The organism is Halioxenophilus aromaticivorans (assembly GCF_042850945.1).
Classification (GTDB): Bacteria; Pseudomonadota; Gammaproteobacteria; order Pseudomonadales; family Cellvibrionaceae; genus Halioxenophilus; species Halioxenophilus aromaticivorans.
In genome coordinates, this window is sequence record NZ_AP031496.1 from 2,935,737 (window position 1) to 2,993,407 (window position 57,671).

Consider the following 57,671-nt stretch of genomic DNA (forward strand, 5'->3'; position numbering starts at 1 on the left):
GTTTCGATGCAATTGAATCCGCTCGGCGTAACCTAGCCGTGACTGGATTAACAAACTGATGACTCGGAGGATTTATGAAAATCTCTAAATTTGCGGCTACCGCAGGCCTAATAAGCTCAGCAATTTTATTCACGGGTTGCGCCTCACAGCCGGATTACGACGTGGGCCTGCAGAGCGAAGTAGAAACGCGTATTGATGCCGCTATAGAAAATGGCGCTGAAGAATACGCGCCGGTTGCACTGCACGATGCCCGCAAAAAACTGAACACCGCAGAGCGCTACATTAAAAATGGCGACGACGAAAAAGCACAGATTTGGCTAGAAAAAGCCAGAGTGGATGCAGAGTTAGCCGCAGCCCAAGCCAGCTCGGAGAAAGCCAAATTTGCTGCAGAGCAGATCGACAAAGACATTCAGTCGCTGCGCGGGCATTTGTAGGCACTAGTTATAGGTATTAGCTCTGGGCGTTAGTAAAGCAGACACAACCTGACGCAGTAGCTGACTAATACCTATGTAAACTAACGCCAATTAACAAGCAGCAATCAAATTGAACCCTATTTAATTTTTGATAGCGGTGTGCATCTCAAAGCACCCCACCGCTGCTCAACATAAGAATAGCCTTTTGTTGAGTGACTTTGTCGGAATTGAGGAGATTACGATGAAAAAGCTACCCCTACCTAAAGCAATCACCGCAGGCCTTGTGGCTACGTCGTTTGTTCTGTCTGCATGTTCATCCATGCCTGAGAAAAACGTAAAGATTGAGACACTAAAAGACAACTACGAACTACTGGCCACACAGAGCCCAGTACTTAAGTACGCTCCGGTGGACCTTAAAACTGCAGAGGCTACCATTGCCAAGGCTGAGGCTCTCTACGAAGACGACGAAGAACAAGCATCCGTTGAACATCAGATCTATCTTGCCACCAAACAGATGGAAATAGTGAAGGCAAAAACCGAACGTGGTTTGGCTGAAGAGCGTACCAGCGAAGCCGAGCTACGTCGCAAGCAAGCTCTGCTAGATGCTAAGGAACAACAGCTTGTGGACGCTGAGACGGCAGCGGCTGTATATCGAGCTCAGGCACTGGCAGCCCAAGAGCGAGCAAGTGATTTGGAAGACAAAGCCATGGCTCTGTCTAATCGCGTAGATAACCTTACCACTAAGAAAACCGATCGCGGTGTCGTATTGACCTTCGGTGATATCTTATTCGAAACTGGCGAAGCTCAAGTGAAACCCGGCGCAGTGCGCACTTTGGATCGCGTAGCTGAATTCTTAAAAGAATACCCTGAACGCCAGATTGTTGTTGAAGGCTTTACCGACAGCGTAGGCTCAGAGGACTTTAACCAAAATCTATCCGAGGAGAGAGCGCAGTCAGTAGAGGCCGCGTTAGTGGATTCCGGAGTCAGCCAAGCAAGGTTACAAGCGAAAGGTTTTGGTGAAGCCTACCCGGTAGCTCCCAATGACACGCGTGAGGGACGACAGCTCAACCGTCGGGTAGAACTGCTGATTTTGAACGAAACTAAGAATCAAGTCAGTTCTAACTAGATGTTAGCAACAAGCTATTTGTTGGCTACCACCTTGCGGCTATCTGATTGCCGCAGATTGATACAAACAAAACGGCCTGCACACGCAGGCCGTTTTATGTTTAGCGTTTGCCGATGATGGAACCGAGGATACCTCGAACAATTTGCCGACCAATACTGCTGCCTATAGAGCGAGCGGCACTTTTAGCCATAGCTTCAAAAACACCTTGCCGCTTTCGTCCTCCACTGGAACGGGCGGTGGATTTGGTTGCGTATTCACCATCAAAGGTGTCTTGTTGGGCGTCCACTTCTTGCGCTGCCAGCTCTTCAGCACGTTTTTTCAAAATCTCGTAGGCGGATTCGTTATCCACTAGTGTGTCGTACTTGCCCTTGAGCGGTGAGTGCGCCAGTTTCTCGGTTCGCTCTTGCTCCAGTAACGGCCCCATTCGAGACTGTGGCGGGCATATTAACGTTTTTTCAACGATACCCGGTGCACCCTTGTCGTCTAGGCAAGAAACCAGTGCCTCACCTACCCCTAGGTTAGTAATAGCGTCTTCAGTATCGAAGCCTGCATTTGGGCGAAAGGTTTGCGCTGCTACTCGCACCGCTTTTTGGTCTTTGGGTGTAAACGCCCGCAGCGCGTGCTGCACGCGGTTACCCAATTGCCCCAACACATCGTCTGGTATATCGGCCGGGCTTTGCGTAACAAAATACACCCCAACGCCTTTCGAGCGAATCAGGCGAACCACCTGCTCTATTTTTTCGATCAGAATTTTAGGTGCGTTATCAAACAGTAAGTGCGCCTCATCAAAGAAGAACACCATCTTAGGTTTGTCGGCATCGCCGACCTCAGGAAGCTGCTCGAACAGCTCAGAGATTAGCCACAGGAGGAAAATGGCGTACAGCCGTGGTTCTTGTATCAGCTTGGTAGCATCAAGAATGTTGATAACCCCGACACCAGAGAAGTCATGCTTGATGAGATCCTCCAGCACCAAGGCCGGCTCACCAAAGAAAACATCACCACCCTGCTCTTCAAATGCCAAGAGCTTGCGCAAAATTGCGGCAACGCTATTGGGGCTTATACCTCCGTACTCGCTTTCCAAATCTTTGCGATTGTCTTTCATCCAATTAAGCATGGACTTAAGATCTTTGAGATCCAGCATCAACATGCCCTGATCGTCGGCAATTTTAAATGCGGAATAGATCAGACCTGTTTGAGCGTCGTTAAGATCAAGAAAGCTGGCAAACAATAAGGGGCCAAACTCGGCTAACGTGGTTCTAATGGGGTGGCCTTGTTCACCGTATAAGTCCCAAAAGATGGCTGGGTATCCACGCTGTTGGTAATCCGTAATACCAATACTGCTGACTCGCTCATCGACCTTAGGGTGTGGTTTACCGCTGGCAGCCATACCGGATAAATCGCCTTTTACATCGGCCATAAACACTGGCACGCCGGCTCGGGCGAACCCTTCCGCCAACACCTGTAAAGATACTGTTTTACCAGTACCGGTAGCGCCCGCGATCAGGCCATGGCGATTTGCCATCCTAAGATTTAGGTTAATTTGGCCTTGGGTACAACCGCCGATGAGAAGATTTGCCGAGTCAGACATAAAACAAAATCACTTTTTTTAAACCAAAAAAGGCAAGAGCAGATCCCCGCCCTTGCCTACGATGGAAACGAGCCCAGATTATTTAAAGAACTTACCGGCAAGACCGCCAATAATTGAGCTGGTTAAGTTTTGCTGCAGTGAACCGCCGGAGCTAAACTTATCGATTAGATCAGGAATCATATCGGATAAGCCATTGGCTGCAGTGTTGGTGTCGACACCAACTTCATTGGCAAAGTTACTTACTTTGGACTCACCAAACATATCCATGATTTTGTCCGCAGACAGAGACATGTTTTGGCCATCACCCAGCCAAGACTGAGCCAGAGATGCTAGGCCACCGTTGCCCATAAATTGGCTAACCAAGGAACCAACATTAATTTCACCGCCATCGGTGGGTAAAAGATGCTGCAGAGCAGTTTGAATGCTGCCTAAAGACGCATCGCCGCCTTGGCCGGAGATTTTTTCGAGGAACATTTTTGACGCAATTTCTGTGATATTCATGGTAACTCCTAATGATTACGCAGTAAGCTTTCGGTTAAATATTGACCAGGGCGTTAGGCTGGGCCTAACGCACGGTTGCCGAGCAAATTAGAGTTTGGCGATTTCGGCGTCGAAAAAGGTGGCCGCAGCGTCAGTGAAGTCGAAAGTTGAACGAATGTATTTCAGAGTTGCCATCTCGGTATCTGTTACTTTGGTGCCATCCTGAGCTGATTTGATCAGATCGGCAGCTTCATCCTTGGAGATCTTACCTTCGCCTCGGCCGGTGGTGTGCTCTTTGGCTAAATCAAGCAATTCTTTTTCGTATTTTTGGCCGTCAATAGTTACGTAAGCCATGGGTAATCTCCTAAATGGTCTTATTTTGGGGTCAATTTAACTAGATTGGATCTACAGGAAGGGGCAAAAACAGTGATCTGACTCACAATAAAGGGGGGCGTTTGTAATTCTAAGCCTAATCTCGCAATGTCAGCCATGGTGTTACTCAATCTGCCTTTACGTCTGTCACTCGAACGATAAACCCCTGTCCGAGTCCCAATTCTGCTCTGAGTTATCTCAATGTTCAATAGCCTTGCGCCGCCCATTGTATGCATCATTTGCGGCAATGACATGGGTGAAAGGCAAAGGATTGTAAAATTGGCGCCATTTTGAAGATATTCGAGCCACTGGTGGCAGCGAACAGCAGGCTAAAGATATACATTTGATATGCATGACTGGCTGTCGATGTGGAATTCAGCCAGAACCCCTCCAACTACACGGCCAGTCCTGCTCGTTAGAGAGTCGCATCAACCTACACACGGCAAAATGGACTTAACGCGATACTGACTAGGATAAAGATTAGTTACTAGTGTCAACCTAACTAGTTTGAACCGAAACCGTCGGATTCTACTTTTACTAGGGAGCCGTTTTCAAAGGTCAGGTTTCTCAGCAGGCGTCGCGGTCCGAGGTCATAAATCCACTCTTGTATTTCAACATTGACATAGCGCTCTACAATACGAGTGCACGTTTGCATCTGCTCAACACCGCAAGCTGACTGAACAGCGTTACGCACTACTCGCGTTTCCGTGCGCTTACGTAAATCGTTGGGTTCGCCGCAATGGGATAAAACTCGGTGTGTTGAATCCCCTACCGCCACCAGCTTTTGATCACATCGAAGACTTTTGGCGCCGGCGTGTGTAGCAAACACAGTAAGAAATAATAAGAAAAATGCCTGTGAAAGTGGTTTTAAACCGAAAGGATAGTCACGCATGAGTCACCCCCTTTTTAGTTAAACATTATAGCCAGCGTTAAAACCCATGGAGGTCATGTAATTGGAAAAGCTCTGGATAAACTGCTCCAAATTATGGCAACTTCACCACAATTTTTTATTGAATTTTAACCGGCCTTTTAATGAGCAAACTGCCCTTCAGATTATATTTCAACAACCTTAACGCAATATAACGAAGCTAAGCTAAGTCCCAGTCCTATGTCGCAACGGCCGTGTTGACAGGTTTGAATAACGAACGACTATCGGTTATTGAGTAATAGTTAACAGCCTTGTCATTCTTTGACTTACACACTTGTTGAGCCGGCACGCGTGGGCTCTGCCTACGACAGGCGCAACCATCCGCTCACGGCAGCAGGCCTTTGGCATGGCCTGTATATACAAATTCGACGGTTTATCAATAAGCGGTTGCCAGCTGACAGCGGTGTAGTAAGATACTGGATATTTAGCCAGCCAATGCATTTATGACACAGCGTAAGATCATACATTGCGATGCCGACTGTTTCTACGCAGCCATAGAGATGCGGGACAATCCAGAGTACCGGGAGGTCCCATTGGCGGTTGGAGGCAGCTCTGAGCGCCGTGGCGTTATCGCAACCTGTAATTATCGCGCGCGGGAGTATGGGGTGCATTCGGCCATGGCCTCCGCTACGGCTACCAAGTTGTGTCCACAATTGGTGATTGTACGGCCCAACATGGATAAGTATCGCCAGGCCTCGGCCGTGATGCGAGAGATCTTTGAGCGCTATACCGAGCTGATCGAACCGCTTTCATTAGATGAGGCCTACCTTGATGTGTCCAATGCCGATGCCTGTGACGGCAGTGCCACAAAAATTGCCGAGGAGATACGAGCCAGTGTCTACGCCGAGTTAGGCATTACTGTTTCTGCTGGGGTATCCAACTCTAAGTTCCTGGCAAAGATCGCCAGTGATTGGAACAAGCCAGATGGACTCTGCGTTATTCCACCACAGCAGGTGGACGAGTTTGTTTTATCCTTGCCTGTTAAGAAGATTCATGGCGTAGGAAAAGTTACTGCCGCAAAGCTGCATCAAATGGGCATCCACACCTGTGCAGACCTCAGGCAATTATCACAGGCTACGCTAGACCAAAGCTTTGGGCGTTTCGGGCAAAGGTTGTATCAGTTGGCACGCGGCATTGATCAGCGGGAAGTTTCCGTTAGTCGTATCAGAAAATCGGTTAGTGTAGAAAATACCTTTCCTCAAGATTTACCAAACCTGGCTTCGTGCTTGTCACAATTACCCAGCTTATTGGAATCCTTAACACAACGGCTGGCCAAGCTGCCGGAATCCGCAAATATCGATAAGGCGTTTGTGAAAATAAAATTTGCCGATTTTACGAGTACAACGCTGGAGAGAATAGGTACAGAACCTTCTTTAGAAACCTACCAAACGCTAATGAGCGATGCCATAGCGCGCAAAACCTTGCCCGTACGCTTATTGGGCTTAGGGGTACGTTTAAAACAGAGACAAAACTCGCAGGAAGACCAACTTCAGTTATTCGAATAATTTACTCTAAAGCGGCTGTCGGGCTTCAAAAAAAATTTTGCCATCGATAAATAATATTACTGCGTCAATAACTAGAGTCAAAAACCGATGAGGAGCCCACTAGATAAAAGGCCCGCTAGACAAGAAGCACACTAGATGAGAGGCCCACTAAAAGTCTCGTTCGCTAAATCTTCGCTAAGGTTTGTACTCCACCAACCCCGCAGCATAACGCTTGGCGTTGGCAACATAATGTTCAGCACCCAATTCCAATAATTGTTTGTCTTCTTCACTGAGCGATTTTTTTACTTTGCCGGGAATACCAACCACCAAACTTCCATCCGGAATAACAGCCCCCTCTGGAATTAAGGCCGAAGCGCCGATGATGCAGTGCTTGCCAATTTTAGCGCCGTTTAAAATAACGGATTGAATTCCAATCAGAGAGTAATCTCCGATTTCGCACCCATGCAGCATGGCTTGGTGCCCCACGGTTACGCCCTTGCCAATGGTAAGCGGGATGCCTGGATCGGTATGCAGAATGGCACCGTCTTGTATATTGGATTGTTCGCCTATGGTAATCCTATCGTTATCGGCTCTGATCACCGCTTTAAACCACACACTGGCGTTGTCCAGCAAAACCGCATCGCCGATGACTTCGGCGCTGTCGGCAACAAAAACACTGCGGCCCAGCTTGGGCGCAACATCATCTAATTGGTATAACATGGCTAATCCTTTTTTAGCCAGTGTATGTCACTTTCCCCATCAGCCGCAAACAGCCGCGTTCGAGTTGGCGAATTGCGCTAATACCGGCCCTAGCTCGTGGCAGCTCTTTATGCCGGGCTCAGCGGCGCATACAGCAGCAATACTATTGACTGCTCTGTGGGCAGTTAAGCCAGACATCTGGTCCTTTAGTGGTTGGTCTGAGCTGGGGAAATCTATAGTGACATTAAGCGGCGTGTCGCCGTCTACCTGTACTCGCCAACCGTTATTGCGCACCTCGAAATCCGGTACAGTGTTTGTAGAGCAGAACCAATTGGCGCGGAATATCAGCTTTGCTTGTTGCTGCACCATGGCGGCGACGGTAATGCGCATGGCGGCCACGGTACCTTTACGAATAATGGCACCACCTGGCAATGACACATCGGATTGGGCGGCACCAAACTCGCCTTTGGATTCGATACCCGTAATCTCAAGCCCCAATGCCGAGGCCAAGGCGCTCAGCGATTGCGAAAAGCCACCTGCAGAGTGTTCTAGCATTTGTTGATTGAATTGATCTGGAATCGGTTGGCCAAACCCCATCACTTGAGTGATCATATCCGGCGTAGTTGACAGCGGTATATCGGCGTATTCATCGATGGTGACGCACTGCAATTTGCGGGACAGCGAGGTTAGAACAGCCGGCAAGGCTTCGGTTATAAAACCAGGGCTACTGCCCGTGGCGTGTATCGTGGTACCTCCGCTCAGGCAAGCCGATTGGATTTTTTCTCTAAGCGACACATCCATGGCTGGGCCGTAGAAAAATTCGTTGCGAGTGGTGATAACGTTAATACCCGCGGCAAGCAGGTGACACAACTCATCAACGTTGAAACCCTCTGGCATATATAAAGCACAGTCCGGCTGGGCTGCAATAATGTCTTCCAGATTATTCGTCGCGGGCACACCGATTTCTTTTAATCCGCAGAGTAAACCCGCATCCTTACCCTCCTTATTCTCAGAGTACACTTTCAAACCCACCAGTTCCATTGATGGATGGCGAATAACAGCTCTCATACTACTCTGGCCTATTCTACCGGCGGCAATCTGTGCGATTTTAAGTGTTGAACGACTCATGGCAACCTCACTTTATTGTTGTTTTTGGGGTTACTGCGGTATTTGGAATTAGCTTAACTAAAAACCACGCTTAAGCTAAAGGAGATAAAACAGATCTGGCATAAGCTCTATGCCGAAATTTTGATGTTTAATTGTGCCGCAATAAAAGGAGAATTTTTACTGCGGCTACCTAAGCAGACTGATTTATTTTTTACTACTAAAACAATCCGCATAGTTGCGGCACGGATTAACTGACTACGCGCCCGCCATTCACCCCTATGGTTTGACCCGTAACATAGCCAGACTCGTCTGAGGCGAGCCAAGCGCAGGCACCGGCGATGTCTTCTGGAACGCCCAATCTTTTGACGGGAATCGCATTTACTAGTTGGTCGGCATTAAATAGGTGACGATTTTCTTCCGACATAATGGTGTTCATTACCGAGCCGGGCGGAATGTTGTTAACGGTAATTCCATCTTTACCTAAAACCTGCGCGAGGGAGCGTGTCATGGCAATCACTGCGCCTTTAGAGGCTGAGTAATGCACCTGCATAAAACTGCCGGATTGAGCGCTAGAGGACGAAATATTGATTACCCTACCCCACTGTTGCTCTTGCATATCTGGCACAACCACTTGTGTAACAATAAAGGTGCCTTTCACGTTGATGTCCAGCATGTGGTCCCAGTCTTTTTCTTGCAGCTCTTCGAAGGGAATAAAGTTGGAAACGCCGGCATTGTTCACCAGAATGGTCACTGGGCCAAAGGCCTCTTTGAGTTGTGCATGGGCGGCTTTTATTTGGTCGCGGTCGGCGATGCTGGCTTTCAGCGCTAGTGCTTTGCCGCCGGCCGCTTCAATTTCATCTACCACGGCTTGGCAGCCATCAAGATTCAAATCCAAAACCCCAACCGCTATGCCATCTTTTGCCAAGCGGATAGCACAGGCCTTACCAATACCTGCCGCAGCACCCGTTACCAACGCCGTTTTATTCGCCATAGCCTTCTCTTTAATACTGTTAGGTTTGTACGGACACCTTAAAATTATTTCCGTAATATGGAGAGTTTTTCACAATGAGTTTTGCTTTGGTAGGTAAAAGGCGAACAAATGTCGTTAACCCATACAAAAAAGTGCAGCTGTTCAACAGATATGAAAATCTGTTTAAATCTGACGCTGCGCCAGATTGGGAATAAGCTCCTCAGAGTTTACAGAATCACGCTTTAATTGTTGTTGGGCCAGCCCAAATGTTAGCGCGCCCTGCCCTTTTGCAGGCAGCCAAGTTTTTGCACAACGATCCCAAATGGCAAGGCAGGTACCGAAGTTTTTATCATGGTGAACCAACGCTTTGCTGTGATGAACTTGGTGCTGCATAGGGCTAATAAACCACCGTTCAAACCGACCAAAACTCAGCCGAATATGAGAATGCCGTAAATTTGCCCCCAAAAAGTTAAACGCAAACCCTAGGCAGTCAACGCCCAGTATTTCCCAGCCATGCACTTGATTTTTAAAAAAGTAAATAAACACACCGCTAACAACGCCGAACACCACTAAACCTCGAGTGTAATAGAGCGCCATTTCTACGGGGTGAACTCGGTGTACAGTTACCGGTGTGAGCGTGGTAGCGGAATGGTGCAATCGATGGAAATACCACAAATGAGGTATTTTATGCATTGCCATGTGCAAACCAAAACGGCTGACATCTTCCAGCAGAAAAAAACAAACCGTGTATAGCAAGCCAATAGCAACGTAGGGAACCGCCAGGGTTGGCGCATCGCCAAATGTGGTTTGCAGTAAACTGCCTACCCAAATGGTTGCCGCTAAATGGCTACCCAGTAATGGCACTACAACTAATATTCTTATTAGGTTGTTCACCAAAACCATCAACAGGTCTGTGCAGGTGGAACGATTAAACCAATACTGACGATTGAATAACTGGCCAAGTTGCTGCACAACCGAAAAACGACCCTGCTGTACAGCCACTGTGATGGAAGCTAAAGCAAGCGCACTTAGCAAAAACAACCAAAACAATCGTTTACTTGGTTCCAGCAGGTAACCCGCTGGCCCAAGCAGAAACGTGTTAAGTTGGTAAACTATAGCCTCCATCTACCCAAGCCCTTAAAACGAGTACCGAACGCGGGCGCGGGCGGTGCGAGGTTTTAACGGGCGCGCGCCAAACGGCCGCCAAGAGACCACGGCCTCTTCATCGGTGGCGTTGTCTATGCTTAGCTGCAATAACCAAGCGGGCGTAGGATTCCAACTACCGGATACATCAACGGTGGTATAAGCATCCGTGTGCAAACCCTGTGAGATCGCCGCACTACCGGCTTGATTGCGCATCTCGCTTTGATGGTTAACCGCGACAAACGCGTCCCACTTTAGTCCCTTAAGCCCTACCTGAAGCCTACCAGTGTGTTCCGGAAGGTACGGAAGTTCATCGCCCTCTGAAACATTCCCCCACTGCGAGAAACTGGACTCAAACGCATCCTGGAACGCAGATTCGGTGTAGGTGTAACTCAAGGCAATCGGCATCTCCAACGATTGCGCCAACGCCACATCGTATTGGCCATAGATCTCTACCCCACTAACCTGCACACCGCCGCCGTTAAACTCCTCGCCAACATTACAACCTGTGTCACTGGCGCGACATCTGCCGAGTAAGTTTTTATAGTCACTGAAAAATCCAATAACCTCACCACTTAGGTTGGCTGCCGTATACCGTAAACCGTATTCCAGGTTTAACGCTTCCTCTGGGTCGGCATCGTCGCCGGCTGTGGCACCGGCCGGTGAAAATCCTTTATTTACCCCCACCAAAAAGCCTAGAGATTCGCTAAACTGCCAAAAAGCACCCAAGCCCGGCGCAACAACGCTCTGGGTTATTTCATCTTGGGTTTGGTTGAGGTAATCGGTCGCTTCGCTGCGGATATCTTCAATTCTGAGCCCGGCATTAAAAGTCCACAGGTTCCATTCCAAGGTATCGTGAACATACACAGCCAGGGCGTCTGTTTCCGCCTTGTTGAGTGTTTTATTGCCCCAATCCAACCCATCGTTGACTAAATTACCGGCTTGCATCAGGTAGCCTTCGGTGGAGTGATCGCGCTCTATGTAGTCGTGATGGTAACGAACGCCGACTTCCAGTTGATGGTTTATATCACCGGTAGTAAAGGCGTAATCCATTTTCAATTGGATACCGCTGGAACCATACTCCCGATCGTTGGTGGTGATATCCAAGGTTTCATTCGGTGTGTTAACAGTATCCAACGTGCCGCGAATTATGCCCAGCTCACGCGGAAATAAATCCGGTCGCTCTAGTACCGTGGCGATGGGCACGCCGCTAATAAAACCATCGACCTTTCGCCAGGCGCGCTCAAACTCATTGAAATACAATTTGGTATTCAGCGTTAGGTTATCCGATACCGTTAAACCATGATCAAAATGGATTTGAGTGTGTTCAGACTCGAAGTGCGCTAACTGGGTTGCAGCGTATCGGCGTAAAGGGTTATCGTCAAAATCCGCCTGGGTTAGGCCCAGGTAGGTTTCATCGGCGTCTTCGTCGGCGTAGCCCACCTTTAACGTGATTAACTGCTCAAAGCCCCACAGGTCATCCAGCGACCATTGCAACTTGGCATTGATGTCGTTACGGGTAAAACCGGTATCGCCGCCACCATCGAGCTCTTTAAAGCCATCGCTACCATACTGCAGCGCATCTACCCAATAGCCAAAATTACCGTGCTTGTTTCCGTAAAATACTTGGTACTTTTGGTAGCCGTACTCGCCGGCGGATAGATCAATAAAACCTTCCGATGTTTGCGGCACCGGTTGGGTCACTAAATTAATCGCGCCACCAACGTTATTAGGCCCATTTTTAATGGCAGCCGGGCCCTTTACCACTTCTACGGCACTCATACGAGAAATATTGGGAATGTAGTAAGCCGCCGGCGCGGAATATGGTGCTGGTTTAATTAAAACACCATCCTCCATTAAGGTGATTTTTTGGCTTCGTTCGCTGGTTACGCCACGCAAACCGATGTTTGGGCGCAGGCCGAAACCGTCTTCCTGGCGAATGTATACCCCCGGTAAGGTTGCCAACACCTGGTTTAAATCGGAAAAATCAAACTGTTCCAGCATTTCCTCATCCAATAGATGAGCCGAGCCGGCCAAGGTGTTAATGGCCTCTTTACCACCGGTAACCAATACTTCTTCCATGGCTGTAGATGACTGTTCATCTTCTTCCGCAACGGCTTGGTTAGCAACTATGCTCGCTGCAATGGCCAGGGACAACAAATGTTTGTTAGGCTGAATATTCACGGTTTACCCCTTTTGTTTTAGTCATTATCGGATTGCGAGCGATCAGGCAGATCGACATCCACCGCAGCGATAAAACCGACCTTTAAATCATCGGTGATCAATTTAACCAAGCCAAATAAACTGCAGGCAGGGACCAAAGTCGTTGTTGTGGGGTTGGTGTAAGAGTTTGTGCAGTCTGTTTCGTCGTCCTCTGTCACTAGGCCAGCGGCTTGACTATATAGACTGGCTGGCTGGGTTTGAATGCTGGCCAATGCCGCCTGTATATTGTCAGCAAATTGCTGATTTAACGGGGCAACTCCCGCCTGGCTGATAATGTCGTCAAAGCCTAAGCCATCGGCACCGGTCATCATTGTTTGGAAGGCCGATAAATTATCGGCAATATTAGCCAACGAACTTTGACTATAAGGCGATTCGACTTGGTCAGGGCAGGCTATTTCAGAACACGCGTCATTGATGCCTGTGGGGATTCCTAATTTGGCATCTTTAACGTCGATCTCCATAAAAAACATGGCATCGGACAATGCCGTTAGGTTTTCGGCGTCGTTCAAAGGATTAATAAATTCACTGCGATAATTACCGCCGTCCATACTCCAAGCGGTTACAATCTCATCGGCGGCCACGGCGATATCCTTGGCCAAGGTTAGCGCGTAATCGCAGCGTAGCGTCTGTCGCTCAGTGGTTGACCGTTGATCCCAGTCCGCGGTCTCCGCTATTTGGCTGGGGCAGTTGTGCGTTAGATCGGTGTTAAATAATAAATACTCCACCGCACCAATACCGCGCTGAGTAACAGTTCGTGTGGTGACATCGAAGTTACTCGACTGGGCGTTTAATACAACGCCCTGATCTATCCCGCAGGCACTTAATTCGCCCACATGGTAAGCGCTTAAACGTGCTCGTAAAGCTGCGCCATTGTCGGCAACGGGGCCTAACACGTGGCTTTCTGAGTGCTGAATGGAGGACTGCACTTCGTGCCAAGCCAGCTCTGCGCTGGTGAATAAACTCGCCTCATTGGCACTACCAATACCGGCGCAGTATTGCCCTAGTGGGCCCTGCTCGTCAGCTAAGTTGTCTGCTGCGGATTTGAGTGACTCATAATTTGGAATGATAATGTTGTCAGCATAGTTAGCAAACATCGCAGTAAAATCGAAGTCTTCAGCAACATTCTGACTTGAAGACGAACTTCCATTGTCGCCGGCGCATCCAGAAAGATAAGCAACGACGGATAGGCTACCCACGGCGATAGCATTTTTAACAGACGGTAACATACACACCGACCTCTTTTCGTTGTATTTTTTGGCTAAACAGAAACGCAGAAAGGCGCATCAGCGCCTCTCAACTTTTTTAGTTATGTTTAGGGTTACCAGTTGGCAACATTCTCGGTATCGAAGGCGTAGGCCTGCTCCAAGATGTCTCTGGCTGTTTCTAGATCGGCAATGTATGCAGCCTTGGCCTCTGCTGCAGTTGCAGCGCCTGCGTACAAGCTGCCGTTTTCGATATTATCGGTGGTGGTGTCCTGAGTACCATCAGCCAATACCGGGGCATCGCCCATTAATGACAACACTTGCTTTAAGTCATCAATATCGACATTAACGCTTTCTACTTCACCATCCACTACAACTTCACCGCTTCGGAAAGGAGAGTAAGGGCTGAATTGCAGGCCTAAAGCAAAACCTTTCATTTCAGCCCAGTGCTTGGCTAAGTCAAGGAAGTTATCTAAATCCGCGAATTCGTCACCATTGAAGTCTTCCATATCACCCAACACGTCGTTGATGTAATGCACTACGGTTGAGGCTATGCACTTCTCCCAAGTTTGTGCGGCAATCAAGATTTGGTCGTCAAGTGCTTCGGCGGCTTCGGTGGAAAGCGAACCGGCAGAGGTCTCGGTGGCTCCGGCTGCGGCATTTTGTAGGATTTCTCGTCCTAGGATAAATGCATCGAATATTTCTTTGGTTAGGTTCGTAGGATTGGTGTTGTCCGCTGTGCCTTGATCGCGCTTGGCGCAATTGGTGGAATTAGCAAAATTGAATTCGCTACGCAGATCGATAGCGCTGTCTACCACAACGGAATCAGACGCGGCAAACAGGTAGCCGTCACGGATGTCGGCATCGGTTAAATCGTTGTAATTACGTGCTGCGCCGAAATAACCAAACGCTTCGTCAAAATCGTGGGCGCCTTCTGTGTAGGTTTTGCCCTCGGCCAAGGTAAGGTTGGCGTCAGAGCCGTAATCAATGCTCAGGTAATCCGCGGTACCCTGGGAGAAATTCAGCGCACCCAGTAACACTTTTTGGATCAACTGACGCAAATCCAGGCCGGATTCGGTTACGGTTGCAGCACCAACATTTGCGCTACCACCAGCAATGGCGATCTGGTCTGTGGTATCGGCGGATTCCTCGCCCAAAACTGCAAGTAAACCGTCGATCAATTCTTCAGGCGTTGAGTATCCTACCCAACCGAAAAACTCACCGCCTAGGATGTGATCAGCTGAATCTTGGCCTGCAATCTTGCTTTTAACGACTTTGTCTGAAGAAATGGCACCAGGAGCAATGGTTGGTGCTGCGGCATCGGTATCGTTACCAATGATATTCTCACCACCGGCCAAAGCGAAAGTAGCTACGTAACTGGCATCGCGAGTGGCCGCATCTAGGCTGTAGTAGTAGTTCAGATCGTCTACCACGTCTGCCGGTACATTGCCCGCATCACGAGAGGTCGCATTCATTGCGGTAACTAAGTCGGTCAGCAGTACCTGGCGAGCGGTTTGCCCGGTATAGGAAACAGTGTCTGCACCGTTTTCATCGCTGTAAGCGTACATAGTAGGCAGTGGATCACAGGCATCACCTGCGCCATCTAAATCACTGTCCAATTGGTCAGTGTTGGCATCGTTGGGGCAGTTATCTGCGGAATCTTCAACGGTATCGTTGTCGGCATCTGCCACTGTAGGCGTGCTGCCACCGCTATTACTGCCGCCGCCTCCACCACCGCCACAAGCGGTAAGTCCGAGAACGACGCCCACTGATATGATTTTTGCTAATTCGTTGATTTTCATTGATATTCCCAGAGTGATAGTTATAGGTATTTTTTAGATTGGCGAATAATAATGATTTCGATTAGCACTATCAACCCTACAAACAAGTGCCAATCAGGAAATAAAAGGTTGTATAACAGCTAGCGCTAAACTAACGGTGGCAGGATAAGAATCTGAATTGAGCGTAAATAAGATAAAGGCAATTGAATTCAATTGCCTTTAAAGAGGTTGCTATCGTCGCTAGAGTTAGAAGTTAGCAGAAATACTCAACGACATGGTTCTGGGCATAGCGAAATACGCCACACCATCTTCCACCAAGCGAAACGGTGGGTCCTCGTCGGTGGCGTTGTCAATATTGAGTCCCAGTAACCACGAGTCGTTGATGGCATAACTACCGAATAAAGATAAGGTGGTATAAGAATCAATAGACTCATCTCCTACGTCCGAGCCGCCCTTATGGTATAGGGTACCGGAAATATTCAGCGGCCCCGCGCTCCACCCTAGGCTAGCAGTTGCGTTGAGTGCATTTCTTGGGCGGCTAAAATCGCCTTCATCTAAGGTTTCATAGAAGCCGGCTCCCTTAACGTTTTCTTTTTTCTTGCTAAACATATAGGTACCACCCAGGCGGGCGGTAAGAATGCCCTCGCCCACCGGTTTACCCCAATCCAGCGAGAAATCGATACCGTTCACGTCGTAGGAACCCACGTTTTGCTTACGCTGATCAGAGACAACATAGGGTGCTCCAAAGATATCAAACATGGCCTGTAAAGACGGGAAACCTTCAACCGGCAGATCGCCAAATTGGGCTATAACTTCCTCGGCAGTTTGGGGCTGTAAGATAAAATAATCTTGGTTTGTTGGATCGTCGTAATATTCCGGGCCAAAGAAAAAACCAGCGTTTTGATCGACGCGATTTTCAAACAAAATATCAAAATAAGTAAGATTAAAAGTGAGGTTTTCGGTTACGTCGATATCCACACCTAACGTCCAGTTTTCACTCTCCTCTGCCTCCAGCTTGGTAGTACCACCCACTAGGAAAGACGGCATAAAGAAATCCGGGAAGAAAGCGCTATCTGCAGCGCGGAACGGGCTGAACGGCAAGAATAATTCATAGCGCTGCTCTTGCCCTAAAGCGGAAAGTTCTGGTGCAGAAAACGATGTGCCCCAAGACCCGCGCACGATAACGGCATCGGCGGCTTGCCAGGTAAAACCAATCTTGGGATTAGTGGTATCGCCAAAATCGTCGTAATCGTCGTATCTTGCGGATAGAGACAGCTCAAGATTTTCTGTTACGGGCACATAGACTTCTCCGAATACAGAATGCACTTCCCTTTCTGCACCGCTGGAACGACCACTTTGGTCACCACCGCGCGGCCCGACTAAACGCTTTAAGCTAAATTCTTCCTGGCGAAACTCCCCACCTACGGCCAGCTTAACGGCGCCGGCATCTAACTGAGCGATGCTGCCGTCAAATATTACGCGCAAACTTGCCAGCTCGTGCTCTGCTGAATCGCTCTCGCGATAATTCGCAATTTGTGCCAGCACATCTGCATTGGTAGCGGCGATATCGTAGGGGTTCAAAGCATTGGCTATATCCGTCGCGGCAAGCGCAGCGCTTTCCGCAGTTGAATTAATACGATTAGTGATGAAGTCGTAGTTATTTTTACCGTAGTTTAAAGCGGCATTGGCGGTCCAATCGCCAGCTAGAGCAATTTCCAGTTCTGGTATAATTTGCCAAGACGTTGAGTCGGAATTATTACCCCGGGCCGAACCAAATACATCGGCATAGGAATAAGTTACGTTGTGCTCGGTTTCACCAGCGCGGGATTCAAAGTACGGATTTGCCTCGGTGATGGTGCCATCGCTGCGGGCGTTGTCAGGGTCGAAAATTGTGCGTTCTACCTGAGACCAATAGGTTAAAACATCAAACGAAACCCGATCATTTACGGTTTGCGAAACGCTCAAAAATACCGTGTCGCGGTCTTGCTGTGGGAAAAACGACAAGTCACCGTTATCTGAACAAATGTTTGGTTCGCCGGCGGTGTTACCAGGTAATGGGTAGGATGTGTCTCCTACGGTGACGTTGCCGGGTGAACATTGGCGAGAACGCAAATCTTCACCACCGTAGGGTGTTAAATCTTCAATGCGGTAATCCAGATCTTTGCCTAACAAAGCGCTGCGTTCTTCGTGGGCAAACGAGGCCACTAGCGAACCACCCGCCCAATTTAAACCACTGGTGATATCGAAATCCAGGGTATCGTAGGAACCAGCCCCCTCGCCGTATCTTAGATTCACTTTGGTGCCGTCGATACTTTCACGCGTGCCAAAGTTAACAATCCCGGCAGCGGCATCACTGCCGTAAATGGACGAAGAGCCATCTGGAACAATATCCACTCGTTCAAGCATGCTGGTTGGGATGATGCTGGGGTCTACCCAAACTGCACCAATACCAGAGGGCACTAAACGATGGCCATTTAAAAGGGTCAAAGTCGCAGGGTTTGGCTCCAATCCTCGCAGAGAAATTGGCTGAAATGGGATACTGGCATCGGTGGTGGGTTCTGGTACAGAATTGAAATCGGGCACTAAAGCTGAACGGCGTAACAAATCGCTAGCAGAAACCGCGCCGGTTTCTTTAATATCTTCTTCAGTGAACCCCATAACCGGCGAGCCAACAGGCTTGATGCCTTTGATTAAAGTACCAGTAACCACAACTTCTTCTAGGTTATCGACGCTGCTGGTTTCCTCCTGGGCTTGGCTGAGGCCACTGGCCACGGTACTGGCAAGTGCAATGCTGGCAGTAAGCACGCCAACCTGTGATGGTATGTGTGTACGAGACATGATAGCTCCTAATATTATTATGGTTTTATCAGCGATTGCGTCGGCCGCGACCCTAGTAATTACTGCAGGACGAATCGGTCATAAGCGCGCGAATTCAATCAGCAAAGAAGATTACCACCACAGCACCATTTGCAATAATAATGATTTTTTCCACCTGTATAGAGTGAGCCTATATATAATCTGATCTCATGATAGTCTCTTACACGGTCGATATTTGCCAGCACCATCCTGCAGCCCGTCCATGTGCCCTACTTTTACTGGAGCTGCTGCCACACAACTTCCTAAATGCATAACACTCTACACTGGCCCACCGACCAAATGCCGAATAAGGTAGCTCGAATATCTACAAGACAACCTATTAATTGAAGGCGGTCAATACCAATGAACAGTGGCGTAGTACTGGTAACAGGAGCAAGTAAAGGCTTGGGCCGAGGCATAGCCCGGGCTTTTGGTAGCAAAGGCTTTACCGTATATATAACAGGTAGATCGCAGGCGGAATTAACTGCCGCCGCAGCGGAAGTAACTGAATTGGGTGGCCGGGGTATTGCTCACGTTTGTGACCACGAGAATGACTCAGCAGTTGAGCAGCTATTTACCGAAATACGCTCTAATAGTGGTAGGCTGGATATCCTGGTAAACAACGCAGCCGCCGTACACGCCCAAGACTTATCTAAACCTGGCCCTTACTGGCAAAAGCCACTTCATTTAGTGGATATGATCAATGTAGGGTTAAGATCCAATTACGTTGCTGCTTACCACGCCACGCCCCTGCTCATTGAGACCGGCGGTAGTTTAATGGTGCACATTTCATTTTACGGCGCAGTAAGTTATTTCCACGGCCCCGCCTACGGCGCGGCTAAAGCAGGCACTGATAAAATGAATTTTGATATGGCTTGTGATTTGGCCGAAAGCGATGTCGCCAGCGTGGCCCTGTGGCCGGGGTTGATTTTGTCTGATGAACTAAAGAATCTGCCGGAGGAACACTTAACAGAAGAATTAAAGGCCCGCCTAATGCATTTTGAATCGCCCGAATTCACGGTAATCCTCCCATTTTTAACCGAAGCCAAAAGTAGGGTTGTGTTAATTGTGCCTTTGGAGTTATGGGCAATTGGCGAAGCCATTTGTCCTTAAATCCATAGGCTACGCCGCTAGCGGAGGTTTACCATTGTTAGCCTTGTGGGGCCGCCTATGGTTGTAAAACCACAACCAGTTAGTTGCAAAATCCTGCACTTGTTCAAGCGTTTCAAACAAATGCTTGCTGAGCCAGCTATAACGAATCGTTCGGTTTGTACGCTCTATGTAGGCATTCTGCTGAGGTTTCCCTGGCTGAATATACTCTATACGAATATTACGCGTCTTCGCCCAACTGACAAACTCGTGACTGATAAATTCTGGGCCATTATCACAACGTATTATTGTTGGCTTAGCCCTCCATTCTAATAATTGGTCCAGCGCCCTTGTAACTCGCATTGAAGGCAATGAAAACCCAACCTCAATTGCCAACCCCTCTCGCCGGTAGTCGTCGATCACGTTAAACAAACGAAATGTACGACCGTCAGACAACTGGTCGTGCATGAAATCGACTGACCAAACTTGATTGGGGCGTATTGGCTCTTTAAGTGGTTCTGGGGCATGTCGCTTCAATCGCCTCTTAGGTCTAATTCTTAAGTTTAACGCCAAATCGCAGTAAATTCGGTAAACGCGTTTATGGTTCCAGCCAAACCCCTCGACGTTACGGAGGTACGCAAAGCATTGTCCGAAACCCCAATCACTCTGCTCCTCAGTTAATCGCATAAGCCAGTCACTGATCTCAGCATTTTCTGACGAGAGCTTGGGGTGATATCGAAAACACGTCTCGCTGATACAGTAAGCCCTGCAAGCTTGCCGAATATTCGCCTTGCCCAGGCCAACAGCAACATGAGCCAATTCTCGACGCCGCGCTGGCTTGATTACTTTTTTTCCAGAGCCTCCTTCCGAAGCTCAGACATCAAGCGTTCTTCGGCGTACATTTTCTTAAGACGCCGATTCTCGTCTTCAAGCTCTTTCAGACGAGACATCAACGAGGCGTCCATACCACCAAACTTAGCGCGCCATTTGTAGAAGGTGGCGCTGCTCATACCATGCTCGCGACACAGCTCTGGTACGGGTGTGCCGGCCTCGGACTGTTTTAAAATAGCCATAATCTGGCTGTCAGTAAATCGTGACTTTTTCATAGCAGAATCTCCTAGCTATAGATTACGAGAAAATTCTACTTTTGACTGCTACTAATTTAAGGGGTGATTACCTCACCGGCCGAATCATCGAGCGATTAAGGCGTGATCCGGAAAGATTAAATTACTCCGGCAGCACCCATGTTTGCGCAGAGCTGGCCCAGCGCTATGGTATAGCAGATTCGGATGGCAAGCAGCCGGTTAGTTATCGGGAAGTTTGGGGTGCGCCGGAAAATCGATTTATAAAGCCGAAGACGATTGTTTAGAGCTACGGTTTGTTAAGTGGCGCTCAGCCTTTACGGTAGCTCGACCTCTTTGATGAAGCAGTCTACGAAATTGCTAGTCCTGTGCCGAGCCCATCGACTACGGAAAAAACTAAAACACTCTTGTAGCCGCCGTTTCCTCAATGAAATGTAGGACTAGAGAGACTCTCGATTTGCCAAACTACACGTTTATTGCGATATTTTTACTGCCACCAGAACCCAGCTTCAATTACCGAATAGTTCTAGTTCGTTTAATACCTAAAGGCATTGCCAGTATTTGAGGCGTCATAGTTCCTGCGTCCTACACCGCTTATTCATCCAAATATTATGGCTTCTCTCCGCTACGGCATGCCGATCAGTAGCCTGAGATATGGTCGTGGTGACGCAAACACTCTTTCTGTAAAAATGAAAATCGCAACCGGGGCTGGCATGCGGTAGTTTAAAAACCCTGGACGGCAACCATACATTGTGACTGCCCTTGTGTGATGTGAGACTTTCATGTCGGTGACCTTTCCCCTAAGTTAGTAAAACGGAAGGAATCGATTAAGAGGGTCCTCGGGGTCCTATCGTCTCACACCAGCAAGCATGCTATTGCGCACCACGGCGGTTTTTATAAATGATTGAAGCCGGTTCAACTGTTCCACAAGCTATACCAAGCCTAGACGATCGAAGCGACGTTTGCGCAACGCTTGGCTAATGAGGCTTGCGCCCGCGCTCCATCAAGTATCTCCACCGTTTTGCGCAAAACCTACGCGCGCTTAACCGTGGGCCCAAGCTTCATCAAGTTTTTGGCTCGCGTGCAAGATCGTTTCCAGTGAAGCCAGATTTACTTGCACAGATAGCGATGTAACCGGCCAGCTAACTCACCCAACGTCCCCCTTACGCCGACGTATCGGAAGTAGTTGACCCACCCTGTAACTTTCGGGTTAAGTTCTCTACTGTCCGGATTATCGATCCGCCTCACGACCTACGCGACAGCGACTTAAGATCGCCACGGAACCGTTTAATGGTCTCCGGAGATATTCAGAGGCCCAGTTTGCGCCTAACCTGCCACACATTGTAGCCGAGGAACTTTCGATGTCTCAGCCGCCCAATGGCGCGTTTATCAAGATTTATCCTCGCGAAGGATGCCCTGCCGTCCGGCTACCAGTACCCCTTCTCTTTGATAGTGGGTGCCCCCTTTATAAGGTCTTAATGTATAAGCCGTTATATGGATTAATTGCATAAAATGCTTGACACAATAAGCTCGGAACTCTAAAGTTCCCTCAGCTAAACAACTTAGCCTCTAATTTTCAACCTCCATCTCGCCGCTGTTCGTCGTCCTGTAGCTTCTAAATTTCAGTCTATTTTCTCTAGTATCGTCCAAATTAAGTTTGGGTATTTTTGTTTATTTCAGGTTATTTTCATGTCAGATAAAACTACAGGAACCGTTAAGTGGTTCAACGAATCCAAAGGCTATGGCTTCATCGAGCAACAATCAGGCCCCGATCTTTTCGCTCACTTTAAGTCAATTGTCGGTGATGGATTCAAAACTTTGGCTGAAGGCCAGTCAGTAGAGTTTACCGTAAGTCAGGGGCAGAAAGGCCCTCAAGCTGAGAACATTGTAGCGATCTAATCTTCATTGCAATGCTTTTCGAGCCGGTGCTTTTAGGCCCGGCTCCATAATTACAGAGCTATATATCCAGCCCCCTCCCCTTTCACTTTCACCATAACCTAACTTCCCGTCCATGGTTTAACGATTGGCTTAGTACACCGGCAGTGTTTATTAGCGCCTTTTTCAAAGCTAGGCAATGACGAGGTTTGTGCGGCAGTAAATTGATCACTGCCAACATTTCCAATGTAGTCAAAATTTCGAAGCAGTCGAGCCTAAATCACAATTCATTAGTATCAGCATAAATACTATATTCGCAAAACCCTTGAATTAAATTTTTTCTTAGCAAAAATTATTCGAAATACTTTTTACGACCGATAATCTTGCAAGATTCCACTTACGTCGTTTTACGAAGATGAGAGGATTAAGTCCATGCTCTCTTAAGCTAAAACCTTGCTTTTCAGTAGAGTTCTGCGCCGTATAGTGTCCTCGCAGATAATATTATCGTATAGCATCTTGGGGTGTTGTATTTAAACTTTCAATGAGATACTCGCTCACTGGCATCACTTAATTCAGTCTTTTGACCGGCATTTGGCTTAGCCGTTTTTTACTTCGACTATCGTAGTGTGTTAAATCTGCATACCTAAGACTTGTTACACCCAGTGAAGTAGGACTCACAATAATTTTGCTGGAGCGATCATTAGTGCCTGGGCCTCACAAGCGTTAGATAAGCTGCACAGATACTTTTTGATGAACTGGAGTAACAGAAGGCCCAAATTGATTATAAACTGCCACATCGGCAGCATCTCGGCCATAACCAATAGCAATATACCCCCCCTTTTTAACTTGCCGAGACGCATCAAAGGTATACCAGCGGCCGGCAACATAGGCCTCGAACCAAGCGTGTAATTCCATAGGCTCAAGGTTATACAAATATCCAACTACCATGCGAGCCGGAATACTTAGGCCGCGACAAAGCGCAATACCCAGATGCGCGAGATCTCTGCATACCCCAGAATTTTGCTGTTTTACCTCAATGGCAGATAATGATGAGAAGCTACTGGCTGGCTTATAGCCAATCGTGGTGTTGAGCCAACGCTCAATCTCAGCTACCTGATCATAACCGAGTTGTTGATCAGCTGTAATTTTAGACGCCATATCTCCAAGGCGGTCAGATTCGCAATAGCGGCTGGGTAGCAAATATTTCAGTACACTGTCTGGCAGATTTTGGATATCAACAAAGGTCCCACCAGGTGCTTGATCAACATCGTCAGCTGTCATAATCCGAGAGGAGGTATAAACAGTAAAATCACCCTTCGGCGCAATCAAGCGCTGACAGAGATTGCCATAGTCATCCGTGAATTCAAACGCTGGAACACTCGGATAAAGAAGATATTCTTCACTTGCAATCCACTGTTGTTCTCCGCTTCTTGGGCGAAGCATTAAAATGAAAGGCGTAGGAACATCAATCACAAATTTTAATTCACAGCTGGTTTGTAACCACATATAAAAAATATCCTTTTAGTGGCCAGCCAGTTCTGTAACCCAAACATTCACCATCATATTGGCGCCTGGTGGTCCATTAAAAGAACCGGAGATCGGCGGTACCGATTCCGGTAATCGTGCTACAGCAACAGTAATATGCTCGGCCCCGACAAGACTGCCTATGGTAGGGTCAAATCCCTTCCAACCCGCACCGGGAAGAAACACCTCAGCCCAGGCATGGGTAGATCCAGATTGCCCTAGTGGATTCGTGGTTGAATCGGAGTAGATATATCCACTTACAAATCGCGCCGCAAAACCAAATTGTCTTGCAGCGGCTATAAACAGAAAGGCTGAATCACGACAGGAACCTGATTTCAAAGAGAGGGTTTGCTCAACACTTTGAACCCCCTCTTCTTCGCGTCTGCGGTAGGTTAACGCCTGATAGATACGTTGATTAAGCCGAAGTAACAAAGCGAATGTTTGAATTTTCTCACCAGGTTGCCAAATGCCGATAATCCAGTTTGCGAGCAAGCTGGTTTCTTCGGTTCCGGAAGATCGCATATAAGGCAGCAAGAGCTCTTTATCTTCGTCGTTATATTGGAAAGGATAATCAACAGCGTAATCGGAAACCAAAAAATCATGGGGAGTCTGGTCATATTGTTGAATAATGATCTCACTTTGTATTGCTAGGGATTGTGTGCTTTCAGTGAAAGATGCGGTGGCGACGGAGTTTCCTTCCACATCGCGATGCCAGCGAAGTGTAGCTGACGGAGATATGACCAGCTTTGAACTTTCCATGCGCAACTCATGCCCTTCCCTTGGACGAAGCCTCAAGGTATGTGGCTGTAACTGAACCGATCCGGAAAAATCGTACTGAGTCTTGTGAACAATTTTATAACGCTTCATTTAACTTTCCCCTGATTGACCTCCAATGACTTTACATAAGCCTCGATTTTCACGAAAAGGTTCATTACATCTCCAGCCATCTCCAGCCGAATTAAGATGCGCATTCGCAGGGATAACGATGAGAGAACACAACTCTCCCTTTTTTTCATACCCTCTGATACATCGCCAATCATTGCCCTCATCTTTGAGGTAAGCGTTCTCAGGGAAAGTAATTTTTATGCACGAATCGTCTACCTGTCGATACCCACGCTCACACTCCCATTTCTTTCCGAGCCGATCTAGATAAGCATTTTCAGGGATTATTAAAGCAATGCAGGCGCTGTTTTTTTCCTGGTAACCTCTCATACATTCCCAGCCATTATCGTAATGCGAATCTGTAGCATAGGCATTGACTGGAATTACAATAGCCCTACAGCTATTACCGACAGCTCTATAACCTTGGACGCAGTCCCAGCCAGAACTGTAGCTCGAGTCGTTCAATACAGCATGTTCAGGCAAATCAATTTTAATACATTGTGTTGACTCGGCTCTAAAACCGTTTTTGTTAGGCCTGTACCCTCTCTCACACTCCCAACCCAAGTTGTATTGGGCATCAACCAAATAAGCATTGGCGGGAACGATAACAGCCTGACAGGCACCGTTGTTTTTAGAAAAGCCTCTATCACATTTCCAATGTAACCCGTAGGACCCATTGGAACTTAAATGAGCATTTTCCGGTACCTGTATGGCGGCACAGGCATTACCGTTTTTTTGAAATCCCCAACTGCAACCCCAATTAGACCCATACGTTTTTTTATAGGCATTTTCTGGTAATTTTGGTGCATTAGTTTGCGCCAACGGATTACCAAATGAAGCTGTTATCAATACGACAATAGCTACATATTTCAGTAGATTATGTTTTAAACTCATGGTTGTTATCCATTCTTGTTAAAAGAAGAAGCTATTGGCTTCTCTCGCCAGGAAGTGTGTGCTTTTAAAATAATGGCGAAATCATTTTAAGAACCAGTGTGTTGTAATTAAGCTGAATGACTAGTAATTCTCACAAAAAACTACTTATTTTCAGTAGCATCAAAAATGAGGTAATCGCCTCTGCCCCAACAACCTACCGGGACGGCATTACCTTTTCCAATAGCGCAATCTGTACCGAGAACGGCAATACTGGGACGTCTAATTTTTCTAAAACGACGGCTGAATATTCGTAGGTCTTCTGGGATCGCAGTTTTCAGATATCGCGTATTTTTACCTAGCTCGATTCGCAAGCCGTTATAAACACCGGTTTATCAATCGAAAATTCTTACTGGCGCTTGGCGATGTCCGTTCCACGGCACATCGCCTCAAGTACCGGATTGTGTTCAAGATTGGATAACACACCGCAGGTAGGAACCCAATTAAAAATACCGTCATCGGGAACTCTATCAGTCTTTGACAACGCGCCCACAAGGTCTTTACATATAGGGGTATTGTAGGTTTGCTATCCAGTACCCCAGCGCTTTTAAGGCCGGATTTTTCGCAGTCAACGTTGGAAAGAATTGTGGACTTTTCAGAATGGGGCACAAGCCCGTTGGCTATTCTACCTTCAAAAGGATCGAAGCTTCCTTCGCAGTGACCAATAGCATTCGTAGCTTGCCGCCTAACACGCAACGGTTTTGACGGTAATTGCTCAGCGCCATTTGTAACGATGGCCGGTATAGTTGAGGGCTTGTTGATGAGTGAACTGCCTAATATGGCAGACATAATGGTTCCTTGAGTAAATACTCAGAAGAGGCAACCAGATCGTATCGGCCAGGATTAGCCGATTATCAACGAGACGTCCCGCTAAGTTATAATACCAAGAAAAAGGTACCCCGCTGGCTGTAGGCTACGCTATGAGTGATCCTAGCACAAGATCTAGCCAACTGATATGAAATGATCCTGCCCGCCACTGATGGACACCCTGTTAAGCGAGTAAACTATGCGACAGAGGTGAACCATGACAAGCAAGACAGGAACCAAGAAGACGAGCCGCAGACAGCACTCGCCGGAGTTTCGGGCGGAAGCACTGGCCCTGGCTGAGAAGATCGGTATCTCCAAAGCAGCGCAGGAACTCGGGCTCCACAGTTACTGCACTGGCTCCCTGTTAGAAATGCTACCCTCAAGCACACTGTTGGTTTGACCGAGTATTGGGCTTCGCGATATTTCGGACGCTTACCCACCAACAGCGCCGAATCAGGTTCGCTTACGCTGTGTACTTCTAACTTCCTATGGCTTCCTTCAGACCCTGTCGTTGGCCAACAACGCCCTTGCCATTCGGATTACCTTCCCCTCAGTCGGGGTGATCTCGTTTTCTTTCAAACGAGTGGGTTTGCCAGCTTCGCTGGGCAAACAAGTGACGGCAGAAGCTGATGCCGATATACAAGCAGTACAACGACTATTCGAACTGCTGTACAAATTTACACAGGATGAAACGCCTGGTTTCCAATTGATCGTGACCGAACATGCAAATCTTCCGGAACAGTGGTTCCAGGACGCGCTCGTGGAACAGCCCTGGAGCAAACCGCCCGCCCTGGTTCCCGAAGATTGGCCATAGCTGCACGATATCAACCGACATGTAGGCTGAGCCGCAGACATGCCCGCCTAACCCCGCTGTTACTTGCCCTGGCAGGTTGGCTCAATCGTCCTCAATAGCCATCCTAACTCCATCGCCATAAATTCACTTACTACAGCGCCGGAGTTATGCATGGAAGTTCAGCAACGACCGCCTTTGCCTCGGCCAGGCACAGCAGAATTTGAAGAGCTGCCACAATATGTGGAGAAGCCACCACTGCCCTTCCGCAGGACCATTCGACGACAGGAGCTGCACCAGATCGTCCCTCTTGCAGAAACAACCATCTACGAGCTGGAGCGTCGCGGGGATTTCCCGCGCCGCTTCAACCTGACGCCCCGCTGCGTGGTATGGGACCTGGAGGAAGTGGAAGCCTGGATTGAGGAGCGCAAACAGGCATCCCGCTCAGGTGAAACCGGTCCCGCAGCGAGGCCGGATGCAAAACAACGCCTCACCCGCCCGGTGCGATCACGTTAACATTGCTCTACAAACCCGAAATTTCAGGTGAGATATTAACCAACCTTGCCGACGGGATAGCTTCTTGAACATCCACCAGAGCGGCGCGCACAGCACACTCTACACTATCCGCTTCAGGAGTGAATTCCAGCGCCAAGTAGCCATGCTCCCCCGTACCCACCAGGGCGTCGGTACAACCGGCAGCTCCCAGACGCTCCACCAGCGCATTCGGATCACAGCGCTGGTCACCCACGTCATATTTCAGCATGAAGATACATTCCATAAACTAAGTCTCCAGTACTCCCTATCAACTTGGCCTGTTTCAGTGAGGGTGACATTCCTCATACGCCAGGTGCTATCCGGTCCAGGGTCTGCTCAAGTTGATGGCGATCCGCCTGGCGCTTGGCCTTTGAGCGACGGGCAAGGTTTTGCCGCTTTCGCCCTACCCCCGGCAATGCTGCAATGTCTGCCAAGTCAATCAATCCAAAATCAGGCTGCTCATCTTCAACCGACCAAAGAAAGTCACATGACGGCTTATCCAGCTTTCCGGATATCCACAAGAGTAACTGTGCCCTGTTCTCCAACAGTTGCGCCGCTGTCACCGGCTCTGCGGTCATCCCCCTGAAGTGGGCATCGAAGATCGCCTGAAAATCCACTGGCTCCCGAGGAGCCAGTAGTTCCCATGCCGGCTTGGGACTGCAGGTCAGGTATACCAGAAAGGTTCGCCACAATGTCGCGTCGGCCCGATCGTCTTCCAGCAGTAAGCCAATATCAAACAGATCCCTGGGATGTTGGCGGGTCAAGGCCGCCGCCAGCTTGCCGGCGTAGAGATCGGCAAAATCGAGCACCTGTGTGGAAGCAAAGCCGAAGGCGTGCTCCACCTCCGGCTGGACCACCATGGTACGAACCGGATGCACTGTCCCGCGCATCACCGGGGTGGTTTCGATCTGCACACGGGCACGGCCGCGGCTGCATATCAACCGCGTGATGCCTCCAGTGTTCGCGCCACCCGATGTCTGCACTTGTAGCTGCAAAGGGCGGGCACGCAATGTCCCCGCCAACTGCTCCAGCGCCGCCGACATCGCCGCCACGTCAGCCTCGAAATCCTGCACAGGCAGCCAGGTCAGATCGATATCCACCGACAGCCTCGGAAGATCGTGCTCAAACAAGTTAATGGCTGTTCCACCCTTCAGTGCAAACCGGGTTTCCTTTGCCAGCACCGGCAGGATATCCACCAGCAATTGCACCCGATCGCTGTAGCGCTTATCCCAACTGTTCATCGAGGTCTCCCGGCAGGGTGATCTGATATCGGGGATGCAGACGACCACCGGGAACCAGGGATCGCTTACCACGACCGAGGTCCACACCATCAAGCGACAGGTGCGAAAACCAAGCATGCCCGTGACGTTCAGCCAGGGCGAGAAATAGGCGCTTGGCCTTGATACTGTGGCAATGCCGCAACAACCTTTCAAGCCGCTGTGGACGCAGGGTGGCCATGCCCTGCATCAATGCGTCGGCCTCATAGACACCGCTGGCATCAGACGCCTCGTCACACAATTCCAGCATGGCCCGCTCCGGGGTCGAACACACCAGCATCCCGCTCGGCGCTGCTTCACGCCGTTCCAGGCCTTGGTCCAGCAACGCCTGATCCGTTGTTTCATTGGTAAAAGGAAGGGCTGGCAGATTAAAAGGCCCCTTGCAGCAGTACTCGACACTTTCAACCAACGGCAACTTGCGCACCCACCCGGGCACACGATCCGGCCCGTAGAGGGTGATCACGGCAGCTTCGCCCAGGCGCAGGTAGTGCTCATGTCCCAGCCAGGCCAAGGCAAAGCGCCCGCCTACATGCAGTGACAAACCCTCCGTCCATTGCAGCGCCCGCACTACACCTTCCCACTTCAGGGAGCCGCCTTTGCGCATGTACACACCACGGGCCGGGGATACCAGCCAGCCGCTGTCCACATAGCGGACCACCAGGCTGCTGGAATAGCCATGCGCTCTTAACCACCGGCTGGAAACCACGCCGGTATCACCGAGCCCAGCCAGCAGACGGTTTAATTTTTTCTCATTTTGATCACTCATAGTGACTAAAATACAATTTTCATAAACCAAAGCCAATACCTGCTGGTTTAATAAACTCCAGATAAGGTCACTTATAGTGACCATACCTGGATCTTAGTAAACTTCACAATCAGGTGCTTTTCCCACGATCCAAGGAATGGGTGCTTGCGTATTCTCCCCGGTATGCTCCGTATAAGACCTATTCATACCCATGCCTTCAATGCCGGCACCGACATGATTTCCGGCATCAGTGACGGAATATAACTGCCCCCTTCCGCCCAGGCATCGATCATGTTGGCCCACTCCTGCAGCATGTGCCGACGCTGCTTGGCATACTCCACTTTGTTGTACACCGCGCGCGATGAGCGGCCGTCCTCGTGGGCCAGGGCTTTTTCGATCCAGTCGCGATTGAATCCGACTTCATTGAGCAGTGTGGAACCAGTACGGCGCAGGTCATGGACGGTAAACGGTTCCAGCGGCAAGCCCTTTTCCCGGGCCCGCTCTGATATCTTCAAGGTCACTCGGTTCAGCGTGCCCATGGACCTGCACTGGTTACCATCATAGCGAGCCGGAAACAGGTACTTGGACCCACCGACACAGGTCTTGAGCGCCACCAGGATGTCGAGCGCCTGTCGGGACAAATAAACATCGTGAGGGAAGCGTCGCTTCATCCGCTCCTTGGGAATGCTCCATACCCCGGTCGCGAAATCCACTTCATCCCAGGTCGCCTTTAGCAACTCCGCCTTTCTCACCAGAGTCAGCAGGATCATGCGCAGCCCCAGGCGAATGGTCGGCGATGTGGGTATGGTGTCCATCTCGTGGACCATCAGCCGGATTTCCGAGGGTGACAGCGCGCGGTCCTTGGGCGCAAAAGTGGCAATGGATGACGGCATCACTTCATCGGCCGGATTGTCCACTTTCTCGCCGTGCATGATGGCGTGTGCGTAGACCTGCTTGACGATATCGCGGACGTGGATCGCGGTTGCCGGTGCCCCGCGCTTTTTCACCTTCATACATAGGGCCCGGAGGTCGTCGGGTGTGATTTCCGCCAGCAGGCGATTCTTGAAGACTGGCAGGATGTCGCGGTCGATGATGTGCTTGCGCATGGACTTGGTGCTGTCAGCCATGCCGGAAGCGTCCATCCACACCTCGGTGAATTCCGCGAAATTCCTGGCACGGAACAGGCGGCGTTTTTCCCGCTGTTTCTCCTGGGCGGGAGAATGCCCGTCCGCCACCGCCTTGCGGGCATCCAGCAGGCGCTCCCGCGCCAGGGAAATACCACCCGGCCCGTAACGGCCCAAGGTGAGGGTTTCGCGGCGGCCATTAAGGCGGTAGTCGTAACGGAAAGTGATGGTGCCGGTTTTCGACACGGTCACATACATGCCGTCGCGGTCGGCGACCTTGTAGGTGGCGCCATTGGGCTTGAGTTTGCGTAGTGCTGTATCGGTCAACATATCAGGTTTCTCCTGTGTTTGCGGTTTGTTACCGTCAAGGGTCAGGAGCTCTGATGATGTCCCTAAGTTCTTGATATCAAAAGAAGTCAGGGCGTAGTTTTACCGTCATGCCGAAAAAAGGCATGACGGTAAATGGGAGAGTCTTAAACCGGGGAATTCGCGATACCGTCGCTTTTACCGACAAAAGTTTCTGCTTGCCGTCGATAGCCACCGATAGGTAAAGAGACGTAAATTTATATAAATCATTAACTTACGTCATTTTCCCGATTGCTACCGATAGTCCCTGAAAGACCTTATTTCACTCCCACTCTATTGTAAACAAGACATTTTTATCTTTTATATTCAATGGCTTATTTTCCTGCTAATTGGTAATACCATGAAAAATACCATGCTCAGAAAAGGCTTAACAATATTTTGAAAAATTGCCTACTGAGCGCTGCCGCACAGCTCCATAGGCCGCTTTCCTGGCTTTGCTTCCAGATGTATGCTCTTCTGCTCCTGCAGCTAATGGATCACCGCAAACAGGTTACTCGCTTGGGGATTCCCTTTCGACCCGAGCATCCGTATGAGACTCATGCTCGATTAGCGGGCTTTAATACTACATCAAGTCTACAGGCGTGCCCAAAAACTGCTTTTACGCCCATGCGCTGACTGCAATTGTTGCACGAAGGCGTGATGCTCCAGCAGAGGGTCGAACACCTTGATTCGCCCGGCCAGCGCTTCCAGCTTTTTAAAATAGAGCGCGCCATGGCCGTAAGCCTTGCTACGCGCCTGCATTTGCCACCGGACAAATGTAATCTTCCTGCCCATGCACAATATCAAGGGGAATATCCTTTAATGTGTCCTGCCCAGATAAAAGATGAATTTTATTATCGGCCGAATACTCATTCACGACAAAATGGAAAAACAAACGGGATATGGCCAGATTGTCTTCACGATTATTGGCAATCTCTGTCAGGCCCTGCTGATCAATGTTATAATTAGCGATCGCCTTATCCCACAAATGGAAACGCGTCGCCGCTTCGAGGGCCTGTTCTTCCGTGCCTTGTGTAAGAAGCCTGTAATAAGGTCGCACCAAACCTTGCTGCCGTTCGTCTTCCGGGACTAAGTCACGGTATTGTGCGAAATAATCATCGCGGTATCTGTTCGCCCCGCCATCTTCGATAATATGTAAGGATCCCTCTAAATCGGCCAGAAATATGCCACGCAGCAACATACGCTTTACGAACTGCGGATGTTCAAGCGCATAGAATAAGGACAGCGCGGAGCCCCAAGACCCGCCGACGAGATTCCACCGTGCAATATCGAGGTGATGTCTCAGCATTTCCAGGTCATTGACCAGATGCCGGATGGAATTATGATCTGTGCAGGCATAGGGCTTGCTTTTCCCCGCTCCGCGTTGATCAAACAAAATCACGCGAAAATAATGAGGGTCAAAATAGCGCTGTTCGTTATAGCTACAGCCGCCCCCCGGCCCGCCATGGACATAGACAGCCGCTTCCCCATTCGGATTGCCATACTGCGCATAATATAATTCATGCCCGTCTCCGACATCCAAATATCCACTGTCATAGGGATCTGTTTGGGGGTACATCGCTATCCTACAGTAATTGTCCTAAGCAAGAATATTTTATACAGCGTAAACTATTGGCGATTATATCCATTCGTTCTGATCTGTTGTGCAAGATAAAATGAAGCAATCCTCAAACCTTCATACGCTTCAAGCAAGCCTGCTGCCATTAGATCGTCTTGCTTGCGAATCTCTTGAAAACAATTTGAGACAAAAGATTGCGCCCCGGCATATTCGCGGCCGCTCCACTGACTAAATGCCATCCCGAATAACGCCTGTGTATCAGCATCAGTGAACAGCATGGCCTGACGGTTTGCCACAGATATGCTTTTTTCCTTGGTACCCGCTTTGCTTGCCCAGTTATTCATTCGCTCACAACCGGGATCCGTCAACGCGGATGACTTATCTTTCTGTTTATACGCCGGCAGCTTGTCCCCTACCGTGCCGGAAAATCTATTACTTTTACCCGCCAGCAAATTCAAACGCCTACGTTCATTTTCGTCCGGCCATGAGGATGAACAAGATCCAATTTTCATCACGACTGTTTTTTTATCGCCCCTACCCCATTCACTTAGCGGCGCACCAAAAACAGAAGTCATCACATCATCACTTAACGCGCGTCGTGCGACTTCATTCGCTTTTTTATCAAAAGCCTCATATTCTTCATTTTGTTTTATACGCTCGGCTGGGCTTAACTGCCTGAGGGACTTGCTTTGCCTGACAGGCATCTCTTTGGCCCAATCAATAAGAGCATCACATTCGGGCACAACGACCTCGGCCTTGGCATCATTGACGCCAGATACAATTATAGTGAAAACCAATGCGAATAAAATACGGAAAAAAATATAGAAACCTTATGGTTGGTGGGGTTACGTATAGGAAGAATAAACGCCCTTTTCACCCAAGTCCAACAGCTTTGGACCGCAGTTGACTCTTTCGACACCCCTGCGATGCAACCCAATCCGGCTGACGGGGAGCCAGCAACGCTGAAAATTTACCCTCCTCTTTCCCACTAGCGGCTCCTTTTCCGACAACCAGCACGGCGGATCCCTGCCGCGGCGCTGTGAACGCAGCATTTTGATTGGTATCGTTGGCCTTCAGGCTCGTCAGTCAAACAGACCCAGGAGCAGCTCAGCCGGTGGCGCCCGGCTTTCGGGTAACGCCCTGGTCCCGCTGGTTTCGGCTTTGTGCTTCAGGTGATCAAGGATCTGCTTGATCACTATAGGGTCTTCAATGCAGGCGATGACTTTCATGGCGCCGCCGCAGCCGCTGCAGGTCTCGATGTTGATATTGAAAACACGCTTGAGCCGTTGCGCCCATGTCATCGACGCTCGCCGTTGTGCTGGTGTTGCCGGTTCATCAGCCACCCTGACCTTGTTGCCCCTGGCTAGTACAGAAAAAAAGGAAATAGCCAGCCTATTTTTGGGTAATTCAGACGAGAACATTTTTGACCTTTTACAGAAAATGGATTTGTAGATGTTGGTGCTTTACGTGCGAGTTTTTGCCCACTGCATGAGATGGTGCAGAGCACAGTCCCCCATACATTTCCTGGATCTTGGCCATGTAGATAATTCCCCCGCTTCTCGTTCCAACATTCGTTTCATAGCCAAGCTCAAAAAAACTAGAGCAAACCAATTAGACGGCGCATACCTGAGAATCAGTCGTGTCGGAGTAAAATCAACCTTACCACTTATGGATCCCCCTCTGAATAATCCGGTAAGCGCCTGATGGTTCTATTCCGACGGAAAAATAGTGTCCAAGACCCAGTCCAACAACCCTATTAATGGGGTTACACGGGTCATAAACCAGTCGTTCGGTTCGCCCATGTAACGATAGTTAGGTAAGCTGTCGAGAATGTCACAACCCGTATCATCGTGGGGATACTCCATCCCCAAAATATTGCCAAGCCGATAGCGAGCGTGGTTACCTGTCTGGTAGGGGTGCCACGTGGGTTCCCACCACTGGCCAGAGGGTCTACCGTTGCGGGCAAAACTAGTCCAGCGCTCAAGCATGTCACGGTGTAAATCGTATGACAGGGGTAGCAATGGCGTTGGATTGGCGAAAAGGTACAAAAGATCCAAGCCGTGGGTCGTAGGTACGGTCGACACCGGCAAATTGAATTCGTACAGGTACACATCTTGCGCTTGGCTAGCTGTTAATGCCCCAGCAAGACGGCGAGATTGACAGCGGAAGTACAGGTCTGTCTGCAGGTGGGCCGTAGCATTAGAATAACTGCCGTATTGCCACAAGTCGTAGTGTTGTCGCAGACTCTCACGATCAACAGGACTCGGGAATACGCTAGCTAGTATGTCATCATAGGCCGCGGAGCTGTTCACACCGATGAAAATCGGAGCCGGTATTTCTTCGTCATTTGTGCCCAATATGACTTCGGCCGCATTGTGCTGCCCACTTTCGATGACTTCCAAGGGGTGATCGGGCAGCAATTGCCCGTCGACCACTGACGCCATATTGAGATTTACGCCCGCTGGAGCATCGCCAGTAGCAGCTAGTTGTAAGTCCTCAACGCTAGCGCCTTGAAGGCAACTGCGAATTTCGGCATCCGTGCCCGTGCACTGTAGATCTGTGACTACACCGTCCATTACATTCTGGGCTTCAGCCTCAGTCATAGCTGGACAGCCCCCGCTTTGGATGATGGCCTTGTCAAACAAACCGGCAGCATTTGGAATGGCCAGCAGGTTACATACAGACCAGCCTCCGGCAGATTCGCCAAAAATCGTCACGTTGTCGCGATCGCCGCCAAACTCTGTGATGTTGTCTCTAACCCACTCCAGTGACTGCACCATGTCCCGTATTGCGTAGTTGCCCTTCAGGGTGCCGCCCTCGGTATTGTTGAGAGCCTGATGCCAACCGAAGCCGAATACGCCCAAACGGTAGTTGATAGTCACTACCACCACGTCGCCCTGATTGACCAAATGTTTCGGGTCGTACAGCCCCCCTCCAGAACCAGTCACCCATGCTCCTCCGTGTATCCAGACCATGACGGGCAATTTTTCCCAACTACCGCGATAGGTAGGGGTAGTGACGTTTAGGTACAAACAATCTTCCGACTGGGATTCTTCGGCCAGCAAGGTTGCAAATAGGGATGATATGCCGGCAAAGCAGGCATTGTTATAGTCGCTGGTATCCATAACACCGGACCACGGCACCACTGGCTTGGGCCCACGAAACCGAAGTTCCCCAACCGGGGGGGCAGCATAGGGAATTCCGCGGAAATAGGTGACTGACGACGACCTGTCACCCCTAATATCACCTCCGGTTACCGAAACTTCCTTCGGCTGTATCAATGCATTTGCATTCGAACACAGAACGGAGAGCAAAAGGCTCAGTAAAGCTCCACCCAGACCACTCCTAATTGAAAATTTGGGTCTGCACAGAATCTCATTCCGCGTACTAATTGGTACAAGATGTGCAAGGAAATCGTTATTCATACTGTTATATCCTCGTTTAGATTAAAGTCTTAATGTGTCATCGCATGTTCGCGTCAAAAGTTGAAGGTTACCTCTGCACCGTAGATGCGCCCCTTCGAGAGCGGGGCAAAAGTACCCCCAGTGGGAACGCCACCAATGTCATCAGGAAGCTGCGCATCGGCCCCGTGTAGAACTTCGTCGGTCAAATTTCGACCATAGAGTGAGAATATCCAGTGGCCGTCATTGGTATGTAGGTCAAGTCCCGCGTCCAGGCGTTCCTGTTCGAGGATGTAACCCAAATTGTCGTCTGTGTAAGCTGATTCATCGCGGTAGGAATAGGAAACACGTGAGTCAAGATATCCCCAGCTGCCGATCTCGAGACTATGATTCAAGCTCAGGGAATAGGTCAGCTCCGCTGCCCTGGGCAGATCCAGGTTTTCGTCGTCACCATCAATGACGCCATCTCCATTGAGATCGAAGAAAACTTCATCATATTGGGGGTCTAACCAACCGATTGAGGCCATCATGAAGAGGTTATCCGTCAGCGCATAGCTTCCGTCTACCTCAAAACCCAGAATTGTGGCGTCCGCAGTATTACGGACCAGTTGGACGCTCCCTGCGCCCTGGCTCGGTAGGTTCAGCTCTCGCTGCATGTCCTCTATCTGGTTGTAAAAGAGTGCCGCGTTGAGTCGACCTCGACCAAAGCTGGCCTTGTAGCCCACTTCATAGTTATCCACTTGCTCCTCATCAAAAGGTCCTGGCGTGTCAGCAGGGTCGAAGGAAGTGTTTCGCAAGTTGTAGCCGCCGGAGCGATATCCGCGCGTCCAGTGGGCATAGAGGCGAGTGTCTTCACTCATCAACCAAGTGACACCGAGCTTGGGCGACCAGCTGCTCCAGTCGTCGGAGTCCACGAAATCGAAGTCGCAAACAGGTTCAGACGCTGAAGGCTCAACGATATTGCAGGGATTATTGATGTTCTTGCTCAGGGAAGCGATATGCGCTTCCTTTTCTTCATAGGTGTAACGTAGGCCCGCTGTCAAAACCCAGGTATCACTCAAGTCAAAGTCCACAGCACCAAACGCGGCATAGGTCTCTACTTCGTAAAGACCGCCACCATCTAATTGAGCGGCGGGGGCTACGTTCCCGGTCGCGACCCCCAATAGCTCACGTCGTTCGTGGTTCTCGATCTCATTGGTAAAGTAATACACACCAGTGGTGACATTGGCTCGATCTGCTATGACAGTGTTGTACCGAAGTTCATTACTGTACTGCTCGCTTTCGACCCACGCCGGTGCGTGAAACAGCCAGATCGGTTGGGCATCAACATCCAGCCTCGCGTCTATGGTGCTTTCGCGGTAGCCGAAAATGTTGGTAATGGTGCCCTCATCGCCAACATTCCAGTTAAGCTCGAAAGACAGAAAGTGAGCATCTCCATCGCTGTATCCGGTCTCGTCTTGAGAAAATTTGTGGCTGTCTCGGTCGAAGTTGACAAATGCACCCGGAACGCCGCTTCCATTGGTATGACTTTGGGCAGCGGGGCTGTCGGCCTCTCCGTCGAAATACTCATATCGAAGAATCATGTCCAGTTCATCTGTAGGTTGCCATTGCAGCGAAGGCCGGATGAAGGTGGAGATGCCCTGGGAACCGATACCCACTGTGGTTCCGATGACAGAGCGAAACGCCAGCGCGGCGCGGCAGAGTTCCTGAATTATGCCCGCCTCTTCCTGCACATTCAGCCCCAGGCCACCGTAAGCCTCCGGCACTGTCAGGCCGAAGAGCCCCATATCGCGCATGTCCGCCACAATATCCTCTGGGACGGCATCCTCACGCTCCACCTGATCCTCCGCCGGAATTAGTCTTTCGTTGACAAACCGGCGCACGGTACTGCGCAGTAGTCCGTAAGTTTCGTTATCCATGGCTTCTCCAAATTAGCGTTAAAGCTGCGACACAGCACAACGCCCAATTAAAATTGATTAATTAATTTCGCATTGCGAAATTTAGTGCCGGATGATAGCATAATTTTTCACATATTCTAGTCTCAAATTGGAAATTCAAAACACGAAGGAAACGTAGCTATGCGCGACGCGGTTATCTGTTCGCCAGTACGCACTGCCGTGGGTCGATTTGGCGGCGTATTCAAAGACCTGTCTGCACACAAACTCGGGGCCACACTGGTTAGCGAGCTATTTGAACGCATCGAACTGCCCAAAAATGCGGTCGACGATGTGCTATTCGCCCAGTGCTATCCGTCCATGGACGTATAGGAAGAATAAACGCCCTTTTCACCCAAGTCCAACAGCTTTGGACCGCAGTTGACTCTTTCGACACCCCTGCGATGCAACCCAATCCGGCTGACGGGGAGCCAGCAACGCTGAAAATTTACCCTCCTCTTTCCCACTAGCGGCTCCTTTTCCGACAACCAGCACGGCGGATCCCTGCCGCGGCGCTGTGAACGCAGCATTTTGATTGGTATCGTTGGCCTTCAGGCTCGTCAGTCAAACAGACCCAGGAGCAGCTCAGCCGGTGGCGCCCGGCTTTCGGGTAACGCCCTGGTCCCGCTGGTTTCGGCTTTGTGCTTCAGGTGATCAAGGATCTGCTTGATCACTATAGGGTCTTCAATGCAGGCGATGACTTTCATGGCGCCGCCGCAGCCGCTGCAGGTCTCGATGTTGATATTGAAAACACGCTTGAGCCGTTGCGCCCATGTCATCGACGCTCGCCGTTGTGCTGGTGTTGCCGGTTCATCAGCCACCCTGACCTTGTTGCCCCTGCCCCGTTTTGCCGGCGTGACCAACGCCCGGTGCCGACTGTTGGGTGCGAACACCCCGTGGAAGCGGGTTAGGTTGACTCTGGGCTTCGGTACCAGGGCGGCCAGCCTTGCAATGAAATCCAATGGTTCGAAAATGACGTGCGTGGTGCCGTCCCGGTACGGCGTCTTGAGCTGGTAGCGCACGTTGCCGCCTCGTGTTAACGACAGCCGCTTCTCGGATACCGCCGGGCGGCTGATGTACCGGCACAGCCGTTCGAGCTTCTTGCGTTCATCGGCCCTGGCCGCCACGCCGGCGTGCAGGCTGAACCCGGCTACCTTGCCAATCCCGTCACCGAACGGATCACCACTGGTCGGCAGAGTTTGCAAAGTGAACACCTTTCGCCCCGCCTGTGAACCGACAGCGATACGGTAAGTGATCGAGTGCCCCAGCAGGGGTGTCATCGGGTCGTCATCCACCGCATCCGAGGCCAGATAGCTGTTTTCGACATCCCGTTCCAGCAGGCCTTGCCGTTCCAGATAGCGACCCACCCGGTGGGCGATGGTGTGCGTCAGCTGGGTGAGCTCTGGGCTGGTCGGCGCCTTGACCCAGCGGAAACGCGCTGAGCCGTGGGATTGCTCGACATACACACCGTCGAGAAACAGCATGTGGAAGTGAACATTCAGATTGAGCGCCGATCCAAAACGCTGGATCAGGGTGACCGCGCCCGTCTTGGCCACTTGGTGGGTATGGCCCGCTTTCTTGACCAGGTGCGTGGCAATGACGCGGTAAACGATGCCCAGCACCCGCCCCATGATCTCGGGCCGGCTGGCAAACAGGAAACGCAGCTGAAACGGGAAACTCAACACCCACTGACGCATGGGTTGTTCAGGCAGTACTTCATCAACCAGCAAGGCGGCACTTTCGGCCATCCGCCGCGCCCCACAGCTCGGGCAGAAACCGCGACGCTTACAGCTGAAAGCGACCAGGTGCTCGGCGTGGCAAGACTCGCAGCGAACCCGTAGAAAGCCATGCTCCAGCCGCCCGCATTGGAGAAATTCTTCAAATTCCCGTTGCAAATAGCCCGGCAATTCCTTTCCCTGCTCTGCCATAAGCGCAGCGAATGCCGGGTAATACTCGTCAACGATCTGATAGAGAAGGGTTTGCTCGGGTCGGTGGCTCTGGTAACGACCAGTATCCCGATCCCGGCTGGCCGTCCTGGCCGCCACATGAGGCATGTTCCGCGTCCTTGCAATACTGTGTTTACATACAGTCTATCGCTTAGCGGAAAGTTCTTTTACCCTCAGCCGAAATGCCTGCCGTTGCTAGACATTGCCAGCCAGTGCCCGTCACTCCCACTCAATAGTCGCCGGTGGCTTACTGGATACGTCGTAAGTCACACGCGATACGCCGGATATCTCGTTGATGATTCGGCCGGAGACTTTTTCCAAAAGCTCGTACGGCAGATGCGCCCAGCGCGCGGTCATAAAGTCTACGGTTTCTACCGCTCGCAATGCGATGACCCATTCGTAGCGACGACCATCACCTACCACGCCCACGGATTTAACCGGTAGAAATACTGCGAACGCCTGGCTAGTTTTGTGGTACCAATTGGCAGCGTGTAGTTCTTCGATAAAAATCGCGTCGGCTTCTCGTAAAATATCGGCGTAGTCTTTTTTCACCTCACCCAAAATGCGCACGCCTAAGCCCGGCCCTGGGAATGGATGGCGGTATACCATGTCGTAGGGTAGGCCTAGCTCTAGGCCGATGGTACGTACTTCATCTTTAAACAATTCGCGCAATGGCTCCACTAAAGACAACGCCATATCTTCAGGCAGCCCGCCCACGTTGTGATGGGATTTAATAACGTGGGCTTTGCCGGTTTTTGCGGCGGCGGATTCAATGACATCCGGGTATATGGTGCCCTGGGCTAACCACTTTACGTTATCAATTTTGGCCGACTCTTCGTCAAATATATCGATAAAGGTATTACCGATTATTTTGCGCTTCTGCTCTGGGTCGGACACGCCTTTCAGCTTGCCCAGAAATAATTCTTCGGCATTGGCTCGAATAACTTTGACGCCCATATTTTTGGCGAACATGTCCATTACCTGTTCACCCTCGTCTTTACGCAACAGGCCGTTATCAACAAAGACGCAGGTCAATTGATCGCCAATGGCCCTGTGTAGCAAAGCGGCCACAACGGACGAATCGACACCACCAGAAAGACCAAGTAATACGTGATCTGTACCCACCTGGGCTTTTACCTTGTCGATGGCGTCCTCAACGATATTGGCCGCGGTCCATAGCGCATCACATTGGCATATTTGCAGCACAAAATGCTCAAAAATTCTTTTGCCTTGCAAGGTGTGCGTTACCTCTGGGTGGAACTGAACACCGTAAAATTGCTTCTCTTCATTGACCATACCGGCAATGGGGCAAGATTGGGTTACGGCGCTCACCGAAAAGCCTTCAGGTACTTTGGTAACCTTGTCGCCATGGCTCATCCATACATCCAGTAACGCGCTGCCATCGTGTTCTACATGATCTTTTATATCTTTAAAAAGCGCATTGGCTCCTTGCAGCTTAACCTGGGCGTAACCAAATTCGCGCAGATTGGATGGCTCAACTTCGCCACCTAATTGCTCGGCCATGGTTTGCATGCCGTAACAAATGCCCAGCACCGGAATGCCGCGGGTAAAAATGCTGGCCGGCGCTCTAGGCGATTCGTGAGCCGCCACCGATTCTGGTCCGCCGGCTAAAATAATACCTTTGGGATTAAACTCATCCAGATCTTCTTCACTGATATCCCAGGCGCGGATTTCCGAATAGACCCCCACCTCACGCACGCGACGTGCGATTAACTGCGTGTACTGAGAGCCAAAATCTAAAATCAAAATGCGCTGCGAATGAATATCTTGGTTCATATAAAATCCGGAATAAAAAAGATAAAACGAAACGGGGCCCAACAGGGCCCCGCGTTTGTTGTAGGACTGACTAAGCCCTAGCGGCCACCGATGGGATAATTGGGCGCCTCTTTGGTAATTTGGACATCGTGAACGTGGCTTTCGCCCATGCCAGCAGAGGTAACTCGCACAAACTCTGGTTTAGTACGCATTTCATCAATGGTGGCACAGCCGGTATAGCCCATTGCCGAGCTTAAGCCGCCCATCATTTGATGCACTATGGCAGAAAGTGGGCCCTTGTAAGGAACTCGCCCTTCGATACCCTCTGGCACCAACTTCTCTACCGCGCTGCCGTCTTGGAAATAACGATCTGAGGAGCCTTGGTTTTTGGCCATAGCACCTAAAGAACCCATGCCGCGGTAGGATTTATAGGTTCTACCTTGGAACAGCTCAACCTCGCCGGGAGCTTCTTCTGTACCCGCAAACATAGAGCCCATCATTACGCAGCTAGCGCCGGCCACAACAGCCTTGGCAATATCGCCAGAGTAGCGAATGCCGCCATCGGCAATCACTGGCACTCCTGTGCCCTCCAGTGCCGACACCACATTGGCTACTGCGCTAATTTGTGGAACACCGACACCGCTAACAATACGCGTGGTACAGATTGAACCTGGGCCGATGCCCACTTTAACACCATCAGCGCCGGCCGCCACCAGGGCTTTGGCGCCAGCTGCGGTGGCAACGTTACCGCCAATAACTTGCACTTGGGGGTAATCGGTTTTGATTTTTTTAACTCGGTCCAATACATTTTTAGAGTGGCCGTGGGCGGTATCAACCACTATCACATCCACGCCAGCATCCACTAATGCCGCTACGCGCGCATCCGTATCCGGGCTGGTGCCAACCGAGGCGCCAACGCGCAAGCTGCCCTCGGGGTCTTTACAGGCATCGGGGTAGGTTTCAGCTTTATTAATATCTTTAACCGTTACCAGACCTTTTAGCTCGAAAGCATCATTAACTACCAACACTTTCTCAATGCGATGTTTGTGCAATAAAGCACGCACTTGCGCCGGTTGAGTGCCTTCTTTAACGGTAATGAGTTTCTCTTTCGGCGTCATAATGCTAGAAACCGCGGCCTCCATGTTAGACTCAAAACGCACGTCCCGGCCAGTTACGATGCCCACTAGATCACCGTTGTCCAAAACAGGCACACCAGAGATATTGTTTTCTTTGGTAACCGCAACCAAGTCTCGAATGGTGGCGCTGGCTTCAATGGTGATTGGGTCTTTAACCACTCCGGCCTCAAATTTTTTAACCGCCCGCACCTGCCGCGCTTGGCTCTCAATGGTCATACTTTTATGGATAATGCCAATGCCGCCTTCCTGGGCGATGGCGATAGCCAGGCGTGACTCAGTAACCGTGTCCATAGCCGCCGAAACCAGCGGCATGTTGAGTTGAATATGTTTGGTAAGTTGAGTTTTTAAGCTAACTACCTTGGCAGTGACTTCGGAGTAGCCAGGCACCAGTAGAACATCATCGAAGGTCAATGCTTCTTGGGCGATTCTTAACATGACAATGGAGCTCCCGCTCTGAGGCGAATTGATTCGCAATGCACAGGCTAATACACTCCAGCCTGCTTAAAGTTTAGCCTTAGGTTCTCTTTATTACCCCCTGTTTACTCTAGGGTTTTTTGCAAATTGGCCTAAGTGCTTAAAATTTTAAACCGGCAATTATAACTGTGCCGAGCTTGCTTCGCTAGAGGTTAATAACACGGTCCAATTATGCTTTCTTTTATACTATCGACTCCCCTACAATGCCGCGATGACACAACCACCCTCACCTAGCCAACAGCAACGGCGAATCCTTAGCGTTGCTCAGCTAAACAGCCTCGCTAAGCAATTACTGGAAGACCACCTGCCCTTACTCTGGGTTGAAGGTGAAATATCCAATTTTGCCAAGCCCAGCTCGGGTCACTGGTACTTTACTTTAAAAGACCAGCAAGCCCAGATTCGCTGCGCCATGTTTAAGAGCCGTAATGGCGGTGTTCAATTTACACCCAAACAAGGCGATCAGGTTGTGGTGCGCGGCCGAGTCAGCCTCTATGAAGGACGCGGCGACTTTCAATTAATAGCCGAGCACATGGAGGATGCCGGGTTCGGCAACCTTCAGCGTCAATTTGAGCTGCTAAAGCACCGCCTAAACCAAGAGGGGCTTTTTGAGCCTAGCCGCAAATCGCCGATTCCCAGCAACCCTCTGCATGTGGGCGTGGTTACCTCACCGTCTGGTGCTGCCGTACGCGATGTGCTTTCAGTTCTGAAGCGTCGCATGCCATCCATCCCGGTAACCGTCATACCTACCGCAGTACAGGGGCAGACTGCAGCATTGGAAATCATGCGTGCCCTTGAGATGGCCCAGGCATCTGGCTTATTCGATGTTCTGGTGTTGGCGCGTGGCGGTGGCTCCATGGAAGATCTGTGGTGCTTTAACGATGAGCGACTGGCGCGCGCCATTGCTCAATGCCCTATCCCGGTTATTAGCGCTGTCGGTCACGAGGTTGACTTTACCATTGCCGATTTCGTGGCCGACTATCGAGCACCCACACCATCGGCCGCGGCAGAAATCCTTAGCCAAAGCCAAGTGGCCATTGCTAAGGTTTTAACAAGTACAAATGGTCGTTTACACCGGGCGATGCAGACGCTATTAAAGGCTGCACAGCTAAGCATTGACCAGAAAAAGGCTAGGCTACGTCACCCAGGGCAACGGCTGCAGATGCAGTCTCAACGGGTAGACCACCTTGAGCTGCGGCTGAAAGCGGCCGTGCAAAAACACAACACCAAACGTAAAGATGACCTAGCTAAGTCGTCGCTTCGGCTCAAAGCTTTGCATCCGGCCAAACAGCTACAACAGCAAACCGCCCTCTTACAACAACACCAAACCAGACTGCAACGAGCGGCGCAGCAGCGCCTTTTGTTTGCGCAACAATTGCAACGGCAACTGGGTAAACGTTTGGATTCCGTAAGCCCACTTAATACTTTGGGTAGAGGCTATGCCATCGCTCTATCCGATCACGGCGATGCGATTACTAACGCCCAGTCGGTTGAGGTGGGAAGTAAAATTGAAGTAAAAGTGGCTCAGGGTGCCATTGAAGCCTCTGTCACAAAGGTGAAACCATAAACCAGTAGTTTCTTACCTATTAAACATATATGCTTATGCGTATATCCATAAACCGAGCACTTAATAGATAAGTCATGCCCAACGATCTTATGCCCGTCGATGTTTTTCGGTTGCTGTCCGATGACACGCGGCTGACGGCCACGTTACTTATACACATCCATGGTGAACTCTGCGTTTGTGAGCTCACCGAGTCACTCAAGTTGAGCCAGCCGAAGATTTCTCGGCACCTCGCCCAGTTGCGCGCTGCGGGTTTATTGAAAGATAGCCGGCGTGGGCAATGGGTGTATTACTCCCTTGAACAAAGCTTACCTGTATGGGTTACCACGGTGCTCGACGCGGCGCTGCAAGCGAACCAAAAAGCCGTTCAAAACTGCACATCCAACCTTTACGCAATGTTAAATCGCCCACGTTGTTGCTGATTAAAGCAAAAGGATCATTATGAAAATTCTCTACATATGCACCCACAATCGTTGCCGGAGCATTCTGAGCGAGGCAATTACTAACGCCAAAGGCGGCGGCCAACTACAGGCGTTTTCCGCTGGTAGCCAGCCGTCCGGCGAGGTTCACCCACTCTCGCTACGTTATTTGCAAGAGATGGGCTACAACACCGCCGGCCTTAAAAGCCAATCCTGGGATGACTTTGAAACCATCGCCCCGGATATCGTAATAACCGTCTGTGATAGCGCTGCCAGTGAGGCCTGCCCTGTGTGGTTTGGCGACACCCTAAAAATGCATTGGGGGCTGGCCGATCCATCCAAACTACAGGGCAGTGAATCAGACATTCGTGACGCATTTGTTGACGCTATCAATACAATTGAACGACGAGTAGACCAATTGCTGGCGGTGAATTGGAAAAACTTAGATAAAGAGCAGCGCCAAGCAGCATTAGCCCAACTTGCGGAGACTTAGCCAATGGGCATTTTTGAGCGGTACTTATCTGTTTGGGTTGCCCTGTGCATTGTTGCCGGCGTTACTTTAGGTGCAATTGCGCCAGGTTTGTTTGTGACTATTGCCGGACTTGAAGTCGCCCACGTCAATATTCCAGTTGCCATTTTTATTTGGGTGATGATTTATCCAATGATGGTACAGGTGGATTTTTCTGCGTTAAAAGATGTAGGTAAAAAACCGAAAGGGATCCTTCTTACAATTGTAATTAACTGGCTGATCAAGCCCTTTACTATGGCATTGCTTGGCTGGTTATTTTTTAAGGTATTGTTTGCCGACTGGGTGCACCCCGAAACAGCAACCGAATATATCGCGGGTATGATACTACTGGGCGTTGCACCCTGCACTGCCATGGTGTTCGTGTGGAGTCATTTAACCCAAGGCGATGCCAACTATACTTTAGTGCAGGTCTCGTTAAACGACGTCATTATGATTTTTGCGTTTGCTCCCATCACGGCGTTTTTATTAGGCGTCAGTGATGTTAGCGTACCTTGGAACACGCTAATCTTTTCTGTGGTGCTATACGTTCTAATCCCCTTGTTAGCCGGTGTGCTCACCCGTCAGATTCTGGCGAAAAACAAAAACAATTGGCGCGTAGATCAGTTAACGGCTCAATTAAAACCTTTTTCAGTGGTTGGCTTATTGGCTACCGTCGTTTTGTTATTTGGCTTCCAAGCCCAAACTATTTTAACCAACCCTGCGGCAATCATTCTTATTGCCATACCACTGCTGATTCAAACCTATGGAATATTTGCTTTGGCGTATTTTTCTGCCAAAGCCATGCGCCTGCCGCACAACATTGCCGCCCCCGCCTGCATGATCGCCACATCCAACTTTTTTGAACTGGCTGTGGCCGTGGCCATTTCTTTATTCGGCTTACAGTCTGGTGCGGCCTTAGCTACCGTAGTGGGTGTTTTGGTAGAAGTGCCGGTTATGTTGAGCTTGGTGGCCCTTGCCAACGGTACCAAGCATTGGTTTGACTCGCCTGCAGAAAATAAATAGAGCAAAAAGATAGAGAAAACTACTATGACGATTCTAAACGACCTACCTAACATTGATGGTGAGGTAATAGCAGAAATAGATCAAAAAACTCTATTGCAGCCAGAGCAAACCCAGCACCCGGTAAGAATTTTATTGCTCTATGGCTCGCTTAGGCAGCGATCGTTTAGCCGCTTAGCCGTGCAAGAGGCTGAGCGAATTTTAAAATTCTACGGCGCCGAGACAAAGATTTTTAACCCCGAAGGTTTGCCACTTCCCGATGCTACCGACGACCAGCACCCAAAAGTGCAAGAGTTACGTGAGCTCGCCGCCTGGAGTGAAGGCATGGTGTGGTGTAGCCCAGAACGGCACGGCGCAATGACCGGTATATTGAAAGCGCAAATTGATTGGCTACCGTTATCCATTGGCGCGGTTCGGCCAACACAGGGGAAAACTCTGGCAGTTATGCAGGTATGTGGCGGATCACAGTCGTTTAACGCCGTTAATCAAATGCGAATCCTGGGGCGCTGGATGCGCATGTTCACCATTCCTAACCAATCGTCCATCGCCAAAGCCTGGCTGGAGTTTGATGACAACGACCGGCTAAAACCGTCCTCTTTCTACGATCGCGTGGTGGACGTGATGGAAGAGTTGGTCAAATTTACCCTGCTGTTGCGGGATAGAAAGGAGTATTTGGTGGACCGATACTCTGAGCGCAAAGAAAGCGCAGAAGAATTTCGCAAGCGCATCGACCAGCGCGCAGAATGAAAAAACGCTGCATTGGCAGCGTTTCGGGGTTGGAGCACTTTTACTTCGGTAACAAAATTGCATCTTTAGTTACCGAATTGCATCAAGCGATCGAAGCGACGCTCCAGCAAGACATCCAGCTCCATGGCACACAGCTCATCGAGCTGGGCGGTTAGGCGCTCTTGTAGCCGGTTGGACATATCGTCGATATCTCGGTGAGCGCCACCCAGAGGTTCTGGAATGGTTTCGTCCACAATGCCTAGCTCCTCCAGAACGCTGGAGGTAACTCCCATGGCCTCTGCTGCGGCGGGTGCTTTATCCACGGTTTTCCAAATGATATTGGCACAACCTTCTGGGGAGATAACAAAATAGGTTGAGTACTGCAGCATGTTGATCTGATCGCCCACACCAATGGCAAGCGCGCCACCGGAGCTGCCCTCGCCTATCACGGTACAAACAATGGGTGTTTTAAGACGCGACATCACCGCTAGGTTTTGCGCAATGGACTCAGAAATGCCACGCTCTTCACTGTCGATGCCCGGGTAAGCCCCTGGGGTGTCAATGAAGGTCAGTACCGGCATTTTAAAGCGCTCGGCCATCTCCATTAGGCGAAGAGCTTTACGATACCCTTCGGGCTTTGGCATACCGAAATTACGGCCTACCTTTTCGTTCAAACTGCGGCCTTTTTCTTCGCCAATCACCACTACCGGGCGATCGTCTAGGCGAGCCACACCGGTGATGATGGCTTTATCATCACCAAAATGGCGATCACCGTGCAATTCATCCCAATCGGAGAATAGACGTTTTACATAGTCGCTGGTGTACGGTCGTTGCGGATGACGTGCAACCCTAACGATTTCCCAAGCACCCAAACCGGAGTAGATACGGTCTGTTAACTTGGCGCTTTCGTCGCGTAGTTTGGTGATTTGTTCGGTGATGTTAAGATCGTTGTCTTTGCCGACAAGTTGCAGTTCTTCGATTTTGGCTTCCAGTTCGGCGATGGGTTGTTCAAAATCGAGGTAATTCGGATTCATAGGCCTTGGCTATTCTTACTTTTCGCGTATTAGGTCTAGCCGCGCGCCGCTGCGCACGGATTAACAATTCTTCAGTGAGCGGCAATGATAAGCGCTTACGCCGCCAAGTTAAACCTTTTCAGCGGTCCGGCTTCGGCTCTAGTCATACAGCAGCTCCACGTTTTGCTTGCCCAGCACATCTTTGAGCATCACCACCAGCTCATCCTGTGGCTCAATTAGCCACTCCCGCCCCAATCGCATGGACGCTTTGGCGCCCGGCCGCTGATATTCAATCAATACCGGGCAGCGGCCTTCTTTGTAAGGTGACAAGCTGGCCATTAGTTGATCAGCAAAGTTACTGGGGCAATGGTCAACATTTACGTGCAGCCTGAGCGCCCTCGCCTTCTCTAACCTGGCCTGGCCCAGGGAGATAATATCGTCGGCACGCATTTTTAAGCCGCCACTGTATTCGTCGTAGCTTACCTGTCCTTCCACCACCAATAGCGCGTCCTTGGCCAGTAGCTCAGCGCATTTTTTGTAGGTATCGGAGAAGATGGCAATCTCAATTCGGCCGGAACGATCATCCAGCGCCACAAAAGCCATTGTGTCACCACGCTTGGTTTTCATGGTTCGCGACGCAACCACCAAACCGGCTATTTTCTGCGACTTTTTATCGGCACGAAGATCGTTGATGCGGTTGGACACTAGATGGCGCACCTCGGCGGCGTATTCGTCGATGGGGTGCCCGGTTAGATACAGTCCAAGCGTATCTTTTTCACCTTCCAGGCGTTGTTTAATGGTCCAAGGCCTGGTTTTACCAAACTCTTGATACACATTGCCTCCGTCCGCTTGCGACGGTACAACTTCGCCAAACAAATCCATCATGCCAGCATTGGCGTTGGCAGCGGCTTGATCTGCCGCTTGCACTGCATCGCCGATGGCGGCGAACATAACTGCGCGATCGTAGTCGATGTTTTCACCTGGGCCGAGCTCATCGAAGGCGCCAGAGCGTACCAGCGCCTCCAAGGCCCGCTTATTCACTTTGCGTGGATCAATGCGTTTGCAAAAATCGAAAATGTCGGTAAACGGACCGTCGGCACGGGCCTTGATGATATTTTCAATGGGGCCTTCACCCAGCCCTTTGATGGCGCCCAAACCGTAGATAATTTGGTCTTCATCGTTCACGGTAAATTGGAACTCGCCACTATTCACATCCGGCGGCAGCGGCATTCTGCCCATTTCGCGGCAGGCTTCGATAAAGGTTACGACCTTGTCGGTTTTATCCATATCCGAGGACATGGTGGCGGCCATAAATTCGCTAGGATAATGCGCTTTTAACCAGGCAGTTTGGTAGGACACCACCGCGTAGGCTGCCGAGTGCGATTTGTTAAATCCATAACCGGCGAATTTTTCCACCAAGTCAAAGATCTTCATGGCCAGTTCTGGGTCTACGCCCTGCTCCTTGGCACCGGTTTGAAACGTCGACCGCTGCTTGGCCATTTCCTCGGGTTTTTTCTTACCCATGGCACGGCGCAGCAAGTCAGCACCGCCTAGGCTGTAGCCAGCCAATTCCTGGGCGATTTGCATTACCTGCTCTTGGTAAACAATAACCCCATAGGTTGGCTTAAGGATGGGCTCAAGTTTTTCGTGCTGGTATTTAGCATCCGGATAAGCGACTTCGGCGCGGCCGTGCTTTCGGTTAACGAAGTCATCTACCATGCCGGAATCCAGCGGGCCGGGTCGGAACAGCGCCACCAGGGCGATCATATCCTCGAGGTTGTCCGGTTGCAGGCGTTTAATCAGATCTTTCATACCGCGGGATTCCAACTGGAATACGGCAGTGGTGTCTGCAGCCTTGAGCAACTTAAACGTATCCGAGTCATCCAGTGGAATCATATTGATATCCAGCGGCTCCTCTGCGCGTTTGCTGCGTTGAGCATTGACCATAGCCAGGGCCCAATCGATGATGGTGAGCGTTCTCAAGCCCAAAAAGTCAAACTTAACGAGGCCTGCGGATTCAACGTCGTTTTTATCGTATTGAGTAACTAGCCCGTTACCGTCTTCATCGCAGTATAGCGGCGCAAAGTCCGTTAATTTAGTTGGGGCGATCACCACGCCGCCGGCGTGCTTGCCCACGTTTCGGGTAATGCCCTCTAGATGCAAAGCCATTTCCCAGATTTCTTGGGCGGCTTCATCGCCCGCCAAAAACTCCCGCAGGGGCTCTTCTTGATCAAAGGCTTTTTGCAGTTTCATGCCGGGGTCGGCAGGGATCATCTTGGACAACTTATCCGCCAAACCGTAGGACTTGCCCTGTACCCGGGCCACATCTCGCACCACCGCTTTCGCCGCCATGGTACCAAAGGTGATGATTTGAGATACGGCATCGCGGCCGTAGTTGTCCGCCACATAGGAGATAACCTGGTCACGGTTATCCATGCAAAAGTCGACATCGAAGTCAGGCATGGAAACACGCTCAGGGTTTAGGAATCGCTCAAACAGCAAGTCGTAGGCAAGTGGGTCAAGATCGGTAATTTTTTGCGAATAGGCAACCAGTGAACCCGCACCGGAACCTCGGCCAGGACCAACCGGGATATCGTGGTCTTTCGCCCACTGAATAAAGTCCATGACGATTAAGAAGTAACCCGGAAACCCCATCTGCATAATGATGTCGAGTTCAAACTGCAGACGATCGTTATATTCTTTTAAGCGCGTTTGATAATCCGGGGCTTGGTTATCCGGCAAGATAACCGTAAGACGCTCGTACATACCTTCGTAGGAAATTTTTTCGAAGAACACATTGGTGCGTAACATCCTTGCGTACTCTTCGGTCTCTTCCCTACCCTGCCATTTTTGCACCATTGCCTTACGTGCGCGCTCTTCCAAATCGGCGTAGGTTATGTGCTGGCTGAAGAAAGGGTCTTGTTCAAAGTCATCTGGAATTGGGTAATCGGGCAGATAGTAATTACCTAGCTCTATGTCCAAATTGCAGCGCTTGGCGATTTCGAAACTGTTGGCCAAGGCTTCGGGAATATCTTCGAACAGCTGCGCCATTTGCTCCGGCGATTTTAAATACTGTTGATCGGAATAACGACGCTCTCGGCGCGGGTCATCCAGGGTGCGCCCCTCACCAATACACACCCTAGCTTCATGGTTTTCGAATTCATCTTCTTGCAAAAAGCGTACGTCATTGGTAGCAACAACCGGCACCTGACGATGGCTAGCCAGTGCCATGGCCGCGTGGACATAATCTTCGTCACCTTCGCGATCGGTACGTTGCAGTTCCAAATAAAAACGGCCTGGGAAGTCATTTATCCAGCCTTGTAACAATTCCTCTGCCAAAGCCTGCTTACCGTTAAGCAGTGCCTTGCCTATATCGCCAAACTTACCACCCGACAGGGCAATCACATTTTCGCTGCAGTCGCTGATCCATTCTCGTTGTAAATAAGCCACACCGTGGTGCTGGCCGCGCTGGTAGGCGCGAGAAATCAGATCGATGATGTTCTTGTAACCGGCTCGATTCATTGCCAGCAGCGTTATTAACGTGGGCTTATCATCGGCGTTTTGAATCCAAAAGTCAGCGCCGCCTATGGGCTTAACACCCGCCGACTGCGCGCTGGAATAAAATTTGATTAAACCGTAGAAATTGCAAACATCCGTTACCGCTACGGCGGCCATACCCAGCTCAGCCACACGGCTAACCAAGGGTTTAACACGAACGATGCTGTCAACTAGGGAAAATTCAGTGTGTAAACGCAAGTGAACAAAAGGCGTGGACATGCGACTCCGAGAGCAGTTTAGGTGTAGAGAGTTGAAGAATTGATTGATCTGGCGTTTTTATTTCTAGCGGCTATTTCCGCGTCTATTTCCAGCGACGGTGCCATGCATCCATCACCTTTATAGAATACCGGTAGCTGCCATAACTACCGTTGTATCGAGCCAGTGCTTCCGGCCATTTACCCTTCTCCCGATCCAAGTAATGACGAAGAATGGTGATACCGTACTGCAGGTTAGTTTCTAGGTCTATCAAGTTGTCATCTGGCCGGCCAATTTCATCTTTCCAAAATGGCATTACCTGCATAACACCCTGGGCACCGACCCGGGAAACCGCATACTGATTAAAATGACTTTCGATTTCGATAACCGCCAATACCAGTGAAGGCTGCACATCATGTACGTTGGCGTAATGATGCACTTTACGCAATAACGCCATTCTTTTGGCTGGGTCTTTAATAAAAGGCCTGAGCCGCTCGCTCATGCCAACGAACCACACCTCAGCATCGTATTTGTCCGCAAAGCTTTGGCTGTTGGCAATGGTATTGAGCAACAATTGGCGCAGGGCAGGGTCCACCTCTTGGCCACTGTCGCTAGGGTTTGCCCAGCTTAACTCGCTGGACAGCACCCACACAGCCATAACCCGCGCGAAAGCTCTCAAACCGGCCGAAATTGCAGTGCACACTTGGTATCGCAGTCTCTTCTTAGTAGTCGAACTATTCCAAGCTTAGCAGTTACTGGCTCAACTGACCTTTGACAAACGCCACCACATCGGCAACGGCGACATCCTGTTTTTCGCCCGATGCACGGTTCTTGTACTCGACGTTACCGGCTTCCAAACCGCGATCACCCACAATAATCTGGTGTGGCAAGCCCATAAGTTCGATGTCAGCCAACATAACCCCCAAACGCGCCTTGGCCTCATCCATAAAGAGTACGTCCAAACCAGCCTGCTGAAGCGCTTGATACAAAGCCTCACACTGCTCGGCAACCGCTGCCGACTTATGCATATTGATGGGCACTAGGGCTACATCAAAGGGCGTCAGTGCCGCCGGCCAAATAATGCCGTTGTCGTCGTGGTTTTGTTCAATGGCTGCCGCTACCACGCGGCTAACGCCGATTCCGTAACAACCCATGCTGACCACTTTTTGCTTGCCGTTTTCATCCAATACCGTGGCTTTCATAGCCTGACTGTATTTATCGCCCAATTGGAATATGTGCCCCACTTCGATACCGCGCTTGATCTCGATAACCCCCTGACCATCTGGGCTGGGATCACCGGCTACTACATTTCTGATATCGGTTACTACGGGTAAGGGAATGTCTCGCTCCCAGTTGACTCCGGTAAGGTGATAGCCGTCTTTGTTGGCACCGCACACGAAATCGCTGGCCACGGCAGCGGCACGATCAACAATCACCGGGAAACTTAGGCCTTTTGGCCCTAGAGAGCCGGCAGAGGCGCCAACTGCGGCGTTGATTTCGGCATCGCTTGCCATGGTTAGCGGGCTGGCCACCTGGGGTAGCTTTTCAGCTTTGATTTCGTTGAGCTCGTGATCGCCACGTACGACAAGGGCGACTAAACCCTGCTCGCCATTTTCGTCTTCTGCCGCTTTTACAATCAGCGTTTTTAACACTTGTGAGAGTTCAGCGTTGAGCAGTTTAGCTACATCCTCAACACTGTGAGCTCCTGGCGTCGCAACCTCGGTAAAGACTTCCTGAGCGGGCGCTCTTGTATTGGCAGGTGCGATGGCTTCAGCCAATTCAACATTGGCGACAAAATCACTTTTGCTGGAAAAAGCAATATCATCTTCACCGCTGTCTGCCAAGACGTGAAACTCGTGGGAGCCAGATCCCCCAATAGATCCGGTGTCAGCCGCTACGGCTCTAAAATCCAAACCCAAACGGGAGAACACATTGCTATAAGCCTGGTGCATAGTGTCGTAGGTGGCCTGCAACGAATCCTGGCCTATGTGAAAGGAATAGGCATCTTTCATCAGAAACTCGCGCGCGCGCATAACGCCAAAACGAGGCCTGGTTTCATCGCGGAACTTAGTTTGGATTTGATAAAAGTTAGCCGGCAACGCCTTATAGCTTTTGATCTCGTTGCGCACCAAATCCGTGATGACTTCCTCGTGGGTTGGCCCCAAGCAGAAATCATTGTCGTGGCGATCTTTTATACGTAACAGCTCGCCACCATATTGCTCCCATCGGCCGGATTCTTGCCAAAGCTCAGCCGGCTGAACCACTGGCATCAGCAGTTCTAAAGCGCCGGCTTTGTCCATTTCATCTCGCACAACAGCTTCTACCTTGCGCAGTACGCGCAGGCCGAGCGGCAACCAGTTGTAGAGGCCAGAGGCCATTTTGCGGATTAAACCGGCTCGTAACATGAGCTTGTGACTGACCACAACGGCATCTGCGGGAGTTTCTTTCTGTGTGGCGATTAAAAATTGGGTTGCTCTCATGCTTTGATGGGGCTCTTACTGTAGTGATTGAAACGGGTAGCCATAAGCTAAAAACGGCCCTTCGAGGACCGTTGAGGCTATTTTAGGGCGATGGGCCCCAGCTTGCCAATAGCTGAACAAGGATTTACTGATGATGATCTACCAACCTATTATTTGAGTAGTAAGCTAGGTTTATCGTTATTACTATTGATTGCCAGCCCAGAGGCTGACACGATAGACCCAAGACAAAGCAAAGAGAATACGCCATGTTCACACTTAACGAAGCCTTACAGAGCGACACCGTTTTGATTGGCCACTACCCATTGAGCCTGGTTTTACTGCACAAAGACGCCAATTACCCCTGGTGCATACTGGTGCCGCAACGCAGTAACGTTACCGAAATCTATCAACTGGATGCTGCAGATCAAAAGCAGCTTTTGGATGAGTCCTGTCAGTTATCTGAAACCATGGTTGGGCTCTACGCGCCCAGCAAAATGAACATAGCAGCTCTCGGTAATATGGTGCCGCAGTTGCACGTTCACCACGTGGCGCGCTTTAAGACCGATGGCGCCTGGCCGAATCCAATATGGGGCGCCCAGGAGCCACAGCCCTACACCGAAGAAGCCCTTGCGGCTCGGGTTTCGAAGCTACGCAGCGCGTTGTCTGGCGATGACTTTATCATCAGCGATGAAGCGCCAGAGCCTACCTCAAACTTCAGCCAAACCATCGAAACATAATGCTGTCGTAGGTTTATTGCAGTGCCGGCTGAAGAGCACACGGCCGGCCTGATAGTCGCCTTTGCGCCGACCTGTCTCCCGCCGTACTAACTACACGGCCTCTAACTACCAACCCGCGATCTACCGACCGCAGCCTGCTGTTGCAAACAGCAGGCTGCGGTAGCCGCCTATTCGGCTGCTCAAACCTTGATCAGCGCCTTATTTTCGGCTGGCTGAAAACTCTAACATTCGCGTCAGCGGCACCAGCGCTCGCTTGCCCAATGCATCATCCACGAAGATTTCATTACCGCCCTTAGTGCCACCGCTCTCAAGCAGGTGCAGGAGGCTTTCCAGACTATTCATGGCCATCCAAGGGCAGTTTGCGCAGCTACGACAGGTGGCGCCAGTACCAGCGGTTGGCGCAATTATGAACTCTTTATCAGGGCAAAGCTGCTGCATTTTGTAGAAAATGCCTTGGTCCGTTGCCACAATAAACTGCTGACGATCCAAGGTTTGCGCCGCTTTGATCAGCTGAGACGTAGAGCCTGCTACGTCGGCTAAATCCACCACTGCCGCCGGTGACTCGGGGTGCACGAGTATAGCGGCATCTGGGTAAAGTTCTTTTAGATCCAATAGTCCTTTGGCCTTAAACTCCTCGTGAACTATGCAGGCGCTGTCCCAAAGGATCATATCGGCTTGGGTGGATCTCTGGACGTAATCGCCCAGATGCTTGTCTGGTGCCCAGATAATTTTCTCGCCCTTGGAATCAAGGTAGTCTACAACGTCTAGCGCTATACTGGAGGTCACCACCCAATCTGCTCGCGCCTTAACTGCGGCCGAGGTATTGGCATAGACAACGACAGTGCGATCAGGATGCTGATCGCAAAATGCTGAGAATTCGTCAATGGGGCAACCCAAATCCAGTGAGCAGGTTGCCTCCAAAGTGGGCATGAGCACTTTCTTATGTGGGGTCAGAATTTTTGCGGTTTCACCCATAAATTTGACGCCGGCAACGATCAGCGTATCTGCCGGATGCTCACTACCAAAGCGGGCCATTTCCAATGAATCTGAAACGCAGCCGCCGGTCTCCTCAGCTAAGGCCTGGATCATTGGGTCGGTGTAATAATGCGCCACCAATACGGCATTTTGCTCTACCAACAGCTGCTTAATGCGCGCTTGATATTGCTGCGCCTGCTCTGCGGTGAGCTTATCTTCTTCAGATTTAGCCAGATAATCCTGCACCATCACACGTGCTGTTTCTACGGCATCACTGGTTGTAACCATCACGGAGTCCCCCGGAAACCCGCCTAAAAGCGGTGAAATTTGGCACGAATTATACACGCTTTAGGAAAACACAAGAAATACTTATCATTTCATTTAAAATCAGATAGATAAATAATGTTTATAAAGTATTTTATAGGTATTATCTCGCACTTAAAGTGATTTCTAGCACTGCGCCAGCAGCAATCCAGCCTCCTCACCGCGCATATATTGATTAATCACCCCAACCTTCCCTTGGGTAAGCTTCTCCGCCAAAGCCAGCCCCTTAAATCCCTGCTCAAGGTACTCTTTAGCACTTACCGACCTCGCCGCACCCAGACACCCCAGAAGCAAAGCACTCTGTGGGTAAGGGCGCTGCTCAAACCCCAGCCGGCCGCGTGAGTCGCTTTCGCAGGCCTGGGCAAACTGCTTGACCCGCTCCGGCCGCCGAAAGCCATCCAACGCCTGCAGCAACTTTAATATTGTCCCTGCTTTCATTTCGGGCACCCGATGACACTTTAGGTGGTACTCACAAACCAGCTTGGCCATTGCCAGGTAATCTTTGGGCACCCTTAAGCGACGGCAAACCGCCTCCACCAAAGGCACTCCGGTAA

At 50.2% G+C, this 57,671-nt stretch carries 49 protein-coding genes and 2 pseudogenes (1 of these 51 only partly in view); 15 read left to right on the top strand and 36 right to left on the bottom strand.

Translation table 11 applies throughout. The annotated features are described in order from the left end of the window. Positions 1-74: 74 nt before the first annotated feature. Positions 75-434 (top strand): DUF4398 domain-containing protein, encoded by a 360-nt coding sequence (locus tag ACGHM3_RS12780; protein WP_345426692.1) that lies wholly within the window; start codon positions 75-77, stop codon positions 432-434. 220 nt (positions 435-654) lie between these two features. After that, positions 655-1,539 (top strand): OmpA family protein, encoded by an 885-nt coding sequence (locus ACGHM3_RS12785; protein WP_345426695.1) that lies wholly within the window; start codon positions 655-657, stop codon positions 1,537-1,539. A 100-nt stretch (positions 1,540-1,639) separates the two neighbouring features. Here ACGHM3_RS12785 and ACGHM3_RS12790 read toward each other — a convergent pair whose 3' ends face one another. The 4 genes from ACGHM3_RS12790 to ACGHM3_RS12805 form a co-directional block, all read right to left on the bottom strand. After that, positions 1,640-3,127, bottom strand: a complete 1,488-nt coding sequence (locus ACGHM3_RS12790; RefSeq protein ID WP_345426697.1) for a helicase HerA-like domain-containing protein — start codon at positions 3,125-3,127, stop codon at positions 1,640-1,642. A 78-nt stretch (positions 3,128-3,205) separates the two neighbouring features. Further along, positions 3,206-3,628, bottom strand: a complete 423-nt coding sequence (locus ACGHM3_RS12795; RefSeq protein WP_345426699.1) for a YidB family protein — start codon at positions 3,626-3,628, stop codon at positions 3,206-3,208. Positions 3,629-3,715: 87 nt separating this feature from the next. After that, complete coding sequence (locus ACGHM3_RS12800; RefSeq protein ID WP_345426701.1) at positions 3,716-3,961, bottom strand: hypothetical protein; 246 nt, start codon at positions 3,959-3,961, stop codon at positions 3,716-3,718. 520 nt (positions 3,962-4,481) lie between these two features. After that, positions 4,482-4,871: a DUF2845 domain-containing protein gene (locus tag ACGHM3_RS12805; protein WP_345426703.1), complete on the bottom strand. Its 390-nt coding sequence runs from the start codon at positions 4,869-4,871 to the stop codon at positions 4,482-4,484. Positions 4,872-5,350: 479 nt separating this feature from the next. Here ACGHM3_RS12805 and dinB point away from each other — a divergent pair, with 479 nt between their 5' ends. Further along, complete coding sequence (gene dinB / locus ACGHM3_RS12810) at positions 5,351-6,412, top strand: DNA polymerase IV (protein ID WP_345426705.1); 1,062 nt, start codon at positions 5,351-5,353, stop codon at positions 6,410-6,412. Between the two features lie 174 nt (positions 6,413-6,586). On the opposite strand, the gene ACGHM3_RS12815 is transcribed toward dinB, so the two are convergent. From ACGHM3_RS12815 to ACGHM3_RS12850, 8 genes are all read right to left on the bottom strand, one after another. Then, positions 6,587-7,111, bottom strand: a complete 525-nt coding sequence (locus tag ACGHM3_RS12815) for a gamma carbonic anhydrase family protein (protein ID WP_345426707.1) — start codon at positions 7,109-7,111, stop codon at positions 6,587-6,589. 39 nt (positions 7,112-7,150) lie between these two features. Continuing rightward, positions 7,151-8,218 carry a hypothetical protein gene (locus tag ACGHM3_RS12820; protein WP_345426709.1) on the bottom strand — a complete coding sequence of 356 codons (1,068 nt, stop codon included), beginning with the start codon at positions 8,216-8,218 and terminating at the stop codon, positions 7,151-7,153. Positions 8,219-8,444: 226 nt separating this feature from the next. Beyond that, positions 8,445-9,188: a 3-oxoacyl-ACP reductase family protein gene (locus tag ACGHM3_RS12825; protein ID WP_345426711.1), complete on the bottom strand. Its 744-nt coding sequence runs from the start codon at positions 9,186-9,188 to the stop codon at positions 8,445-8,447. Between the two features lie 162 nt (positions 9,189-9,350). Continuing rightward, entirely contained in the window at positions 9,351-10,292 is a 942-nt protein-coding gene (locus ACGHM3_RS12830) for a sterol desaturase family protein (protein WP_345426713.1), read from the bottom strand. Positions 10,293-10,304: 12 nt separating this feature from the next. Continuing rightward, the gene (locus ACGHM3_RS12835) at positions 10,305-12,494 is read right to left on the bottom strand and encodes a TonB-dependent receptor domain-containing protein (RefSeq protein WP_345426716.1); all 2,190 of its coding nucleotides are present in this window, start codon (positions 12,492-12,494) and stop codon (positions 10,305-10,307) included. Between the two features lie 17 nt (positions 12,495-12,511). Further along, a complete protein-coding gene (locus ACGHM3_RS12840) occupies positions 12,512-13,759 on the bottom strand; it encodes an imelysin family protein (RefSeq protein WP_345426718.1) in 1,248 nt (415 codons plus the stop codon). Between the two features lie 92 nt (positions 13,760-13,851). Continuing rightward, positions 13,852-15,537, bottom strand: a complete 1,686-nt coding sequence (locus ACGHM3_RS12845) for a DUF4856 domain-containing protein (RefSeq protein ID WP_345426720.1) — start codon at positions 15,535-15,537, stop codon at positions 13,852-13,854. A gap of 225 nt (positions 15,538-15,762) precedes the next feature. Then, positions 15,763-18,354, bottom strand: coding sequence for a TonB-dependent receptor domain-containing protein (locus ACGHM3_RS12850; protein ID WP_345426722.1), 2,592 nt, complete (start codon positions 18,352-18,354; stop codon positions 15,763-15,765). Positions 18,355-18,735: 381 nt separating this feature from the next. On the opposite strand from ACGHM3_RS12850, the gene ACGHM3_RS12855 reads away from it, so the two are divergent. Further along, positions 18,736-19,485: an SDR family NAD(P)-dependent oxidoreductase gene (locus tag ACGHM3_RS12855; RefSeq protein WP_345426724.1), complete on the top strand. Its 750-nt coding sequence runs from the start codon at positions 18,736-18,738 to the stop codon at positions 19,483-19,485. A 9-nt stretch (positions 19,486-19,494) separates the two neighbouring features. Here ACGHM3_RS12855 and ACGHM3_RS12860 read toward each other — a convergent pair. Both ACGHM3_RS12860 and ACGHM3_RS12865 read right to left on the bottom strand, forming a co-directional pair. Further along, a protein-coding gene (locus ACGHM3_RS12860) for an IS3 family transposase (RefSeq protein WP_345426726.1) occupies positions 19,495-20,567 on the bottom strand; the annotation gives its coding sequence in 2 pieces (ribosomal slippage) (positions 19,495-20,315 and positions 20,315-20,567; 1,074 coding nt in all). A gap of 1,086 nt (positions 20,568-21,653) precedes the next feature. Beyond that, positions 21,654-21,791 carry a group II intron maturase-specific domain-containing protein gene (locus ACGHM3_RS12865; RefSeq protein ID WP_390518198.1) on the bottom strand — a complete coding sequence of 46 codons (138 nt, stop codon included), beginning with the start codon at positions 21,789-21,791 and terminating at the stop codon, positions 21,654-21,656. 441 nt (positions 21,792-22,232) lie between these two features. Between ACGHM3_RS12865 and ACGHM3_RS12870 the strand changes: the two genes are divergently transcribed. Beyond that, positions 22,233-22,442, top strand: coding sequence for a cold-shock protein (locus ACGHM3_RS12870; RefSeq protein ID WP_345426728.1), 210 nt, complete (start codon positions 22,233-22,235; stop codon positions 22,440-22,442). A gap of 699 nt (positions 22,443-23,141) precedes the next feature. Here the strand turns inward: ACGHM3_RS12870 and ACGHM3_RS12875 are convergent. The 3 genes from ACGHM3_RS12875 to ACGHM3_RS12885 are packed head-to-tail and all read right to left on the bottom strand — an operon-like array spanning position 23,142 to position 25,718. Next, positions 23,142-23,924 carry a transglutaminase family protein gene (locus tag ACGHM3_RS12875; RefSeq protein WP_345426730.1) on the bottom strand — a complete coding sequence of 261 codons (783 nt, stop codon included), beginning with the start codon at positions 23,922-23,924 and terminating at the stop codon, positions 23,142-23,144. Positions 23,925-23,939: 15 nt separating this feature from the next. Next, positions 23,940-24,809: a transglutaminase family protein gene (locus ACGHM3_RS12880; RefSeq protein WP_345426732.1), complete on the bottom strand. Its 870-nt coding sequence runs from the start codon at positions 24,807-24,809 to the stop codon at positions 23,940-23,942. After that, positions 24,810-25,718, bottom strand: coding sequence for a hypothetical protein (locus tag ACGHM3_RS12885; protein ID WP_345426734.1), 909 nt, complete (start codon positions 25,716-25,718; stop codon positions 24,810-24,812). It lies immediately after the preceding gene. Between the two features lie 1,060 nt (positions 25,719-26,778). Between ACGHM3_RS12885 and ACGHM3_RS12890 the strand changes: the two are divergent. The 3 genes and pseudogenes from ACGHM3_RS12890 to ACGHM3_RS12900 all read left to right on the top strand — a co-directional run. Continuing rightward, positions 26,779-26,904: pseudogene (locus ACGHM3_RS12890) on the top strand (IS3 family transposase); the annotation flags it as partial. Between the two features lie 168 nt (positions 26,905-27,072). Next, complete coding sequence (locus ACGHM3_RS12895) at positions 27,073-27,375, top strand: DUF3732 domain-containing protein (protein ID WP_345426736.1); 303 nt, start codon at positions 27,073-27,075, stop codon at positions 27,373-27,375. A 150-nt stretch (positions 27,376-27,525) separates the two neighbouring features. Next, on the top strand, positions 27,526-27,867 hold the full coding sequence (locus ACGHM3_RS12900; RefSeq protein WP_390518201.1) for a helix-turn-helix transcriptional regulator: 342 nt from the start codon (positions 27,526-27,528) through the stop codon (positions 27,865-27,867). Between the two features lie 7 nt (positions 27,868-27,874). Here the strand turns inward: ACGHM3_RS12900 and ACGHM3_RS12905 are convergent, their stop codons facing one another. The 10 genes and pseudogenes from ACGHM3_RS12905 to ACGHM3_RS12950 all read right to left on the bottom strand — a co-directional run bounded on the left by ACGHM3_RS12905 (position 27,875) and on the right by ACGHM3_RS12950 (position 38,275). After that, positions 27,875-28,129, bottom strand: coding sequence for a hypothetical protein (locus ACGHM3_RS12905; RefSeq protein WP_390518203.1), 255 nt, complete (start codon positions 28,127-28,129; stop codon positions 27,875-27,877). Positions 28,130-28,187: 58 nt separating this feature from the next. Next, positions 28,188-29,126 carry a nucleotidyl transferase AbiEii/AbiGii toxin family protein gene (locus ACGHM3_RS12910; RefSeq protein WP_345426740.1) on the bottom strand — a complete coding sequence of 313 codons (939 nt, stop codon included), beginning with the start codon at positions 29,124-29,126 and terminating at the stop codon, positions 28,188-28,190. Continuing rightward, the gene (locus ACGHM3_RS12915; RefSeq protein ID WP_345426742.1) at positions 29,110-30,012 is read right to left on the bottom strand and encodes a type IV toxin-antitoxin system AbiEi family antitoxin domain-containing protein; all 903 of its coding nucleotides are present in this window, start codon (positions 30,010-30,012) and stop codon (positions 29,110-29,112) included. Before ACGHM3_RS12915 ends, ACGHM3_RS12910 begins: the two co-directional genes overlap by 17 nt. Before the next feature lie 98 nt (positions 30,013-30,110). Next, positions 30,111-31,361: a tyrosine-type recombinase/integrase gene (locus tag ACGHM3_RS12920; RefSeq protein ID WP_345426744.1), complete on the bottom strand. Its 1,251-nt coding sequence runs from the start codon at positions 31,359-31,361 to the stop codon at positions 30,111-30,113. Between the two features lie 609 nt (positions 31,362-31,970). Then, positions 31,971-32,138, bottom strand: coding sequence for a DUF6880 family protein (locus tag ACGHM3_RS12925; protein WP_170145512.1), 168 nt, complete (start codon positions 32,136-32,138; stop codon positions 31,971-31,973). Then, entirely contained in the window at positions 32,125-32,955 is an 831-nt protein-coding gene (gene pip, locus ACGHM3_RS12930) for a prolyl aminopeptidase (protein WP_108566000.1), read from the bottom strand. The genes ACGHM3_RS12925 and pip overlap by 14 nt, the downstream gene beginning before the upstream one ends. Before the next feature lie 50 nt (positions 32,956-33,005). Then, positions 33,006-33,698, bottom strand: coding sequence for a hypothetical protein (locus ACGHM3_RS12935; protein WP_345426750.1), 693 nt, complete (start codon positions 33,696-33,698; stop codon positions 33,006-33,008). 339 nt (positions 33,699-34,037) lie between these two features. Then, positions 34,038-34,316: pseudogene (locus ACGHM3_RS12940) on the bottom strand (IS91 family transposase); the annotation flags it as partial. A gap of 348 nt (positions 34,317-34,664) precedes the next feature. After that, positions 34,665-36,380, bottom strand: a complete 1,716-nt coding sequence (locus ACGHM3_RS12945) for a carboxylesterase family protein (protein WP_345426213.1) — start codon at positions 36,378-36,380, stop codon at positions 34,665-34,667. A 53-nt stretch (positions 36,381-36,433) separates the two neighbouring features. Further along, positions 36,434-38,275, bottom strand: a complete 1,842-nt coding sequence (locus ACGHM3_RS12950; protein WP_345426215.1) for a TonB-dependent receptor domain-containing protein — start codon at positions 38,273-38,275, stop codon at positions 36,434-36,436. 159 nt (positions 38,276-38,434) lie between these two features. On the opposite strand from ACGHM3_RS12950, the gene ACGHM3_RS12955 reads away from it, so the two are divergent. Beyond that, on the top strand, positions 38,435-38,623 hold the full coding sequence (locus ACGHM3_RS12955) for a hypothetical protein (protein WP_345426217.1): 189 nt from the start codon (positions 38,435-38,437) through the stop codon (positions 38,621-38,623). 227 nt (positions 38,624-38,850) lie between these two features. On the opposite strand, the gene ACGHM3_RS12960 is transcribed toward ACGHM3_RS12955, so the two are convergent. The 3 genes from ACGHM3_RS12960 to guaB all read right to left on the bottom strand — a co-directional run bounded on the left by ACGHM3_RS12960 (position 38,851) and on the right by guaB (position 43,583). Continuing rightward, positions 38,851-40,344, bottom strand: a complete 1,494-nt coding sequence (locus tag ACGHM3_RS12960; protein ID WP_390517037.1) for an IS91-like element ISVsa3 family transposase — start codon at positions 40,342-40,344, stop codon at positions 38,851-38,853. Positions 40,345-40,455: 111 nt separating this feature from the next. Next, positions 40,456-42,033 carry a glutamine-hydrolyzing GMP synthase gene (gene guaA / locus ACGHM3_RS12965; RefSeq protein WP_345415887.1) on the bottom strand — a complete coding sequence of 526 codons (1,578 nt, stop codon included), beginning with the start codon at positions 42,031-42,033 and terminating at the stop codon, positions 40,456-40,458. Between the two features lie 77 nt (positions 42,034-42,110). Then, the gene (gene guaB, locus ACGHM3_RS12970) at positions 42,111-43,583 is read right to left on the bottom strand and encodes an IMP dehydrogenase (RefSeq protein WP_345415883.1); all 1,473 of its coding nucleotides are present in this window, start codon (positions 43,581-43,583) and stop codon (positions 42,111-42,113) included. Between the two features lie 250 nt (positions 43,584-43,833). Here guaB and xseA point away from each other — a divergent pair, with 250 nt between their 5' ends. The 5 genes from xseA to arsH all read left to right on the top strand — a co-directional run bounded on the left by xseA (position 43,834) and on the right by arsH (position 47,877). After that, entirely contained in the window at positions 43,834-45,186 is a 1,353-nt protein-coding gene (gene xseA / locus ACGHM3_RS12975) for an exodeoxyribonuclease VII large subunit (protein ID WP_345415880.1), read from the top strand. A 74-nt stretch (positions 45,187-45,260) separates the two neighbouring features. Further along, positions 45,261-45,605 carry a metalloregulator ArsR/SmtB family transcription factor gene (locus ACGHM3_RS12980; protein ID WP_345415877.1) on the top strand — a complete coding sequence of 115 codons (345 nt, stop codon included), beginning with the start codon at positions 45,261-45,263 and terminating at the stop codon, positions 45,603-45,605. A 19-nt stretch (positions 45,606-45,624) separates the two neighbouring features. After that, positions 45,625-46,095 carry an arsenate reductase ArsC gene (locus ACGHM3_RS12985; protein ID WP_345415874.1) on the top strand — a complete coding sequence of 157 codons (471 nt, stop codon included), beginning with the start codon at positions 45,625-45,627 and terminating at the stop codon, positions 46,093-46,095. Between the two features lie 3 nt (positions 46,096-46,098). Beyond that, positions 46,099-47,133, top strand: coding sequence for an ACR3 family arsenite efflux transporter (gene arsB / locus ACGHM3_RS12990; protein ID WP_345415871.1), 1,035 nt, complete (start codon positions 46,099-46,101; stop codon positions 47,131-47,133). A 24-nt stretch (positions 47,134-47,157) separates the two neighbouring features. Continuing rightward, positions 47,158-47,877 carry an arsenical resistance protein ArsH gene (gene arsH / locus ACGHM3_RS12995; protein WP_345415868.1) on the top strand — a complete coding sequence of 240 codons (720 nt, stop codon included), beginning with the start codon at positions 47,158-47,160 and terminating at the stop codon, positions 47,875-47,877. Between the two features lie 65 nt (positions 47,878-47,942). Here the strand turns inward: arsH and ACGHM3_RS13000 are convergent, their stop codons facing one another. From ACGHM3_RS13000 to ACGHM3_RS13015, 4 genes are all read right to left on the bottom strand, one after another. Then, positions 47,943-48,890: an acetyl-CoA carboxylase carboxyltransferase subunit alpha gene (locus ACGHM3_RS13000; protein ID WP_345415865.1), complete on the bottom strand. Its 948-nt coding sequence runs from the start codon at positions 48,888-48,890 to the stop codon at positions 47,943-47,945. Between the two features lie 138 nt (positions 48,891-49,028). Next, positions 49,029-52,646, bottom strand: coding sequence for a DNA polymerase III subunit alpha (gene dnaE, locus ACGHM3_RS13005; protein WP_345415862.1), 3,618 nt, complete (start codon positions 52,644-52,646; stop codon positions 49,029-49,031). 82 nt (positions 52,647-52,728) lie between these two features. Next, complete coding sequence (locus tag ACGHM3_RS13010; RefSeq protein ID WP_345415859.1) at positions 52,729-53,280, bottom strand: lytic transglycosylase domain-containing protein; 552 nt, start codon at positions 53,278-53,280, stop codon at positions 52,729-52,731. Positions 53,281-53,374: 94 nt separating this feature from the next. Beyond that, positions 53,375-55,102, bottom strand: a complete 1,728-nt coding sequence (locus ACGHM3_RS13015) for a proline--tRNA ligase (protein ID WP_345415856.1) — start codon at positions 55,100-55,102, stop codon at positions 53,375-53,377. Between the two features lie 245 nt (positions 55,103-55,347). On the opposite strand from ACGHM3_RS13015, the gene ACGHM3_RS13020 reads away from it, so the two are divergent. Further along, on the top strand, positions 55,348-55,818 hold the full coding sequence (locus tag ACGHM3_RS13020; protein WP_345415853.1) for an HIT domain-containing protein: 471 nt from the start codon (positions 55,348-55,350) through the stop codon (positions 55,816-55,818). A gap of 198 nt (positions 55,819-56,016) precedes the next feature. Here ACGHM3_RS13020 and nadA read toward each other — a convergent pair whose 3' ends face one another. Together nadA and ACGHM3_RS13030 are read right to left on the bottom strand one after the other, a co-directional pair. Further along, positions 56,017-57,042: a quinolinate synthase NadA gene (gene nadA / locus ACGHM3_RS13025; protein WP_345415902.1), complete on the bottom strand. Its 1,026-nt coding sequence runs from the start codon at positions 57,040-57,042 to the stop codon at positions 56,017-56,019. Positions 57,043-57,243: 201 nt separating this feature from the next. Further along, positions 57,244-57,671: the end of a multifunctional CCA addition/repair protein gene (locus ACGHM3_RS13030; protein WP_345415850.1), read on the bottom strand. The gene runs 847 nt beyond the window's last position; the window shows 428 of its 1,275 coding nt (coding positions 848-1,275); its start codon lies beyond the right edge, outside the window; it ends in the stop codon at positions 57,244-57,246.

What these genes read in the sequence shown, in the direction of transcription:
- ACGHM3_RS12780 (WP_345426692.1), top strand. Translation starts at nt 75, where the DNA reads ATGAAAATCTCTAAATTTGCGGCTACCGCAGGCCTAATAAGCTCAGCA.
- ACGHM3_RS12955 (WP_345426217.1), top strand. Translation starts at nt 38,435, where the DNA reads ATGCGCGACGCGGTTATCTGTTCGCCAGTACGCACTGCCGTGGGTCGA.
- ACGHM3_RS12950 (WP_345426215.1), bottom strand. Translation starts at nt 38,275, where the DNA reads ATGGATAACGAAACTTACGGACTACTGCGCAGTACCGTGCGCCGGTTT.
- pip (WP_108566000.1), bottom strand. Translation starts at nt 32,955, where the DNA reads ATGTACCCCCAAACAGATCCCTATGACAGTGGATATTTGGATGTCGGA.
- ACGHM3_RS12830 (WP_345426713.1), bottom strand. Translation starts at nt 10,292, where the DNA reads ATGGAGGCTATAGTTTACCAACTTAACACGTTTCTGCTTGGGCCAGCG.
- ACGHM3_RS13000 (WP_345415865.1), bottom strand. Translation starts at nt 48,890, where the DNA reads ATGAATCCGAATTACCTCGATTTTGAACAACCCATCGCCGAACTGGAA.
- ACGHM3_RS12840 (WP_345426718.1), bottom strand. Translation starts at nt 13,759, where the DNA reads ATGTTACCGTCTGTTAAAAATGCTATCGCCGTGGGTAGCCTATCCGTC.
- ACGHM3_RS13010 (WP_345415859.1), bottom strand. Translation starts at nt 53,280, where the DNA reads ATGGCTGTGTGGGTGCTGTCCAGCGAGTTAAGCTGGGCAAACCCTAGC.
- ACGHM3_RS12925 (WP_170145512.1), bottom strand. Translation starts at nt 32,138, where the DNA reads ATGCAGGCGCGTAGCAAGGCTTACGGCCATGGCGCGCTCTATTTTAAA.
- ACGHM3_RS12920 (WP_345426744.1), bottom strand. Translation starts at nt 31,361, where the DNA reads ATGTTGACCGATACAGCACTACGCAAACTCAAGCCCAATGGCGCCACC.
- ACGHM3_RS13015 (WP_345415856.1), bottom strand. Translation starts at nt 55,102, where the DNA reads ATGAGAGCAACCCAATTTTTAATCGCCACACAGAAAGAAACTCCCGCA.
- ACGHM3_RS12900 (WP_390518201.1), top strand. Translation starts at nt 27,526, where the DNA reads ATGGAAGTTCAGCAACGACCGCCTTTGCCTCGGCCAGGCACAGCAGAA.
- guaB (WP_345415883.1), bottom strand. Translation starts at nt 43,583, where the DNA reads ATGTTAAGAATCGCCCAAGAAGCATTGACCTTCGATGATGTTCTACTG.
- ACGHM3_RS12785 (WP_345426695.1), top strand. Translation starts at nt 655, where the DNA reads ATGAAAAAGCTACCCCTACCTAAAGCAATCACCGCAGGCCTTGTGGCT.
- nadA (WP_345415902.1), bottom strand. Translation starts at nt 57,042, where the DNA reads ATGGTGCAGGATTATCTGGCTAAATCTGAAGAAGATAAGCTCACCGCA.
- ACGHM3_RS12805 (WP_345426703.1), bottom strand. Translation starts at nt 4,871, where the DNA reads ATGCGTGACTATCCTTTCGGTTTAAAACCACTTTCACAGGCATTTTTC.
- ACGHM3_RS12855 (WP_345426724.1), top strand. Translation starts at nt 18,736, where the DNA reads ATGAACAGTGGCGTAGTACTGGTAACAGGAGCAAGTAAAGGCTTGGGC.
- ACGHM3_RS12845 (WP_345426720.1), bottom strand. Translation starts at nt 15,537, where the DNA reads ATGAAAATCAACGAATTAGCAAAAATCATATCAGTGGGCGTCGTTCTC.
- ACGHM3_RS12815 (WP_345426707.1), bottom strand. Translation starts at nt 7,111, where the DNA reads ATGTTATACCAATTAGATGATGTTGCGCCCAAGCTGGGCCGCAGTGTT.
- arsH (WP_345415868.1), top strand. Translation starts at nt 47,158, where the DNA reads ATGACGATTCTAAACGACCTACCTAACATTGATGGTGAGGTAATAGCA.
- ACGHM3_RS12790 (WP_345426697.1), bottom strand. Translation starts at nt 3,127, where the DNA reads ATGTCTGACTCGGCAAATCTTCTCATCGGCGGTTGTACCCAAGGCCAA.
- dnaE (WP_345415862.1), bottom strand. Translation starts at nt 52,646, where the DNA reads ATGTCCACGCCTTTTGTTCACTTGCGTTTACACACTGAATTTTCCCTA.
- ACGHM3_RS12985 (WP_345415874.1), top strand. Translation starts at nt 45,625, where the DNA reads ATGAAAATTCTCTACATATGCACCCACAATCGTTGCCGGAGCATTCTG.
- dinB (WP_345426705.1), top strand. Translation starts at nt 5,351, where the DNA reads ATGACACAGCGTAAGATCATACATTGCGATGCCGACTGTTTCTACGCA.
- ACGHM3_RS12850 (WP_345426722.1), bottom strand. Translation starts at nt 18,354, where the DNA reads ATGTCTCGTACACACATACCATCACAGGTTGGCGTGCTTACTGCCAGC.
- ACGHM3_RS12945 (WP_345426213.1), bottom strand. Translation starts at nt 36,380, where the DNA reads ATGAATAACGATTTCCTTGCACATCTTGTACCAATTAGTACGCGGAAT.
- ACGHM3_RS12885 (WP_345426734.1), bottom strand. Translation starts at nt 25,718, where the DNA reads ATGAGTTTAAAACATAATCTACTGAAATATGTAGCTATTGTCGTATTG.
- ACGHM3_RS12825 (WP_345426711.1), bottom strand. Translation starts at nt 9,188, where the DNA reads ATGGCGAATAAAACGGCGTTGGTAACGGGTGCTGCGGCAGGTATTGGT.
- ACGHM3_RS12905 (WP_390518203.1), bottom strand. Translation starts at nt 28,129, where the DNA reads ATGGAATGTATCTTCATGCTGAAATATGACGTGGGTGACCAGCGCTGT.
- arsB (WP_345415871.1), top strand. Translation starts at nt 46,099, where the DNA reads ATGGGCATTTTTGAGCGGTACTTATCTGTTTGGGTTGCCCTGTGCATT.
- ACGHM3_RS12795 (WP_345426699.1), bottom strand. Translation starts at nt 3,628, where the DNA reads ATGAATATCACAGAAATTGCGTCAAAAATGTTCCTCGAAAAAATCTCC.
- ACGHM3_RS12870 (WP_345426728.1), top strand. Translation starts at nt 22,233, where the DNA reads ATGTCAGATAAAACTACAGGAACCGTTAAGTGGTTCAACGAATCCAAA.
- guaA (WP_345415887.1), bottom strand. Translation starts at nt 42,033, where the DNA reads ATGAACCAAGATATTCATTCGCAGCGCATTTTGATTTTAGATTTTGGC.
- ACGHM3_RS12910 (WP_345426740.1), bottom strand. Translation starts at nt 29,126, where the DNA reads ATGAACAGTTGGGATAAGCGCTACAGCGATCGGGTGCAATTGCTGGTG.
- ACGHM3_RS12820 (WP_345426709.1), bottom strand. Translation starts at nt 8,218, where the DNA reads ATGAGTCGTTCAACACTTAAAATCGCACAGATTGCCGCCGGTAGAATA.
- ACGHM3_RS12915 (WP_345426742.1), bottom strand. Translation starts at nt 30,012, where the DNA reads ATGGTCACTATAAGTGACCTTATCTGGAGTTTATTAAACCAGCAGGTA.
- ACGHM3_RS13020 (WP_345415853.1), top strand. Translation starts at nt 55,348, where the DNA reads ATGTTCACACTTAACGAAGCCTTACAGAGCGACACCGTTTTGATTGGC.
- ACGHM3_RS12880 (WP_345426732.1), bottom strand. Translation starts at nt 24,809, where the DNA reads ATGAAGCGTTATAAAATTGTTCACAAGACTCAGTACGATTTTTCCGGA.
- ACGHM3_RS12960 (WP_390517037.1), bottom strand. Translation starts at nt 40,344, where the DNA reads ATGCCTCATGTGGCGGCCAGGACGGCCAGCCGGGATCGGGATACTGGT.
- xseA (WP_345415880.1), top strand. Translation starts at nt 43,834, where the DNA reads ATGACACAACCACCCTCACCTAGCCAACAGCAACGGCGAATCCTTAGC.
- ACGHM3_RS12800 (WP_345426701.1), bottom strand. Translation starts at nt 3,961, where the DNA reads ATGGCTTACGTAACTATTGACGGCCAAAAATACGAAAAAGAATTGCTT.
- ACGHM3_RS12980 (WP_345415877.1), top strand. Translation starts at nt 45,261, where the DNA reads ATGCCCAACGATCTTATGCCCGTCGATGTTTTTCGGTTGCTGTCCGAT.
- ACGHM3_RS12875 (WP_345426730.1), bottom strand. Translation starts at nt 23,924, where the DNA reads ATGTGGTTACAAACCAGCTGTGAATTAAAATTTGTGATTGATGTTCCT.